32 protein-coding genes and 1 pseudogene are annotated in these 57671 nt (G+C 74.3%); 13 read left to right on the plus strand and 20 right to left on the minus strand.

Features of this window, described 5'->3' with window-relative positions; translation table 11 throughout:
- Nucleotides 1–458, minus strand: a pseudogene (locus ACFWUZ_RS19700) (hypothetical protein); the annotation flags it as partial.
- A gap of 640 nt (nucleotides 459–1098) precedes the next feature.
- Between ACFWUZ_RS19700 and ACFWUZ_RS19705 the strand changes: the two are divergent.
- A complete protein-coding gene (locus tag ACFWUZ_RS19705; RefSeq protein ID WP_384374055.1) occupies nucleotides 1099–1848 on the plus strand; it encodes an SAM-dependent methyltransferase in 750 nt (249 codons plus the stop codon).
- A 136-nt stretch (nucleotides 1849–1984) separates the two neighbouring features.
- On the opposite strand, the gene ACFWUZ_RS19710 is transcribed toward ACFWUZ_RS19705, so the two are convergent.
- From ACFWUZ_RS19710 to ACFWUZ_RS19720, 3 genes are all read right to left on the minus strand, one after another.
- Nucleotides 1985–2770 (minus strand): hypothetical protein, encoded by a 786-nt coding sequence (locus ACFWUZ_RS19710; RefSeq protein ID WP_384374058.1) that lies wholly within the window; start codon nucleotides 2768–2770, stop codon nucleotides 1985–1987.
- Nucleotides 2771–2914: 144 nt separating this feature from the next.
- Nucleotides 2915–3412, minus strand: a complete 498-nt coding sequence (locus tag ACFWUZ_RS19715) for an ABC transporter permease (protein WP_384374061.1) — start codon at nucleotides 3410–3412, stop codon at nucleotides 2915–2917.
- 199 nt (nucleotides 3413–3611) lie between these two features.
- Entirely contained in the window at nucleotides 3612–3929 is a 318-nt protein-coding gene (locus tag ACFWUZ_RS19720; protein WP_384374064.1) for a hypothetical protein, read from the minus strand.
- 237 nt (nucleotides 3930–4166) lie between these two features.
- On the opposite strand from ACFWUZ_RS19720, the gene ACFWUZ_RS19725 reads away from it, so the two are divergent.
- Nucleotides 4167–4649, plus strand: a complete 483-nt coding sequence (locus ACFWUZ_RS19725; RefSeq protein ID WP_384374067.1) for a hypothetical protein — start codon at nucleotides 4167–4169, stop codon at nucleotides 4647–4649.
- A gap of 9 nt (nucleotides 4650–4658) precedes the next feature.
- Here ACFWUZ_RS19725 and ACFWUZ_RS19730 read toward each other — a convergent pair whose 3' ends face one another.
- Nucleotides 4659–4808 (minus strand): hypothetical protein, encoded by a 150-nt coding sequence (locus ACFWUZ_RS19730; protein WP_384374070.1) that lies wholly within the window; start codon nucleotides 4806–4808, stop codon nucleotides 4659–4661.
- Nucleotides 4809–5228: 420 nt separating this feature from the next.
- Between ACFWUZ_RS19730 and ACFWUZ_RS19735 the strand changes: the two genes are divergently transcribed.
- The gene (locus tag ACFWUZ_RS19735) at nucleotides 5229–5471 is read left to right on the plus strand and encodes a DUF6480 family protein (RefSeq protein WP_384374073.1); all 243 of its coding nucleotides are present in this window, start codon (nucleotides 5229–5231) and stop codon (nucleotides 5469–5471) included.
- Between the two features lie 201 nt (nucleotides 5472–5672).
- The gene (locus ACFWUZ_RS19740; protein ID WP_384374076.1) at nucleotides 5673–6755 is read left to right on the plus strand and encodes a S1C family serine protease; all 1083 of its coding nucleotides are present in this window, start codon (nucleotides 5673–5675) and stop codon (nucleotides 6753–6755) included.
- 70 nt (nucleotides 6756–6825) lie between these two features.
- Here the strand turns inward: ACFWUZ_RS19740 and ACFWUZ_RS19745 are convergent, their stop codons facing one another.
- The 8 genes from ACFWUZ_RS19745 to asnB all read right to left on the minus strand — a co-directional run bounded on the left by ACFWUZ_RS19745 (nucleotide 6826) and on the right by asnB (nucleotide 45420).
- Nucleotides 6826–20418 (minus strand): amino acid adenylation domain-containing protein, encoded by a 13593-nt coding sequence (locus ACFWUZ_RS19745; RefSeq protein ID WP_384374079.1) that lies wholly within the window; start codon nucleotides 20416–20418, stop codon nucleotides 6826–6828.
- Complete coding sequence (locus ACFWUZ_RS19750) at nucleotides 20415–29099, minus strand: amino acid adenylation domain-containing protein (protein ID WP_384374083.1); 8685 nt, start codon at nucleotides 29097–29099, stop codon at nucleotides 20415–20417. Before ACFWUZ_RS19750 ends, ACFWUZ_RS19745 begins: the two co-directional genes overlap by 4 nt.
- Nucleotides 29092–33606, minus strand: a complete 4515-nt coding sequence (locus ACFWUZ_RS19755) for an SDR family NAD(P)-dependent oxidoreductase (protein ID WP_384374086.1) — start codon at nucleotides 33604–33606, stop codon at nucleotides 29092–29094. The genes ACFWUZ_RS19750 and ACFWUZ_RS19755 overlap by 8 nt, the downstream gene beginning before the upstream one ends.
- A 45-nt stretch (nucleotides 33607–33651) precedes the next feature.
- Nucleotides 33652–34422, minus strand: coding sequence for an aspartyl/asparaginyl beta-hydroxylase domain-containing protein (locus ACFWUZ_RS19760; RefSeq protein WP_384374089.1), 771 nt, complete (start codon nucleotides 34420–34422; stop codon nucleotides 33652–33654).
- A gap of 63 nt (nucleotides 34423–34485) precedes the next feature.
- Complete coding sequence (locus ACFWUZ_RS19765; protein ID WP_384374092.1) at nucleotides 34486–41025, minus strand: amino acid adenylation domain-containing protein; 6540 nt, start codon at nucleotides 41023–41025, stop codon at nucleotides 34486–34488.
- Entirely contained in the window at nucleotides 41022–42809 is a 1788-nt protein-coding gene (locus tag ACFWUZ_RS19770) for an AMP-binding protein (protein WP_384374095.1), read from the minus strand. Before ACFWUZ_RS19770 ends, ACFWUZ_RS19765 begins: the two co-directional genes overlap by 4 nt.
- Nucleotides 42806–43513 (minus strand): aspartate/glutamate racemase family protein, encoded by a 708-nt coding sequence (locus tag ACFWUZ_RS19775; protein ID WP_384374274.1) that lies wholly within the window; start codon nucleotides 43511–43513, stop codon nucleotides 42806–42808. The genes ACFWUZ_RS19770 and ACFWUZ_RS19775 overlap by 4 nt, the downstream gene beginning before the upstream one ends.
- On the minus strand, nucleotides 43510–45420 hold the full coding sequence (gene asnB / locus ACFWUZ_RS19780; protein ID WP_384374098.1) for an asparagine synthase (glutamine-hydrolyzing): 1911 nt from the start codon (nucleotides 45418–45420) through the stop codon (nucleotides 43510–43512). The genes ACFWUZ_RS19775 and asnB overlap by 4 nt, the downstream gene beginning before the upstream one ends.
- A gap of 649 nt (nucleotides 45421–46069) precedes the next feature.
- Between asnB and ACFWUZ_RS19785 the strand changes: the two genes are divergently transcribed.
- The 9 genes from ACFWUZ_RS19785 to ACFWUZ_RS19825 all read left to right on the plus strand — a co-directional run bounded on the left by ACFWUZ_RS19785 (nucleotide 46070) and on the right by ACFWUZ_RS19825 (nucleotide 54382).
- On the plus strand, nucleotides 46070–46882 hold the full coding sequence (locus ACFWUZ_RS19785; protein ID WP_384374101.1) for a thioesterase II family protein: 813 nt from the start codon (nucleotides 46070–46072) through the stop codon (nucleotides 46880–46882).
- Nucleotides 46883–46957: 75 nt separating this feature from the next.
- Nucleotides 46958–48568, plus strand: coding sequence for an amino acid adenylation domain-containing protein (locus ACFWUZ_RS19790; RefSeq protein ID WP_384374104.1), 1611 nt, complete (start codon nucleotides 46958–46960; stop codon nucleotides 48566–48568).
- Entirely contained in the window at nucleotides 48565–50871 is a 2307-nt protein-coding gene (locus ACFWUZ_RS19795) for a M20/M25/M40 family metallo-hydrolase (RefSeq protein WP_384374107.1), read from the plus strand. The genes ACFWUZ_RS19790 and ACFWUZ_RS19795 overlap by 4 nt, the downstream gene beginning before the upstream one ends.
- Before the next feature lie 107 nt (nucleotides 50872–50978).
- Nucleotides 50979–51449, plus strand: a complete 471-nt coding sequence (locus ACFWUZ_RS19800) for a GNAT family N-acetyltransferase (protein WP_384374111.1) — start codon at nucleotides 50979–50981, stop codon at nucleotides 51447–51449.
- A gap of 52 nt (nucleotides 51450–51501) precedes the next feature.
- On the plus strand, nucleotides 51502–51753 hold the full coding sequence (locus tag ACFWUZ_RS19805; RefSeq protein WP_384374114.1) for a phosphopantetheine-binding protein: 252 nt from the start codon (nucleotides 51502–51504) through the stop codon (nucleotides 51751–51753).
- A complete protein-coding gene (locus ACFWUZ_RS19810; protein ID WP_384374117.1) occupies nucleotides 51750–52661 on the plus strand; it encodes an ABC transporter ATP-binding protein in 912 nt (303 codons plus the stop codon). The genes ACFWUZ_RS19805 and ACFWUZ_RS19810 overlap by 4 nt, the downstream gene beginning before the upstream one ends.
- Nucleotides 52662–52690: 29 nt before the next feature.
- On the plus strand, nucleotides 52691–53515 hold the full coding sequence (locus ACFWUZ_RS19815) for an ABC transporter permease (RefSeq protein ID WP_384374120.1): 825 nt from the start codon (nucleotides 52691–52693) through the stop codon (nucleotides 53513–53515).
- Between the two features lie 50 nt (nucleotides 53516–53565).
- Nucleotides 53566–53805 carry an MbtH family protein gene (locus tag ACFWUZ_RS19820; protein ID WP_384374123.1) on the plus strand — a complete coding sequence of 80 codons (240 nt, stop codon included), beginning with the start codon at nucleotides 53566–53568 and terminating at the stop codon, nucleotides 53803–53805.
- A 34-nt stretch (nucleotides 53806–53839) separates the two neighbouring features.
- Nucleotides 53840–54382 carry a DM13 domain-containing protein gene (locus tag ACFWUZ_RS19825; protein WP_384374126.1) on the plus strand — a complete coding sequence of 181 codons (543 nt, stop codon included), beginning with the start codon at nucleotides 53840–53842 and terminating at the stop codon, nucleotides 54380–54382.
- A 126-nt stretch (nucleotides 54383–54508) separates the two neighbouring features.
- Here the strand turns inward: ACFWUZ_RS19825 and ACFWUZ_RS19830 are convergent, their stop codons facing one another.
- From ACFWUZ_RS19830 to ACFWUZ_RS19860, 7 genes are all read right to left on the minus strand, one after another.
- Nucleotides 54509–55252 carry a class E sortase gene (locus ACFWUZ_RS19830; RefSeq protein WP_384374130.1) on the minus strand — a complete coding sequence of 248 codons (744 nt, stop codon included), beginning with the start codon at nucleotides 55250–55252 and terminating at the stop codon, nucleotides 54509–54511.
- Nucleotides 55253–55393: 141 nt separating this feature from the next.
- Nucleotides 55394–55717 (minus strand): plasmid stabilization protein, encoded by a 324-nt coding sequence (locus tag ACFWUZ_RS19835; protein WP_384374133.1) that lies wholly within the window; start codon nucleotides 55715–55717, stop codon nucleotides 55394–55396.
- Between the two features lie 201 nt (nucleotides 55718–55918).
- Nucleotides 55919–56164: a hypothetical protein gene (locus tag ACFWUZ_RS19840; RefSeq protein ID WP_384374136.1), complete on the minus strand. Its 246-nt coding sequence runs from the start codon at nucleotides 56162–56164 to the stop codon at nucleotides 55919–55921.
- A gap of 178 nt (nucleotides 56165–56342) precedes the next feature.
- Nucleotides 56343–56729 (minus strand): VOC family protein, encoded by a 387-nt coding sequence (locus tag ACFWUZ_RS19845; RefSeq protein ID WP_384374139.1) that lies wholly within the window; start codon nucleotides 56727–56729, stop codon nucleotides 56343–56345.
- Nucleotides 56730–56806: 77 nt separating this feature from the next.
- Nucleotides 56807–57151: a DUF3618 domain-containing protein gene (locus ACFWUZ_RS19850; protein ID WP_384374142.1), complete on the minus strand. Its 345-nt coding sequence runs from the start codon at nucleotides 57149–57151 to the stop codon at nucleotides 56807–56809.
- Nucleotides 57148–57366 carry a hypothetical protein gene (locus ACFWUZ_RS19855; RefSeq protein WP_384374144.1) on the minus strand — a complete coding sequence of 73 codons (219 nt, stop codon included), beginning with the start codon at nucleotides 57364–57366 and terminating at the stop codon, nucleotides 57148–57150. The genes ACFWUZ_RS19850 and ACFWUZ_RS19855 overlap by 4 nt, the downstream gene beginning before the upstream one ends.
- A gap of 56 nt (nucleotides 57367–57422) precedes the next feature.
- Nucleotides 57423–57578 (minus strand): DUF6131 family protein, encoded by a 156-nt coding sequence (locus ACFWUZ_RS19860; protein WP_384374277.1) that lies wholly within the window; start codon nucleotides 57576–57578, stop codon nucleotides 57423–57425.
- Nucleotides 57579–57671: the final 93 nt, after the last annotated feature.

Genomic DNA, 57671 nt, shown 5'->3' on the forward strand with positions numbered 1-57671 from the left:
GTACCGCCACCGCCACCACCGGGGCTGTTCGGGGTGTTGGGCGTGTTCGGGGTGTTGGGGGTGTTGTTACCGCCACCGCCACCACCGGGGCTGTTCGGGGTGTTGGGCGTGTTCGGGGTGTTGGGGGTGTTGTTACCGCCACCGCCACCACCGGGGCTGTTCGGAGTGTTCGGCGTGTTGGGGGTGTTCGGGGTGTTCACGCCGCCACCCGGGGAGTTCGGCGTGTTGGGGGTGTTGGGGGTGTTCGGGGTGTTCGGAGTCTTCGACGGGGACTTGACCTTGAGGCACTTGTGGCCGTGCTTCTTGCAGCCCTTCGTCTTCACGTGCGATTCCACCGCGGTCTGAACCGTCTGGGGGGCCGGTGCAGCCATCGCGGTCGCCGGGAGGGCGATACCACCCGCCAGAGCCACGGAGGCGGCGGCCAGCAGCATACGGCGGGTGTAGGAACGCTTCGTCATCGGATTCTCCATTCGGTTCGCGAGGGTTTTCCAACCGACCCGCGGTGCATTCTCTGGCGGTCATTCCGACCCCGTATTCCCGGTCTCCGTTTCCGGTGTGTCTCTCCCGGTGGGGCGTGCTTCCAGTAGAGCCCGCACGCCACCCCCGCGTCATGTAACCGAAACTCGTGGCTTGACGCCGCCGGTCGATCTTGATAGTGGATTCGGCGGTTCCCTGGACGCATGAGGAATGCGGGGATGATGATCTTCGATGTCAAAGCTGTGGCGAAGAAAGGGCGACAAAGGCCAGCCATTGGTCGCAATCCGGCTTTCATTCCTCGGCGACCTCTATCGGAATCCCCCCGCTTGGCCAGGGTGACCTTCTGCTTCGATGAGGGGATCCGTGGTCGTCGGCACCGGGGGAGCCGCTGCAGCCTGCACCGGAGGCTCCGAACGGGGCCCGTCACGCCGTGCACCTGCGGGATGCCGCCACGGACGCCGTCCGCGCCAACACCCCGCCGCTTCCCGGAACTTGCACACCGGACGGCACGGGCACCACACCCCGTGCCCCCTGCCCGTCCGCTCCGGCCGCCCCCCGGCCGTCCCCGCTGTCGGCAGATATTCGCGAGACCGCGGCGCGGGCCGGGGGCAGGATGGCCCCATGGACCGCCAGAAGATCAGCGCCATCGCCCACACCGACCACCCCATCGCCGCTCCGCTCGGCGACGACACGGTACGCGTGCTCCTCGACCGGGCCCTTCCGCACGGCGACGCACGCCTCCTCGACCTCGGCTGCGGATCGGGCGCCTGGCTGCTGCGCGCGCAGACCGCTCGGCCGGACCTGCACGCCGAAGGCGTCGACAACGCCGCCGAAGCCATAGCCACGGCCAGGCGCCTCGCCGCCGAAGCGGGGTACGGCGACCGGCTCACCCTCCACACGCAGGACGCCGCGGACTTCACCTCCCCGCACCTCTACGACCTGGTCCTCAGCATCGGCGCCACCCACGCCTTCGGCGGTTTGCGGCCCACGCTCGAAGCGGCCCGCAGGCACCTCGCCCCGGGTGGCAGCGTCCTCGTCGGCGACTGCTTCTGGGAACGCGAACCCGGGCGGGCCACTCTCGAAGCCGGTTTCGCTGCCGATGAGTACGACGACCTGGCCACGACCGTCGACCGGGTCACGGCCGACGGCTGGACCCCCGTCCACGGACACGTCAGCACCCTTCGGGAATGGGACGACTACGAGTGGTCCTGGACCGGAAGCCTCTCCCGTTGGGCCCTGGACCACCCCGACGACCCCGACAGCGGCGCAGCCCTCGAGACCGCGGCCGAACACCGTGATGCCTGGCTCCACGGCTATCGGGGCACCCTCGGCTTCGTCACGCTGCTCCTTCGCCGGACCCCCAGCCCCTGAGCCCCGAGCGTGCCCGCCGGCTCGCGCGGGGGCCGGCGTTCGCCCCACGACGGTGCCGCGCAGTGGTCCACTGCGCGGCACCGTCCGGTACGGCGTCCGGCTGGGCCGGAGGCACGTACGACGTGGTATCGGCGGATCAGGAGCGCTTCGAGCTGTCCGAGACCGTCCTGGCGGCCGGCTTCTGCAGGTCGGGGTGGATCCGGGCCGTCACCGTCCCGTTGTCGTTCGGTGCCGGGTGGCCAGGGGTGAGTTCCACCCACGACTCGGTGCAGTCGAGGACGCGGTTGCCCGCCTCGTTGTCGATCGAGCAGGTGGTCTCGTACACCGCGCCGTCCTCGGTCAGCACCTCGATCGAGACCCCGCCGGCCGCGCTGGTCTGGGAGGCGATGGAGATCGCGCAGGCTCCGTCCGGGAAGTTGTTGCCGGGGGTGTCCGTGAGGTCGTACCAGCGGAAGGGGCCCGGGGAGCCCATCACCTGGAGATTCCGGATGCCGGCATAGGCGCGCCCGCCGGTCAGCACGGCCTTGACCTCTTCGGAATTGCTGGGCTTGTAGGCGTCCACGTCGGAGCACACGACCGGTCCGGGCGGACCCGCAGGACCCTGGGGTCCCGGGGGTCCGGGGGGTCCGGCCGGACCCTGGACGCATTTGTCCTTCGGGTCCTGCAGGCGGGCGTTCGCCTGGTCGGGCGAAGGCTTGGCGGCCTTCGGCCTGGTGCAGTCGGTGCCGCCGTCCCCACCCGTGCCCGGGAGATCCCGGACGGCCGCACCTCCCCCGGCGTGCTGCCCCTGCGGAGCGGCGAGTGCCGGACCGGCGACTCCGGCCAGCACCAGAGCGAACGAGGCGAGCGCACTGCCCGCCACCCACTTGCTCCGGTGGGGCAGGGGCCCCATCCGGGCGGCGGTCCTCACATCAGCACCCATGCGTCGGTTCCTTCTACTGTCGGTTGATCTGATCGCGTCGGCGACGCATCGCAGACTCTGCACCGGCGCGGCGCCGCCGCGCCGTCAAGGCGGACGGGACACGCCACGCTGTCAGCACGTCGGACCAATCCCCACACAGCGGGCTCAGGTCCGCGCCGAGGGCGCCGACCACACCCCTGCACGGCGTCGCTGATGGCCCGCAGCGGAGTCAGGGCGGGCGGGAACGGCCGCCGCGAGCACGCCGATGGCCGGGGAGGCCAGGCACACGAGGAGGAGGGTGCCCCGGGGCAGGGACAGGGAGTACTGCTCGACCGCCCCGTTGGCGAGCGAGCCGACGGCCCAGGCGCCGAACAGGCCGCAGGCCAGTCCCAGCGCGGTGCCGATGGCGGCGACGGTCAGGGGCTCCAGCCGGATCATGCGGCGGATGCCGCTCCGGTGCATGCCGATCGCCCGCAGGACGCCGATCTCGCGGGTGCGCTCCGCCACGGACATGGCGAGGGTGTTCGCGATACCGATCGAAGCGATCACGACGCCGATGGCGAGCAGCCCGTACGTCAGGGTGAGCAGGTTGCCGACCGTGCCGGCGGCTTCGGCGACCAGCTCGTCGCGGTCCTGGACCCGCAGAAGCGGGTTGTTGCCCACCGCGGAGCGCAGCCGGCGGTACGGTGCAGGGTCAGCAGGGGCGCCTGGTGCGGGCCCTGCGGGAGCGCGGGGACGCCTCGGAGCGGGCCCGGCGGCTCGCCGACAGCGGCCAGGGCGGGCACCACCACGGCGGTCGCGGCGAGGACCAGGCCCAGCGCCACTCCGTACCCCACCGACTCCGGCCCCACCCAGGGCGCGCTCACCGTGGCCGAGGCGACGACGACCAGGCCCGACGCCCCCAGCGTCCGGTCCCGCCGGCGTCCCGGACGCGTCCGGGACGCCAGCGTGTACGCGGTGGCCGCCAGGACCGGACCCGCCCCGGGCGCCAGGCCCGCCAGCACGGCCAGGACCAGGAGGACGGCGACGGGCCGGACCTGCGCAGCGGGAAGAGCGCCACGGCGCCGGCCACGGCCAGCAGCTGGAGCAGCGGGTACGGCAGGGACGGCAGGCGGAGGATCCACGCCAGCGCGGCGAGGCCGGCCAGCGCCGCGACGGCCACCGCCGCCGTCTCGGTCACCCCCCCCGATCCCCCGAGCCTCCGGGGTGAGGGGAGGACGGGGGGTGGAGCGGCGGAACAGGCTGGTACGTGGCACAACGCCCAGTATCGGCGTCCGCGGATGCCACCGCGTGAGTCCTGCGGCCGATCCACGTCTCTGCCGAAAGGCAGGGACGGCGCTGGACGGAGTGCCGCGGCGGCGGGAGAGGGGGACACCGCCTGATCGAGCGGGACGGCACCGTCGATAGGGTTCACCGCGTGAGTGACATCTATGAGCTGACCGTCACCGTCGACCTCCGGGACGAGCTGGACGAACAGGAGCTCGCCGAGCTGAGATGGCACCTGGGGCTCGGGCCGCAGCCGGAACGCCTCTGCCTCGTGACCGGGTTCCCGGTCGTGGTGGAGGACGACTCGGGGAACCCGGTGATCGAGGACGAGCCCCGGCCCCTGCTGGCCGGGAACGGAGCGGCGTGGCGGGTCGGCGGTGTGCTCGGCTCGGCCCTGGCCGGCCGCGCGGACCTGCCGCGGAAGGGCTGGTCGCTGTCGTCCCGGCAGGAGATCCACCCGGACGAGTTCCTGCAGGTCGGCGAGCTGCTCCGCCTGCTGGCCGCACGGGCCAAGGACACCCACCGGTTCGCGGACGACGCGGTCCGGATCGGGTACCTGCGGTTCCACGAGGCCGCGGAGCCGCTCCCGCTCCAGGTCGTGAAGGGACAGGTCGGCTGGCCCGTCGGGAGCTGAGCCGGGTCGTCACTTCCTGCGGTACGTCAGGCCGACGCCGCCGGTGGCGAAGACCATGGTGACGTCGAACTTCCGGGCGGAGGCGGGAAGACCGTCGGGGAACAGGCGGCGCCCGCCGCCGAGGACGGCGGGTACGAGGCCAAGGTGCAGTTCGTCCAACTGCCCGGTGTGCAGCGGTGCGTGGATGATGCTGACGCTGTTGAGGACGAGGATGTCCGGCCCGGTGCCTCCTTCAGGGCCGCCACCTCGTCCGCCGACTCCCGCTCCGCGATGCGTGCGCCGGACCGGTCGGCGGAGGTGAGCGTGCGCGAGAAGACCCCCTTATCGACCTCGTCCAGCCAGGTCGCCAGGGCCCGGTCGCGGGGTGAGGCGCCGGGGCCCCGGGCGACGGGCGGCCGGTGGCCGAGAAAACCCTCGTAGTTGTTCCGGCCGAGGAGCACGGTGTCGACCCCGCGCCGGACCAACAGATCCACCCTCACAGACCGTCGCCGGGCACGAAGCCCACCGCCCCGCCGGCTTCGCCGACTTTTCGAGGGGCGCGGGAGGCATGAGGTCGGCGGGGGCGGGGACGTGAAAGGTATGAACAGAGCCATATCGGACAGATATCCAAACCCCGGTCCGCGCGCCGTACCGGGGCGCCCGTCCGGCAGCGGCGTACCTCCCGGTGAGACCCCGGCCGGAGAGGACAGCACCTCGGGCGGAGCGGGACCCTACCGCCCCCTGACGCGGGGCTGGGGCGGAGGGCCGCTGGCCGTGATCATCGCCATGTCACTGGTCTGCGCCCTCTTCTTCCTCGCCTACGCCGTCGTACTGGACCTGTGACCCCGTCCCGGCCGGAGGCTCGGTGACCGCAGAGGGGCGGGGCCGGCCCGTCGCACGGGCCATCAGGAATCCGGCGGCGCGGCAGCGGGCATGACCGCGGCCCCGGACCCCGGTACCGGACGGGCGGGGCTGGGCAGGACACCCCGGGGCTGCGGGACTAGCCTGAAAGAGGGGATCCGTCGTTGGGAAGGTGGCGGGCGCATGAAGGTGCAGCCCCGCGGCGCCGTGCTGGCTGCCGCGACCGTGGTCCTCGGGGTGCTGGTGGGCCCGTCGGCGTCCGCAGACGACATGGACCCGAAGAAGATCTACGAACGGGCGGCGCCGGCCACCGTTCGGGTCCTGGGCAAATACGCCGAGGGAACCGGCTTCATCTACGACGCGGACAAGGGGCTCATCGCCACCAATGCCCACGTGGTGCAGGGCGAGCCCTCCTTGAAGGTCGGGGTCGGGGACCAGCCGATGGCACCGGCCCGCGTGGTCGGTATCGACCCCTGCGCGGACCTGGCGGTCCTGAGCTTCACCTCCCGGCCGCCCGACCTCAAGGCCCTCGAGTTCGGCGAGAGCAAGGACCTGGAAGTGGCCGACACCGTCACCGCGCTGGGCTACCCGATCGGGCTCAGCGACACCGGCCAGCGGGTCGTGTACACGGCCGGTTCGGTGCAGAACCCCGATGTGGTGAACGCCGAGCCGTCCACCACGCTGCCCCGCTACCCCTCCACGATCCAGCACTCCGCAACCATCAACCCGGGCAACTCCGGCGGCCCGCTGCTCGACGGCCAGGGGAAGGTCGTCGGGATCAACGCCCTGTCCGCCGCCGGCGGCGGCACGCAGGGGCAGTTCTACGCCATCAGCAGCGACCACGCCCGGCCCGTCCTCGACACCCTGGCCCAGGGCGTCGTGCAGAACGACCCCGGCTGGAGCCTCGTGGGGCTGGACGACCCCACCCTCGCCACGAACTTCCCGGAGGAGTACCAGGCCGAGGCGGAACAGGCCCAGAAGAAGCTCATCGACGGCGGGGTGACCGGCGTGTTCATCGTCTACACCAGGACGAACTCCCCCGCAGGCAAAGCCCAGTTGGGAACCGGGGACGTGGTGACCATGATGAAGGACACCCCGGTGGAGTCGGTCGCCGACGTCTGCGACATCCTCCAGTCCTCCACGCCGGGCGAGAAGGTACCGCTGCAGGGCGTGTACTCCCTCGGCGCCGACGGAAAAGAGATCAAGTTCGGCCAGGCCTGGGCGGCCGACCTCGTCCTCGACAAGGGCGCCGCCCCCGCCCCGTGAGACCCAGGGGAACGGGCAGGAACGCCCGGCCGGATCCTCCCGGCCGGGCGCTCCGCACGTACCGCCCGCCTCAGCCCGTGTTCAGCCTCCCGTCGAGCAGCCGGCCGATCTCGGCGATCGGAGCGGCCCGGGTCATCTCCAGGTGGCGGCTGCGGATGCGGTGCTCCTCGATCCGTCCGGTCACGTGCCCGCGCCAGCCCTCCACCGGTCCGGCCCCGTCCGTCTCCTCCAGCTCCGCCGTGAAGAACAGCAGGTCGCCGTCGAACTTCCGCGACGCGAACCGGTTCATGAGGGTGGCATGCGCACGGCAGACGTCGATCGTCCTGGACAGCTGCGCTTCGTCGAGCACGGAGAGGTACCCGTCGCCGCGCCGCAGTTGTCCGACCACCGCGGACCGGTCGAGCGCCGCCGCCCCGGCCGCCGGCGCCCCCGAGGCCGCCAGCAGGACGGCGAGCACCTCGGCCTCCGACACCTCGGGTCCGGAGCCGTCGCCGCTGTAGCTGTCCATCAGGGCGAGCAGGGAGACCTCCTGCCCGTCCTCCTGGAGCCGGACGGCCATCTCGTGGGCGACCACACCGCCGAAGGACCAGCCCAGCAACCGGTAAGGGCCCTCGGGCTGCACCGAGCGGATCTGCCGCACGTAGTCCGCGGCCATGTCCCCGAGCGTCGCCGGGACGGTCCCGTACCCGTCGAGTCCGCGGGCTTGGAGGCCGTACACGGGCTGCTCCGCCCGCAGATGGGGGAGCAGCCCCGCATACCCCAGGCTGGTGCCCTCGACCGGGTGGACGCAGAACAGCGGGCTTCCCGCGCCGCCCACCCGCAGCGGCAGCAGGCCGGAAGGACCCGAGGAACCCCGGGCGGCACCGGCCTCCGCGTCCCCGTCGAGGAACGCGCCGAGGGACGCGGGGGTCGGCGCCGCGAACAGCGAACGCACCGCGACCTCAGCCCCCAGCTCCGTCCGGATCCGGTTGATCAGCTGGATGCCGAGCAGCGAGTGGCCGCCCGCGGAGAAGAAGTCCTCCTCGGCGCCGACCTCCGTGCGCCCGAGCACCTCGGCGAAGAGGGCGCACAGAGCCCGCTCCGTCTCCGTGCGCGGACCCCTGGCGGGAGCCGCCGCGACGGCCTCGGGGGCGGGCAGCGCACGCCGGTCCAGCTTCCCGTTGGAGGTCACGGGGAGCCGGTCCAGGAACACCAGCGACGCCGGGACCATGTACTCGGGAAGCCGCCTGCCGAGGTCGGCGCGCAGCTCCTCCGCCAGTTCCGCCGGATCGCACCAGCGGTCCGCCGGCCGGGCCGAGCCCGCCGAGGCCCAGCCCTGCGGCCGCTGCGCGACCGGGGCGTCCGGGCGGACGGCGAAGACGTTCACCAGATCGGTGTCGGCCAGCGCCGAGGGCCGGTCGGCCGCCACCCGGAAGCCCTGGGCCGTGAGCAGCCCGGTGACCTCAGCGAGACGCCTGTCGACGTCGTGGACCTCCGCCACGACCTGGCGGATCAGCGGCCAGTGCTCGGGCAGCACGCCGCGCAGGATCTCCAGCTCGCTCTTCTCCGCGTCGATCTTCAACAGGTCGATGCGGGGCACCTGCTGCTCGGTGACCAGGTCGGAGACGGTCCTCAGCGCACAGTCCACCTGCACGCTGCGCAGCCTTTCGGTCAGCAGCTCGTCGAAGACGGAGTCGAGTTCGGGTTCCGGACCCGAGCCGTCGCCCCGGGCCGCCAGTTCGTTGCGCACGTACGCCTCGACCACCGCCCGCTCGTCCGCCTCCGCGCCGAACCGGCCGGACAGGATGGACAGCTGCGGGTAGTAGGTGAAGCGGGCCGCGCCCGGCACCTCGGCCATGCCGTTGTTGAACGGCCGGATGTCGGCGCCGTGCAGCCGCGCGTTGCGCGACAGCATCGCGAACAGGTCGGGGATCGGCTCGAACGCGTACACCGTCGACCGGGGACAGGTGCGGGCCACGAACAGGGAGAAGAAACCGATGTGGGCGCCGACGTCGAAGACGATCGCGTCCTCCGGCAGCGTCAGCCCGTGCCGGACGTACTCCTCCCGCTCGAAGACCTCCTGGTAGAGGAAGGCCACCTCCGAAGGGTTGTGGCCGAACACGGTCATGCCGTTCGGCAGCCGGTGCAGTTCGAGCCCCTCCGTCTCGCCGACCGCAGCCATCCGGGCCAACTCCCGTACGGGACCGGCACGCCGCTCGTCGGGTACCACGTACCCGGTCAGGCGGCGGTCGCCCGGGCGGTCCTCCCGGACCACCACCGCGCCCAGGTCGACCGCCGGGTGTTCCGCGAGCCGCGCCTGGATCTCGCCCGTCTCGATCCGGAAACCGCGCAGTTTGACCTGGCCGTCGGCGCGGCCCAGGTACTCGACGGCTCCGTCGGCCCGTCGGCGCGCGAGGTCGCCCGTGCGGTACATGCGGGTGCCGGGGGCTCCGTAGGGGCTGGCGACGAACCGCTCGGCCGTCAGGTCGGGGCGGCCGAGGTAGCCGCGCGCCAGCTGGACGCCCGTCAGGTACAGCTCGCCGGGAACCCCCACGGGCACCGGACGCAGCGCGTCGTCCAGTACGTGGACACCGGTGTTCCACACCGGTCGGCCGATCGGCGCCGGACGTCCCGTGCCGTCGTCCTCGCAGTGCCAGGAGGTCACGTCGACGGAAGCCTCGGTGGGGCCGTACAGGTTGTGCAGCTCGGCCCCCAGAGTGGCGCGCAGCAGCTGCTCCGTCCGGGGCGGCAGCTCCTCACCGCTGCACAGCACCCGGCGCAGTCCCGTGCAGGCGGCTGCCGCGGGTTCCCGCAGGAAGACGTCGAGCATGGACGGCACGAAGTGCACGGTGGTGATCCCGGCCGAGCGGATGATCCCCGCCAGGTAGGCCGGGTCACGGTGCCCGCCGGGGCGCGCCACCACCAGCGTGGCACCGCTGATCAGCGGCCAGAAGAACTCCCACACCGAAACGTCGAAGCTGGAGGGGGTCTTCTGCAGGATCCGGTCCTGTGCCGTGATGCCGTACGCGTGCTGCATCCACAGGAGCCGGTTGACGATGCCCTCGTGCGGGACCAGCACGCCCTTGGGCCGGCCGGTGGAACCCGAGGTGTAGATCAGGTACGCCGCGTGGGCGGGGGAGAGCGCCGTCTGCGGCGCGTGCGCCTCCGGGAGGTCCGCGAGCCGCCGGAGGGTGTCCGGTGCGTCGAGTTCCACCACCGGGGCCCCTCCCGCGCGGGGCAGGACCGCCGCGAGCTCCCGCGTGGTCAGGACGGCGGCCGGAGCCGCGTCGGCCAGCATGTACGCGATCCGCTCCGCCGGGTACTCGGGGTCGACGGGCACGTACGCCCCACCGGCCTTCAGCACCGCGCACAGCGCCACGACCAGTTCGGCCGAGCGGGGCAGGGCCACCGCGACCAGGCTCTCCGGGCCCACGCCCAGCGAACCGAGCAGGTTCGCCAGCCGGCCGGCCCGGGCGTCCAGCTCGCGGTAGGTGAGCGACTCGTCGTCGAAGACCACCGCGGTGGCCTCCGGCGAGCGCCGCGCCTGGTCCGCGAGCAGGTCCGCCAAGGTCAGGTCGGGCAGGTCGGCCGCGGTGTCGTTCCAGCCCGTCACCAGGCGTTCGTACTCCTCGCCGGTGAGGATCCCGGCCTCGGACAGGGGCCGGTCCGGGGCCGCCACGGCGGACTCCAGCAGTCGGCGCAGCCGCGCCGCGATCAGCTCGGCGGACTCCGGGTCGAACAGGTCGAGGCTGAATTCCAGGACGCCGGACATCCCGGCCGGGGCGCCCTGCGCGTCCCGGTCCTCGCTCAGCAGGACCGACAGGTCGAACTTCGCGGACACCGAGGCGGACGGGACGTCCTCCACGTGCAGCCCGGGCAGCTCCAGCAGTGCGTCGGCCGTGCTGTCCACGGCCAGGGCGACCTGGAACAGCGGGTGCTTGGACAGCGACCGCTCCGGGTTGACCAGTTCCACCAGGCGCTCGAAGGGCAGGTCCTGGTGGGCGTACGCCGCCAGGTCCACCTCGCGCACCCGGTGCAGGAGCTCCCGGAAGGTCGGGTCCCCGGAGGTGTCCGTGCGCAGCACCAGGGTGTTGACGAAGAAGCCGACCAGATCGTCGAGGGCGTCGTCGGTACGGCCCGCGACCGGCGTGCCGAGCGGGATGTCCGTACCGGCACCCAGCTTCGACAGGAGTGCGGCCAGTGCGGCCTGCACCACCATGAAGACGCTCGCCTGGCTCTCGCGGGCCAGTGTCACCAGGTCCTGGTGCAGGGCGGCGCCGAAGTGCAACGGGACCGTGGCGCCGCGGTGGCTCGCCAGCGCCGGCCGGGGCCGGTCGGTGGGCAGGACCAGCTCCTCGGGCAGCCCGGCGAGGGCCTGGGCCCAGTGGTCGTGCTGCTGCGCGGCCAGGCTGTCCGGTACCCCTTCGTCGCCGAGCAGTTCGGCCTGCCACAGGGTGTAGTCGGCGTACTGCACGGGCAGCTCGGGCCACTGCGGCACGGTGCCCGCGAACCGGGCGCGGTAGGCCTGGGCCAGATCACGGGCCAGCGGCTTCATCGACCAGCCGTCGCCCGCGATGTGGTGCAGGACCACCAGCAGGACGTGCTCCTCGTCGGCCAGCTCGAACAGGGCGGCCCGCAGCGGCGGTTCGGTGGACAGGTCGAAGGGGCGGGCGGCCACGGCCGCGAGCTCCCCGGCCAGCTCGTCCTCCGTCACCCGGACCACCGGCAGCGGGGGCCGGGCCCGGCCGGGCGCGAGCACGACCTGCCGGGGCACGCCGTCCACCTCGGGGAAGACGGTGCGCAGGCTCTCGTGGCGCTCGGCCACGTCGGCCAGCGCCGCGGCCAGGGCCGCGGTGTCCAGGACACCGGAGAGCCGCAGCCGGAGCGGGATGTGGTAGGCCTCGCCGACGCCCTCCAGCCGCTCCAGGAACCACAGGCGGCGCTGCGCGTACGAGAGCGGGACGTCGCCGTGCCGGGGCAGCGCGCGCAGCGCCGGCCGGCGCCGCCCGCGGTCCAGGAGACGGCTGAGGCCGGCGACGGTGGGCGCCTCGAATACGGCCCGGATGGGCAGTTCGGCGTCGAGGACCGAACGGGTCCGGCTGATCAGGCGGGTGGCCAGCAGCGAGTGGCCGCCCAGGGCGAAGAAGTCGTCGTCGATGCCGACGGACGGGAGGCCCAGCACCTCCGCGAACAGCTCGCAGAGCACCTGTTCGCGGGCGTCCCGGGGAGCCCGCCCCACCGCCGCCGCCCGCAGGACCGGTGCGGGCAGCGCCCGCCGGTCGAGCTTGCCCGTCGAGGTCAGCGGGATCTCGTCGACCGTGACGAAGGCGGACGGGACCATGTAGTCGGGCAGCCGGGCGGCGAGCAGGTCGCGCAGGGTCGCCGGATCGGTGCCCGGTGCGGGCCGTCCCTGCTCGCCTGCGGTGTCCGTCCGGTCCTTGGCGTCGACGGTGTAGGCGACGAGCCGGCTCTCGCCGGCGGAGTCCCGGTGGACGACGACCACGGCCTGACCGATGCCGGGGCACGCGGTGAGCGCCGACTCGATCTCGCCCGGTTCGATCCGCAGGCCGCGGATCTTGACCTGGTCGTCGGCGCGGCCGAGGTATTCGAGGGCGCCGTCGCGGCGCCAGCGGGCGAGGTCGCCCGTACGGTACATGCGGGCGCCCGGAGCACCGTGGGGGTCGGCGACGAACCGTTCGGCCGTCAGGTCCGGGCGGCCGAGGTAGCCGCGCGCGAGCTGGGCGCCGGCCAGGTACAGCTCGCCGGGCACGCCCGCGGGCACCGGGCGCAGCGCGCCGTCCAGGACGTAGGCGCCCAGGTTCTCCAGGGGCCGGCCGATCGAGGGAGCCTCGTCCGCGCGCATCCGGCAGAACACCGCGTCGATGGTGGTCTCGGTGGGGCCGTAGAAGTTGTACGCGTGCACGCCCGGCTCGGTGGCCAGACGCTGCCACAGGCCCTCGCCCACGGCCTCGCCGCCCAGCATGAGCACCGGCGGGCGGTGCCCCTCGGCGGGCAGCAGGCCTTCGGTGAGCAGCTGCGGCAGGTAGGAGGGAGTGACGTCGAGGAAGTCGATCCGCTCCCGCCCCACGTACCCGACGAGAGCCGCCGGATCGTGGCGGACCTCATCGGAGAGCAGGTGCATCTCGTGCCCGGCCGCCATCCACAGCAGCGGTTCGATCGCCGTGTCGAAGGTGAGCGCGGGAACCAGCGCGGCACGGAACCGGCGGCCTCCGTGGGCCGCCACCTCGGGTCCGATGAACTGGTGGTGATGGGCGTGGAAGAGGGCGGTCAGGTTCCGGTCCTCGACGACGACGGCCTTCGGCAGACCCGTCGACCCCGAGGTGTAGATGAGGTAGGCCGGGTGGGCCGGTGAGGCGGGGGCGAGGCGCTCCTCGTCGCGTACGTTCCCGCCGTCCTGCGCACCCTCCAGGACGGCCCGCACCTCCGGGGCGTCGACCAGCAGGGAAGGAGCCCCGGCGGGGATCCGGCCGGCCAGCTCACCGGTGGTCAGGGTGCAGACGGGGCGCGCATCGGCGTAGATGTGCGCCAGGCGTTCGGCCGGCTGGTCGGTGAGGACCGGCACGTAGGCGCCGCCGGTCTTGAGCACTGCGAGCAGGCCCACGATCAGCTCGGTGGTCCGGGGCAGCGCCAGGACCACGTACCGCTCGGGGCCGGCGCCCCGTTCGATCAGCAGCCGTGCCAGGCGGTTCGCCCGCGCGTTGAGCCCGGCGAAGTCCAGCCGGCCGTCCTGCGCGACCAGCGCGGTCGCCTCCGGGACGGCCGCGGCACGCTCCTCGAACAGGTCGGCGAAGGAGGCGGCGGGCAGCGGCCGGCGCGTACCGCGCCAGTCCTCCAGCACCTGCCGGCGCTCCCCCTCGGTGAACAGGTCGGCACCGGAGACCGGCCGGTCGGGGTCGGCGAGCACCGCCTCGAACAGCCCCTGGAGGCGGTCCATCATGGTGACGACGGTGCTGCGGTCGAACAGGTCGGAGCTGTACTCGACGAAGCACTTGAGCCCGGCGGCGGCGCCGTCACCGGCACGCTGCTCGCTGATGCCGAAGGACAGGTCGAACTTGGTCCCGGTGGTGTCCACGTCCTCGTCGGACAGGGTCACGCCCGGCAGGTCGAGCGTCACCTCGGGGGTGTTCTGGAAGGCCAGCATGACCTGGAACAGCGGGTGCCAGGACAGCGAGCGCCGGGGATTGAGTTCCTCGATGAGCTGCTCGAAGGGCATCTCCTGGTGTGCGAACGCCTTCAGGTCGGTGCGCCGCACGCGCCGCAGCAGCTCCCGGAAGCTGGGCTCGCCCGAGGTGTCGACGCGCAGCACCAGCGGGTTCACGAAGTAGCCGACGAGATCGTCCAGTACGGCGTCGGCACGGCCCGCGACCGGGGTGCCGAGACTGATGTCGGTGGTGCCGGACAGCTGCGACAGCAGCGAGGTGATGCCGGCCTGCAGCACCATGAAGAGGCTGACCCGGTTCGCGCGGGCCAGACCCAGCATGGCCTCGTGCACGGCGGCCGGGATGTCGTGCCGGACGATGGCGCCCTCGTAGGACATGGCCGCCGGACGCGGCCGGTCGGTGGGCAGCGGCAGGTGTTCCGGCAGGTCGTGCAGGGCCTCGCGCCAGAAGGCCAGCTGGCGCCCGCCGACGCTCTCCGGGTCCGCGAGGTCGCCGAGGCGCTCGTACTGTCCCAGGGCGAACTCGGCGTACTGGAGCGGCAGCGGCTCCCACTCCGGTGCCTCGCCGGCCGTGCGCGCCAGGTACGCGCCGATCATGTCGCGGGCCAGCGGAGCCATCGAGGAGCCGTCGCCCGCGATGTGGTGCAGGACGAGGATCAGCACGTGCTCCTCGGGCGCCAGCTCGAACAGGTGGGTGACCAGCGGCGGTTCGGCGGCGAGGTCGAACGGGTAGCGGGCCACCTCGGCGAGCTCCCCGGGGAGCCGCTCCTCGGTGGTACGCGAGTGCACCAGCCGGGGCGCAGCCTCCTCGGTGCTCAGGATGTGCTGGTAGGGCACGCCCTCCCGGTCCGGGAAGACCGTGCGCAGGCTCTCGTGGCGCTCCGTGACGTCGAGCAGCGCGGCCTGCAGCGCCGCACGGTCGAGCGCGCCGGACAGACGGATCGCGGACGGCATGTTGTACGCCGGAGTCGCCCCCTGGAGCTTCCCGTGGAACCACAGGGCGGACTGGGCGAAGGAGAGCGGGATGTCCTCCGGACGCCCGGCGGCGGCCACGGCGAATCCGGCGGCCACCGCCGGGGCGACGTCCTCCGCCGCGGCTGCCGCGGCCTTGGTCCGCAGCCGCTCGGCGAGCCGGCCGACGGTGGGCAGCTCGAAGATGTCACCGGGGGACACCGCCAGCCCCAGGCGCTGGCATTCGGCGGCTGCCTGCACGATCAGCAGGGAGTCCCCGCCGAGCTCGAAGATGTTGTCGTCGAGGCCGATGCCGCCGATTCCCAGCAGCCGGCTCCAGACGTCGGCGATCTGCTGCTCGGTCGCGTCGTGCGGAGCACCGCCCGCGGCGGCGGCGCGCCGGGAACCGCCCGGCTTCGCCTTCGGCCGGGCGGCGGCCCGCGGCCGGTCCCAGTGGCCGGCGCGCGGGCTGATCACCAGGTGCGGCAGGTGCTGGTTGGCGAGCACCCGCTCCAGGGCGCGCAGGCCGTCGCGCGTCGGGATGCCCAGCTCCTCCGGTTCCCTCCCGCGCGGGGCGCCGGAGGGCGCGGGGCGCAGGACGAACCCCTCGACGGTGACGGCGGGCAGACCGTCCGTACCGGCCAGCACCAGGTCGACGACGATGGTGTCCTCGGGCCCGCCGCCCTCGCGCTGGAAGGTGGTGACGCGCACCTCGGCGGGCAGGTCGCGGTGGACCACCAGGCTGCGGTACGCCACCGGGAGGTGGGTGCCGGTGCGCGCGACGACGGCACCGGTCGCCACGTCGAGCAGCGCCGGGTGCAGCGGATGGACCGCCAGGTCGCCGTGGAAGGCCTCGGGCAGACGCAGCGCCAGGAAGCCCTCCCGCTCGCTCTGCCGGGCCTCGGTGAGGCTCTCCCAGCGGGGGCCGGTGCTCAGCCCCGCCCCGCCCCGTGCGCCGCCCGGCGCCAGCGGCAGCGGCTCGCCGCACCGCTGCGCGGCCTCGTCCAGCGCCACGGGCGACGGCGGCGGACCGCCGTACGCCGTCACGAAGCCCTGCGCGTGCGCGTGCGAAGGGGACTGCGCGGAGGTGACCGACCAGTCGTACCCGTCTGCGCGCGGCAGCAGCCGTACGGTCACCTCCGGGTGGGTGTCCCCGGGGACGCGCACCGGCTGCGCGAAGGCCACGTCGCGCAGCTCGGCGGGCCCGGGGCCCGCGGTGAGGCGGAACGCGGCGGTCGCCAGGTCCAGCAGCGACGTGCCGGGCAGCACGGGCTCGCCACCGAGGAGGTGCTCGTCCGACAGCCACTCGGTGTGCGCGCCGCGCCGCACCCGCAGCTCCAGGAACGGCTTCCCGCCCTCGGCGGTGCCGGTGCGGCGGAAGTCGAACAGGGGGTGCTCGACGGGCTCGCCGCCGGTCCAGGAGGGAGCGCCGCCCCGCACGGCCATGCCCACCTCGGACCACCGGTCCCAGCCGATCGAGACCGCGGTGTCCGCGGTGTGCGCGAAGCTGTCGAGGAAGGCGTTCGCGGCGGCGTAGTCGACCTGCCCGGGGGCCCCGACCATGGCCATCGCCGAGGAGAACATCACGAAGAAGTCGGGGGCGTCGTCCCGGGTGAGCTGGTGCAGCACGACCGTGCCGCGGACCTTGGGATCGAGGACCCGGGCGATCTCCCCGGCGGTGCGCAGCGAGACCACGCCGCCGCCGGGCACGCCGGCGGCGTGCACGACGCCGTCCAGCGGGCCGTCCGCCGCACGCACCCGGGCCAGCGCCGCGCCGAGGCCCTCGGCGTCGGCGACATCGGCCTGGACGACACGGACCGCCGCACCGTCGGCGGCCAGCGAGGCGAACCAGGAGGCCAGTTCCGGGGCGACCGTCTCGCCGGGCGCCGCGCCCGCACCCTCGGGGCGGATCACCGTCCAGTGCGGGCCGTCGGGAACGGGCCGCCGGGTGACCAGGACGAGCGTGCAGTGAGCGGTCCCGGCGGCGCACCATTCGGCGACCGCGCGGCCGATGCCGCCCAGACCGCCGGTGACGAGGTAGGTACCGCCGTCGCGCAGCACCGGGGCGTCCTGCACCGGGGCCAGTTCGGGCCGGCCCAGGGCGGGTGTCCAGCGGCCGCGGCCGCGCAGCGCCACCAGGGGCTCGGGGCCCTCCCAGGCGGACTCGGCGTACAGCTCCGCCAGCACCGCACCGGCGGCCTTGGCGAGCGCGGCCGGGACGCGGGACGGGCAGTCGAGGTCCACCGCGCGCACCGCGAACAGCGGGGCCTCCAGCGGGATCACCCGTACCGGGCCGAGGACCGCGGCGGAGTGCGGGGTGCGGGGCGGCTGACCGCCGACGGCCTGCGCCGCGTCGGTCACGAAGAGCATCCGCACCGGGTGACCGGGGAAGGCCTCGCTCAGGGCACGGACGAGGAACACCGGGGTGGTGACGGCCGCGGAGGCGGCCGCGCCCACGGCGCCGGGCCCGGCGCCGGACAGCTCCGGGTCGTCCACGGCCCAGCAGCCGAGGACGACGTCCGGGACGCTGCCGCGCTCCGCGAGGTCGGCGGCGAGGGCCTGGAACGCCTCACGGTCGTCGGGGCGCAGCACGTAGCCCTCCGGCGACACGGTCAGCGTCGCGGGCGGCAGCGGGGCGTCGGCGACGCGCGCCACCAGCACCTCGGAACCGGCCTCGGTGAGCCTGCGGGCCAGCTCCGCGCCCAGGCCCGAGCCGTCGGCCAGCAGCAGTACGGTGCCGAGCGGCCGGGGTGCGGCGGCCGGCGGGGTCGAACGGGTCCAGCCGGTGGCGCGGAACCAGCCGTCGACCCCGGCGGGTACGGCCGCCTTCGGGGCGGGTACGGCCCGCGCCTCCCCGGTGGGCTCGAACCAGTGGCGGTCCGGCTCGAAGGGGTAGGTCGGCAGGGGGATCCGGCGCAGTCCGGTGCGGTCGCCGAGTGAGGCCCAGTCGACCTCCGCGCCCTGCTCCCACAGGGCGGCGAGCGCGGTCAGCCGGTTCGGCGGACGGCCCGGCTCCGCCCGGGTGATCCCGGCGAGCACCTGGCGGCCGGAGCCCAGCGTCCGACGGGTGGCCGAGGCCAGGGCGGTCCCCGGACCGACCTCCAGTACGGGTACGGAGGCGGGGGACTGTGCGATGGCGTCGGCGAAGCGGACGGCCTCGCGCATCTGCCGGCTCCAGTAGGCGGGGGAGCAGGCCTCCTGCGGGGTCAGCCAGGTGCCCGTGACCGTGGAGAGGACGGGGAGCGCCGGTGCGTGCATCGGGACGCTCGCGGCCAGTGCGCCGAACTCGGCGAGCACCGCGTCCACATGGCGGGAGTGGAAGGCGTGCCGGGTGGCCAGCGGGCGCGCGGCCACGCCGGAGGCGGCGAGCCGCTCGCGCAGTTCCTCCACCGCCCCGGGGTCACCCGCCACCACGCAGCGGTCCGGTGCGTTGACCGCGGCGAGGTCCAGGCCGTCGCCCAGCAGGGCCCGCACCTCGGACTCCGGCAGCGGCACCGCGAGCATCGCGCCGGGCGGGAGGCCGCCCATCAGCCGGCCGCGCGCGGTCACCAGACGCGCCGCGTCGGCGAGCGAGAACACCCCGGCGAGGCAGGCGGCGGTGAACTCCCCGACGCTGTGCCCGACGAGGGCGGCCGGGCGGATGCCCACGGCCGCCCACCAGGAGGCGAGGGCGTGCTCGACGGCGAACAGCGCGGGCTGTGCGACCTCCGTACGGTCGAACAGGTTCTCGTGGCCCGGGTGGAGCAGCAGCTCGCGCAGCGGGGCGTCCGTCCACGGCCGCAGCGCTTCCAGCACGCGGTCGAGCCCGGCACGGAACAGCGGTTCGGCCCGGTAGGCCTCCGCGGCCATCCCGGCGAAACCGGAGCCCTGGCCGGGGAAGGCGTAGACGGCACCGGAGCCGGACCCCGCGGCCGGCACGCCCCGGGCGGGCCCGGTCAGCTCGGCCGCCGCTCCGGCGGCGTCCGCGGCCAGGACCGCGCGGCGCCACTCGAACTCGCGCCGCCCCCGCTGGAGCGAGTGCGCGGCGTCACGCAGGGGCGTCGCCGGTGCGCCGGCCAGCGCACCGGCCAGTGCGGCGCCGCTGCGCTCCAGTGCCGCCTCGGTGCGGGCCGACAGCGGCAGCAGCTGCCATCCGTCCGCCTCCCGCCCGGGCGCCGCGGCGTCCGCGGCCGCGCCGCGGGCACGGTCCGGGCGCGGGGGCTCCTGGAGGATCAGGTGGGCGTTGGTGCCGCCGATGCCGAACGAGCTGACGCCCGCCAGCATGGCCCCTTCCGGCCCGGTCCACGGCTCGGCCTCGGTCAGCACGCGGAAGCGGCCGCCGTCCAGGCCGTGACCCGGGTGCGGCCGGTCGAAGTGCACGGTCGGCAGCAGGGTGCGGTGGTGCAGGGTGAGCACCGTCTTGATCAGCCCGGCCATGCCCGCCGCCGTGTCCAGGTGCCCGACGTTGGACTTGACCGAGCCCAGCGCGCACCGGCTCTCCGGAGCGTCCGCGAACACCTTGTGCAGCGCCGCGAGTTCGATCTGGTCGCCCAGGGCGGTGCCGGTGCCGTGCGCCTCCAGGTAGGACAGCTGTTCGGGGCGCACCCCGGCGACGGACTGCGCCGCCGTGATGACCCGTACCTGACCGCCGGTGCTCGGCGCGGTGAAGCCGACCTTCTGGTTGCCGTCGTTGTTGACGGCCGAGCCGCGCAGCACCGCGCGGATGGTGTCGCCGTCCTCGATGGCGTCCGCGAGCCGCTTGAGCACGACCGCGCCCACGCCGCTGCCGAACACGGTCCCGGTGGCCCGGGCGTCGAACGGACGGCAGTGGCCGTCCGCGGAGAGGATGCCGCCCTCGCTGTGCACGTAGCCCAGCCCCTGGGCCACGCCGACCGACACCGCCCCGGCCAGGGCGACGTCGCACTCGCCGCTCAGCAGTGCCTCGGCCGCGAGGTGGACGGCCACGAGGGCGGAGGAGCAGGCGGTCTGGACGTTCAGGCTCGGACCGGTGAGACCCAGCCGGTAGGAGACCTGGGTCGCCAGGTAGTCCTTGTCGCTGCCCGCCAGCCACTGCACGTCCGCGCGGTCGCCGAGCTCGGCGGCGTACGGCAGCAGCTGGTGCGTGAGGTACGAGTTGAAGCCGGACGCGGCGTACACGCCGATGTCGCCCTCGGTCCGGTCGGGACGCTGACCGGCGTCCTCCAGCGCCGACACGGCGCACTGCAGGAACAGCCGGTGCTGCGGGTCCATCAGCTCCGCTTCGCGCGGAGTGATGCCGAAGAACGCCGCGTCGAAGCGGTCGGTGTCCTCCAGCACGCCACCGGAGGCCACGAAACGCGGGTCGGCCAGACGCTCCGCGGGAACCCCGAGGGCGGAGAGCTCTTCGGGGGTGCGGAAGGTCAGGCTCTCGCGCCCGGCCAGCAGGTTCGACCAGAACTCCGCGCTGTCCGCCGCGCCGGGGAACCGGCAGGCGAGTCCGGTGACGGCCACCGCGTCCGGGAGATCGGCGGGCGTCTGCCCGGCGTCCCCGGTCATCTGGTCGGTCATCGACATCTCTTCTCTGTTCGTGCTCATGCGGTCGTGCCCTTGCCGGATCCGCCGCGCCGGGCGGATCGCCGTCGTTCATGGTGCTGTGACCGGGCGGGCGGCTGCTGCCCGGCGGACGCGCCGTCGAGCGCAGCGGCCGCGGGTGCGGCCGTGCCGGGCGCGGTCACCTCGGGCGAGGCCGTGCCGGGCGTGGTCGTGACCGGTGCGGTCACCCCAGGTGCGGGCGTCCCGGGCGTGCCGCCCGTGCCCGAGGGTCCCTGCTCGTCGAGGAGGGCGGCCAGCGACCTGATGGTCGGGCGCTCGAAGAGTTCGAGCACCGGGACCTCCCGGCCGAACTCCTCGCTGATCCGGCGCTGGACCCGCACCAGGTGGATGGAGTTGGCACCCAGTTCGAAGAAGTTGGTGTCCAGACCGATGCTCTCCTCGCCCAGCACCTCGTGCCACAGCCTGACGAGCAGCCCGGTCGAGCCGCTCCCGGCCGCGGCCAGGGCGAGCGGCGCCGCACCCGGGAGGGAGGCCGGGGCGCCCGGCACCCCGGCCGCCGCAAGCACGGCCGGGACGGCCGCAGGAGCCGCCGCTGCCGGGACCGCTGCAGGGACGGCCGCCCGCTCCGGGGCCGTGGCGGCCCGGCGCGCCAGCGCCTTGCGGTCGACCTTGCCGTTGCCGCTCAGCGGCAGCGCCCCGACGGCGTGGATCCGCCGCGGCACCATGTACACGGGCAGCCGGTCCGCGAGGGCGGCGCGCAGCCGCTCCTCCAGGCCCGCGCCGTCCTGCGTCGTGACGGCCGGCCCGCCGATCATGCTGTGCAGCACCGACTGGCCCTCCTCCAGGCACAGCGCGTCGCGCAGCGGCTCGGCGTGGACGTCACCGACCGGCCGGAGCGCCAGCCCGCACGCCGCGGCCCGCTGGCGCAGCAACTGCGCCATGGCACCGGCCTCCAGCAGGCAGAACCGGTCGGCGAGCCCCCCGTAGACCGGGCTGATCACCGAACTGCGCGAGACCAGGTAGATCCCGAACCCGGCCGCTCCGGCCAGTTCCCGGTTGGCCGGGCCGAACAGGTCCGGCTCGTACCCCACGTCCTGGCGCAGGCCCACCAGCGCGGGCCCGGCCGGATCGAAGTAGTACGTGCCGGCCGGTACGCCCGCCACACCGCCGGGAGCGACGTGCACGTACACCTGCACCGGGTACAGCCCACCCGCCGAGCCGTAGCCGTACTTCGGCACCCCCGACTCGTCCTGGCGAGCCAGTACGGCCAGCAGGGCGTGCAGAGCGGCGGCACCGGCCGGACCCCGGCCGAAGGCGTCCGCACTGCCCCGCACCGCGGCCTCGGCGCGCAGCACCGCCGCGTCGGCGGGTTCGTGGAACGGCAGGGCCTCGCGGTCCGCCAGGTCCGTACGGCGGCCCGGCTGACGCATCCGCAGCTCCAGGTGGCGCAGCCGCTCGGCGTCGAAACGCCCACCGCCCGCCCCGCCCGCCGGGCCTTGCGCACGCTCGTCCGTACGGTCTTCGACGACGTACGCGACCAGTTCGGCGGCCGTGCCCGAGCCCTCGACCAGGGCGGCCGCCTCCCGCACCCCGTCGGTCCGCACCAGCGCGGCCTCGATCTCACCGAGCTCGATCCGCATGCCGCGCACCTTGACCTGCGAGTCCTCACGCCCCAGGAACTCCAGCGTGCCGTCGGGCATCAACCGGGCCAGGTCGCCCGTCCGGTAGAGCCGTTCGCCGGTGACGGGATGGGTGGGGAACGCCCGCCCGGTCAGCTCCGGCGCCCGGTGGTAGCCGAGCGCCAGACCGATGCCGCCGATGAACAGCTGACCGGGAACCCACACCGGGCACGGCCGGAACATCTCGTCGAGCACGTACATCGACTGGTTGCGCATCGGACGGCCGTACGGGATGCTCGGCCGCTCCGGGTCGACCCGGTCCACCGGGTGCAGCACCGACCAGATGGACGCCTCCGTCGCCCCGCCCAGGCTGATCACCTGTGCCTTCGGGCTGATCTCACGGATCTGGCCGGGCATCGCGACGGGGATCCAGTCGCCGCTGAGCATGACCAGCCGCAGCGACTCCACGTCCGCCGCGGTGTTGCCCAGCGCGTGCGTCAGGAGCATCTCCATCAGCGCGGGCACCGAGTTCCACACGGTCACGCCGTGCTCCGCGACCGCCTGCGCCCAGCGGACCGGGTCCCGGTCCTCGTCGTCGCCCGGCATCACCAGCGTGGCACCGGCGGCGAAGGTGCCGAACAGGTCGTAGACGGACAGGTCGAAACCGAGCGCGGAGATGCCGAACACCCGGTCCTGCGGGCCTACCCGGAACCGCTCGTTGATGTCCGTGACCGTGTTCAGCGCACCCCGGTGGTCGATGAGGACGCCCTTGGGCTCCCCCGTCGAACCCGAGGTGTAGATCACGTACGCCAGGTCGTCCGCGGTGGCGGCGGAGAGCACCTCCGGCTCACCCCCGTGCGGCGCCGCCGGGTCGAAGACGATCCGCGCCACGTCCGAGGGGAGCTGCGCCGAAGCGGAACCCTCCGGCAGGACGACGGCCCCGACGGCCCCCGCGTGGCGCAGCGTCCGCTCCACCCGGGCGGCCGGCAGCCTGGCGTCGAGCGGCAGGTACGCGGCGCCCGCCCGCAGGATGCCGAGGCAGGCCGCGGCCTGCTCCCAGCCGCGGCCGAGCAGCACGCCCACGACGTCGTTCGGGCCCGCGCCCGCTGCCCGTACGGCCCGGGCCACCGCGGCGGAGGCCCGTTCCAGTTCGGCGTACGTGACGGTGCCGGTGGCGGACACGACGGCGGGCCGGTCCGGCCGGGCGGCGGCCTGGGCGAGGAAGGGTTCGTGGAGCAGACCGGAAGGCACCGGCCCGCCGGTGGCGTTGAGCGCCCGGTAGGCGTCCTGCTGCCGGGCCGGGAGCACGCTGTGGTGCTCGTCGTCCCAGCAGCCGTCCTCGTCGGCGAGGGCGCGCAGCAGGGCGGTGTACGCCGCGAACATGTCGTCCAGCATCCCCGCGGGGAACAGTGCCTCGACGGCGTCCCAGGTCAGCCGGAGCCGGCCCGCGTCCTCGGAGATCTGGTGGTCCAGCCACACCTGAGGCGTCTGGGTGATCGTGTGGACCACCTCGGCGCCCAGCTCGCGCAGGGCGGCGCCGCCGCCGTCCTCGGCCGCGCCCAGCTCGCTCGTGAAGACCACCGGCATCGCGGCCTCGGCCGCACCCCGGCGCTGCATCAGCTCGCGCGCCACCCGGACCCCGCTCACCAGGCGGTGCTCCAGGTCCTCCCACAGCCGCTTCTGGAGCCGGCGGGCACGCTCGCCGAAGGCGCCGCGGCAGCCGCCGTCCACCTCGAAGAGGCTCAGTGCGGTGAAGTCGCCGACCAGGGAGGGCAGGTCGGGGTGGTCGCCGATCCGGTTGAAGAGGGTGAGGTTGAGGGTGAAGCGGTCGTCGGCCGACCAGGTACCCAGGATCTGTGCGTAGGCGGTCAGGGCCACGGCGGACGGAGTGATCCGCTCCTTCGCCGCCCGGGCCTTGAGCCGGTCCCAGACGTCCGCGGGCAGGTACTCCTCACGCCGTCCGAAGCGGGTCTGCGCCAGCATCTCCGGCTGGGTGCGCAGCGGCAGCCGGGGCGCGGGCGGCAGGGTCTCCAGCCGCTCCTGCCAGTACGCCAGGTCGCGCTCGAAGTCCTCGCCCTGACGCCGCTGCTGGTCCGCCACCACGTAGTCCCGGAAGGTCAGCTCCAGCGGGCCCGGGGTCAGCTTCCCCTGGTAGACGGCGAGCAGCTCACCGAGGAGGATCCGCACGCTCCCGCCGTCGGCGATCAGCGTGTCGATGCTCAGGTGCAGCCGGACGCGGCCGGAACCCAGCCGGCTGGCCCGCAGGTCGAACAGCGGCCAGCGGTCCGAGGGGAGCACCTGGTGCGACATGGTGTCCCGCAGCCGCTCCAGCCGGTCCGCCCGGGCCGCGGAATCGAGCGCGCCCAGGTCCTCCCCGTCCACCACGTAGTCGGGTACGGACTCCAGCACCCGCTGGGTCCCGTCCGCATCCACCACCAGGCGCAGGGCGTCGTGGCGGCGCACCAGTGCGCGCCAGGCGTCCTGGAGCCGGTCCAGGTCCACGTCCGCGACGTCGAGTTCGACGTACAGGTGGCAGGAGACGTCCCCGCCGACCGCTCCGCTGCGGCCGATCCAGTAGGCGCGCTGGACGTCGGTGAGCGGGAAGGGCTCGTGCCGGGCGCCCGGGTCGGACCGCAGGACGACCGCGGACGGCTCCGCGCCGGGCGCGGCGGCGGCGCGCAGCTCCTCGACCGTACGGGCCAGGTCGGCGACGGTCGGCGAGGTGAAGAACACCCGCAGCGGCAGCTGTACCGCCAGGTCCTGCCGGATCCGCGCCAGGACCTGTGTGGCGAGCAGGGAATGACCGCCGAGCTCGAAGAAGTCGTCGTGCCGGCCGACCCGGTCGGCCTCCAGGGCGACCCGCCAGATCTCGGCGATCTCCCGCTCGGTGGCGCTCACCGGAGCGGTGTACGGCCGTCCGGCCAGGGCGGTGCCCGGTTCGGGCAGCGCCGCACGGTCCACCTTGCCGTTGCTGGTCAGCGGGAACGCGTCGAGCAGGACGAAACGGGACGGTACGAGGAACGCGGGCAGCTGCTCGGACAGGGCCGCACGCAGGGCGCCCGCTTCCGTGGCAGGACCGGCCGGGACCACGTAGGCCGTCAGCGCGGCCCGGTCGGTGCCCAGGCCGTGGGCCGTCACGACGGCCTGGCGCACGGCCGGCAGGGCCGCCAGCGCGGCCTCCACCTCGCCGGTCTCCACGCGGAAGCCGCGGATCTTCACCTGGTGGTCGGTGCGGGACAGGTACTCCAGCCGGCCGTCCCGCAGGGTGCGCACCACGTCGCCCGTACGGTAGAGGCGGGCCGAGGGATCCGCGGCGAAGGTGTCGGGGACGAACCGCTCGGCGGTCAGTCCCGGCCGGTCCAGATAGCCGGCGGCGACGCCCGCCCCACCGATGTGCAGCTCCCCGGGCACCCCGGCGGGAACCCGCCGCCGGTGGCCGTCGAGCACGTACACCGTGGTGTTGGCGAGCGGCCTGCCGATCGTCACCGGGGCGCCGCCGGGGGCGACGGAGTCGGTCGTCGACCAGACGGTCGTCTCGGTGGGTCCGTACATGTTGCGGATGTCGGCGTCGAGCCGCTCGTGCAGCCGCTGCGCCAGTTCGCGGTCCAGCGGCTCCCCGCCGAGGAGCAGCATCCGCAGGCCGCGCAGCGCGTCCGCGTCCGCGTCGTCCAGCAGGGTGCGCGCCAGTGACGGCGTGCACTGGAGGTGGGTGACGGCATGCCGGCGCATCAGGGCGGTGAGCGGTTCCGCGGCCGGGGCCGTGGCGGAGGACACCGCGCCACGGGCCGCCGAGGCGGCCCGTCGCAGGGAGTCCAGGCGGGGCAGGGACGCCAGCACGGCATCGGTGTCCACCCCGAAGTCGACCAGGCAGGCGAGCTCGTCCACGCCGATCGCGCTCAGGCGCTCCACCAGCGGGAGGCAGTCCTCGGCGGTGCCGATCAGCGAACCGTCACGCATGTAGCGGGCACAGGCGTGGTCGAGCAGAGCCTCCAGGTCCTCGGGCGTGAAGTCCGCCGACCGGATGTCCATGCCGAGGCCGCGGGCCATGTTCTCGATCAGGCCGAGGGAGGAGCGCAGGTACGCGCGGAAGGGCTCCCGGGCCCGGGCCCGCACGTCCTCGGCGTCGGTGCCGACGTAGCTGTGCAGCATCAGCGTCACGTGCGGCTCGCCGGCGTGGCCGGCGGCCCGCCAGGCCTCCCGGTAGGTGGTGATCCGCTCGGCGAGGTCCTCCACGCTCTGGCCCAGCAGATGGGTCAGCAGCCGGGCACCGATCTCACCCGCCCGCCGGCAGGTCTCGGGATTGCCCGAGGAGGTGAGCCAGAAGGGCAGTTCGGGCTGGACGGGACGGGGCAGCACGGCGATGTCCACCGACCGGCCGCCGGGGGCCTCGAAGGGCACCTGCTCACCGCGCCACAGCCTGCGCACCTCGTCGATGCCGCTGACCAGCAGTTCGTTGCGCCGGTCGTACGCGTCCTTGGCCAGGACGAAGTCGTCGACGTGCCAGCCGGACGCGAAGGACAGGCCGACGCGGCCGCCGGAGAGGTTGTCGACGACCGACCACTCCTCGGCGACACGGACCGGGTGGTGCAGCGGCAGGACGACACTGCCCGCCCGGAGCCCGATGCGCGACGTGGCCGCGGCCACGGCGGCGGCGAGCACGGACGGGGCCGGGAAGGGGCCGCCGAAGGCGTGGAAGTGCCGCTCGGGCATCCACACGCCGCTGAAGCCGTGGGCGTCGGCGAACGCCGCGCCCTCCATCAGCAGCCGGTACTGCTCGGGCCCGGGCCCCGACTCCGGCTGGGCGCTGGAGAAGTAGAACAGGCTGAACTCCGGTCCTGACTCGGCCGGTCCGCCGGAGAGGTCCGGGCCGGCGGCGGGGACCGCGGGAAGCGCGGACGCCGCCTCGGGGTCCGGGCTCAGCACGACGCGGTGGCCGCGGCTGAGCGTCCACAGGAGTTCCACCACGGAGATGTCGAAGGAGACGCTGGTGACCGCCAGCCAGCCCACGGGCTCCCCGGCCCCGACCACGTCGTCCATGGCGACCAGGAAGTTGTCCAGGTTCCGCCGGCGCACGACCACGCCCTTGGGCGTACCGGTGGAGCCCGAGGTGTAGATCACGTACGCGGGGGAGTCGGGGGACGCTGCGTGCGGTTCCGCTGCCGGGTCCACCGGCGCGGCGACCGCGTCGCTGCCGAGGTCCAGGTCGAGCAGCGTGGTCTCCGCCGGGGCGGCCGCGCGTGAGCCCGCATGGACGACGACCAGCACCGGCCGGGCGTCGTGCACCATGTGCGCGAGCCGCGCCGCCGGGTAGGAGGGGTCCATCGGGAGGTACGCGGCCCCGGCCCGCAGGACCGCGAGCATGGACACCACCAGATCGGTCCCGCGGCGCAGACAGAGGCCGACCAGGGTCCCCGGCCCGGCACCCGCCGCCCGCAGCCGGGCGGCCGTGTCCGCGATCCGGGCGTCGAGCTGCCCGTACGTCAGCTCCTCCGGCCCGCAGATCAGAGCCGGAGCGCCGGGGCGTTCCCGCACCTGGCGGGCGAAGCCGGGCAGGACACCGTCCTCGGCCGTGACGGCCGCGGCGGTGTCGTTGGGCAGGTCCAGCACCGCCGCTTCGGCCGGCGACAGCGCCAGCAGCTCGGACAGGGCACGGTCCGGCTCTGCGGTGGCGCTCCGCACGACGCGGGCGAGCGTCGCCGTCCACTCCCGGGCGGTCTCCGCGTCGAACAGGTCGCGGCTGAACTCGCAGACGCCGCGCGTGAGATCACCGTCACGCGCCAGCTCCAGGGTGAGGTCCCCCCGGCAGACGCCGTTGTCGAGGTCGACGACCTCCATGGCGACGCCGGGCAGGCCCAGCTCCCGCTCCGGCACGTTCCGGTAGCCGAACTGCACCTGGTAGAGCGGGGCGTAGCTGAGGTCCCGCTCCGGGCGCAGCTCCTGGACCAGCCGCTCGAAGGGCACCTGCTGGTGGGCGAGGGCGCTCAGGACGGACTCGCGCACCCGGCCGAGGAGCGCCGCGAACGAGGGGTCGCCGGACAGGTCGGAGCGGACCACCAGGCTGTTGACGAACATGCCGACCATGGACTCCGACTCGGCGGAGGTACGGCCCGCGGTCGGCACGCCGACCACCACGTCCTCCTGGCCCGAGTGGCGCATCAGCACGGCCTGCCAGGCGGCCAGCGTCACCATGAACGGGGTGGCGCGGGCGCTGCGGGCCAGCTCGTCGACCGCCGCCGTCGTCGCGGCGTCCAGGGTGAAGTGGATGCGCCCGCCCCGGTAGGAGGGCACGGCGGGGCGCGGCCGGTCGGTCGCCAGGGCCAGCAGGTGCGGCGCCCCCTCCAGCTGCTCCCTCCAGTACGCCAGCGGCGCGGCCAGCGCCTCGTCGGTCAGCTCCCGCCGCTGCCGCTCCGCCCAGTCGGCGTACTGGACGCCCAGCGGGGCGGGCCGGGACCCGTCCGACAGCGCCGCCGCGTAGTGGGCGCGCAGGTCGTCGATGAGGACCGACCGCGACCAGGCGTCACCCACCAGGTGGTGGTTGGTGATCACGAGCAGGGCGTGGTCGGGCGCCGAACGCAGCAGCAGCGCCCGGAACAGCGGGCCCGCCACCAGATCGAAGGGCTGGGCGGCCTCCGCCTCCGCGGCCGCCTGCTCGGCGGCCGGGTCGGCGGGCAGGTCCACGACCCGCAGGGCGAACCCGGCGGCCGCCGCGTCCTCCAGGACGCGCTGTACGGGACCCTCCTCGCCCGTGGCGACGACGGTCCGCAGCGCCTCGTGGCGGTCGACGAGGGCATCCAGCGCACCCTGCAGCGCCGGGACGTCGAGCGCCCCGCGCAGCCGCAGCGCCGCGTACTCGTTGAAGACCGCGAGCCCGGGATTCAACTGCTCCAGGAACCACAGGCGTTCCTGGCCGAAGGAGAGCGGGGCGGGGACCGAACGGTCACGCCGCTGCACCGGCGCCGGGGCCGCCGAGGCCGCGGCCGGGGCGGCGCCACGGCCGCGGATGCGCTCTTCGAACCGGGCGCGCTGCTCCGGCGTCAGTCTGGAGAGCCGGCTGTCGCGCCCCTCGGAAGTCCGTCCGGAATCCGGAACTGCTGCGTCAGGCATGGTTCTCCAGTTCAGTGATGATGCATTCCTCGATCTCCACGGCGAGATCCGCGATCCGTCCGCCCTCGAAGAAGACGCGGGCGGGGATCTGCACGTCGAACTCCGCCCGCAGCCGGGCGACCACCTGCGCGGCGAGCAGCGAATGGCCGCCCAGGTCGAGGAAGTCGTCGTACACGCCCACCTGTTCGAGGCCGAGCATCTGGCCGTAGATCACGGCCAGCCGCTCCTCGGTCTCCGTCCGGGGCGCGGTGTACGGGGTGGCCAGGTCGGGGCGGGGCGCCGCCGCGCCCGCCGGTACGGCGGCGGCGGGCCGGCCGGCGGCCGCCAGCTGTCCCGCGGGGCTGAGGCCGGTGCCCGCCCGCGCGACGACGGCCTGCCCGGGCCGGCCGTCGAGCAGCGCGGCGAAGGCAAGGGCTCCCTGCTCCGGGGTGAGCGCCCCCTCCAGCATGGTCTGCTGGAACTCCCGCAGGTCCGCGGGCACTTCGGCGGTGCTCGCCATGCCGACCCCGGACCACATGTCCCAGTTCACCGAGAGGGTGAACCGCCCGCCGCGGGCGTTCTCGGCCGCGGCGAAGGCGTCCAGGGAGGCGTTGGCCGCCGCGTAGTCGGCCTGCCCGTAGGTGGGCACCAGGGACGCCAGTGAGGAGCACAGCACGAGGAAGTCGGCCTCCTCGGGACGCAGCGCGTCCAGGAGAACGCGTACGCCCTGCGCCTTCGGCGCGAGGACGGCACGCATCTCGGCGTCGGTGCGCCGCTCGACGGAGCCGCCGCCGGGGACACCCGCCGCGTGCACGACACCGTCGATCCGGCCGAAGCGCTGCCGGACCCGGTCGAGCGCCCCGGCCAGCGAGGCGGCCTCGCTGACGTCGGCCCGCTCCGTGTGCACCTCGGCGCCCGCGGCGCGCAGCCGCGCCAGGGCGTCCGCCGTCCCGCCCGCGAGGTCCTCCTCGGCGCGGCGGCCGATCAGTACGATCCGCGCGGAGCAGGCCCGGGCCAGGTACCCGGCGAGGGTCACGCCGATCCCGCCCAGCCCGCCCGTGATCACGTACGTCCCCCGGTCGCGCAGCAGCCGCGGCCGGCCGGCGGGCACCTCCAGCGGAGCCTCGCGCAGCACGCGCACCAGGACCCGGCCCCCGCGGACCGCGGCCACCGGGGCCCCGGACGCCAGCAGCGTGCGGATCACCGCCGCCGCGCCGTCCGCGTCCAGGCCCGCCGCCGGGGCGTCGCCCGCCAGGTCGACCTGGGTGCACTTCAGGGTGCGGTACTCCTCGGGCAGCACCATCGCGGCGCCGCTCAGCAGCGCGGCACCCGGGTGGGCGCCCTCGCCGTCCGCCACCGCGAACGCACCTGCGGTCAGCACACCGAGGCGCACGTCGTTGAGGACGCTCTCCGCCATCGCCCGGGCCAGCCGGACCAGCCCGAAGTACGCCGTGTCGGCTCCTTCCGCGCCCTCCGCGCCGTCCTGCGGGCCGGCGCCGTAACCCCAGCCGTACAGCACGGCCGTGGGGGTGCGGACCAGGGCCCGCAGGTCGGTGAGGAGCCGGCTGTAGTGGCCGGGGTCGGCCGGATCGATCTCGTACACCCCGCGGCGCACGCGGCGGTACTCCGTACCGGGCAGCACACAGGTGACGATCTGGCCGCGGGCCGTGAGCAGGTCCACCACGGGCTGCACGCGCTGCTCGGCGTCGAGCATCACCAGCCAGGTGTAGCGCCGGCCGCCGAACGGGTCCTCGCCGTCGGCGGGACCCGCGTCCTGCCAGTCCACCCGGGCGTGGAACACCTCCGCCGGTGCGGACCCGGCGGCGGGCGCCGGTGCTCCTGCCGCCCAGGGGGCCGCGCCGGCCGGCTCGATCCAGTGCCTGGCCCGCTCGAAGGGGTAACCGGGAAGTACGGCCCGGGGCCCGCCGTCGCCCGGCTCGCCCCAGCCGACCCGTACGCCCTGAGCCCACAGGCTGCCCAGCGACAGCAGTGCTGCCGCGGCCTCGCTCGTCGCCGTCCGGCCCCGGGTGGGCATCATCGGCAGGGCCAGCCGCAGCGCGTCCTCGCGGTCGGCCGCGACCAGGTCGGTCAGCACGCTGCCCGGGCCGGTCTCCACCAGCACCAGCTGCTCGTCGAGGCCGGCCAGCCGGCGCAGACCGTCGTGGAAGCGGACCGGCGAGAGCATCTGCCGCACCCAGTAGGAGGGGTCGACGGCCTGCTCGGGGGTGATCCAGTCACCCGTCAGGTTGGACAGGAACGGAACCTGCGGGGCGTGCCGCGCGACCCCCGCGAGCTCCTCCCCGAAACGCTCGGCCGCCCCGGCGCACAGACGGCTGTGGAAGGCGCGCTCCACCGGCAGGGCCAGCGCCCGCACCCCGCGCCCGGCCAGCCCCTCGGCCGCCCGGGCCACCAGGTCGGCGGGGCCGGACAGCACGGCGGAGCGGGGGCCGTTGAGCGCCGCCACCTCGATGCCGTACTCGGCGGCCGCGGCCAGTGCCTGCTCCTCCTCCAGCGGCACCGCGAGCATCGCCCCCGGCCCGCTCTCCTCCATCAGCCGGCCGCGGGCCGCCACCAGGGCCAGCGCGTCCGGCAGTTCGAAGACCCCGGCGAGGCACGCCGCGGTGAATTCTCCGAGGCTGTGTCCCAGCAGCGCCGCCGGGCGCACCCCGCGGTCCTCCAGCAGCCGGGCGAGTGCGTAACCCACCGAGAACACGGCGGGCTGGGTCAGCGAGGTCCGGCGCAGCTCCTCGGCGGAGCCCTCGCGCAGCAGCGCGGGCAGATCGCGGCCGATGTGCGGTGCGAGCACCTTCCCGCACTCGTCGAGAACCGCGCGGAAGGCCGGCTCGGCCTCGTACAGGCCCATCGCCATGCCCGCGAACTGGGCACCCTGGCCCGGCAGCAGGAACGCGGCCGGCGCGGCTCCCAGGTCGGCCCGGCCGCGGACCGAGTCCCGGACGCCGCCGGCCCGCAGGGCAGCCGCGGCCTCGCCCGGCCCGTGGGCGACGACGACCCGGCGGTGTCCCAGTTCCCGGCGCCCGGAGCGCAGGGTGCGGGCCACGGCGGACAGGGGCCGACCGGGGTGCGCGTCCAGGTCGTCGGCCAGCCGGCCGGCGAGCGCGTCCAGGGCGGTCGCCGTACGGGCGGACAGCGGCAGGGCCACCGGGCCCCCGGACCCTGCCGGTGCGGCGGGGCGCACGGTGGGCGGGGCCTGTTCCAGGACCACGTGGGCATTGGTCCCGCCGATGCCGAACGCACTCACCGCGGCCCGTCGCGGGCCCTGCGGCACGGGCCACTCGCAGAGTTCGCCCGGAACGAAGAACGGGCCCTCGGCCAGGCCGAGTCCGGCGTTCGTCTCCTCGGCGTGCAGGCTGGCGGGGATCCGCCCCTCCCGCAGGGTCAGGATGGTCTTGATCAGGCCGGTCACCCCCGCGGCCACGTCCAGGTGGCCCACGTTGGACTTGACGGAACCCAGCGCGCAGCGAGCCCGCCCGCCGTCGGTGCCGTACGCGGCGGTCAGCGCGGCGACCTCGATCGGATCGCCGATCGGGGTACCCGTGCCGTGGGCCTCGACGTAGCCCACCGTCCGCGGATCGACCCCGGACATCGCCAGCGCCTCGCGGATCACCGCGGTCTGGCCCTCGACGCCGGGTGCCGTGTAACCGGCCTTGGCCGCACCGTCGTTGTTCACCGCGGAACCGAGGATGACCGCGTGGACGCGGTCACCGTCGGCGAGGGCGTCGGCCAGCCGCTTCAGGACGACCACGCCCGCGCCGTTGCCGAACACCGTGCCGTTCGCACCGGCGCCGAAGGGCCGGCAGTGCCCGTCGGCCGACTCGATGCCGCCGTCGGCCGGCAGGTAGCCCGCCTCGTGCGGCACGGTGACCGTGACGCCGCCGGCCAGGGCCAGGTCGGACTCCTCGCTCAGCAGGCTCTGGACCGCCATGTGCACCGCGACCAGGGAGGTCGAGCAGGCGGTCTGCACGGTCACCGCCGGGCCGCGCAGGTTGAGCTTGTACGCGACCCGGGTGGCGAGCTGGTCCACCTGGTTGCCCTGGAAGAGCAGCGGCAGCCCGTAGGCCGCCTGGAGATCGGTGCGCGGCAGCAGGTTGTGGATGAGGTAGCTGCTGAGCAGCGACCCCGCGTACACGGACACCGGGCCGGTGGCACGGTCGGGGTCGCACCCGGCGTCCTCCAGCGCGGACCAGGCGCACTCCAGGAAGATGCGCTGCTGCGGGTCGATGAGCGCCGCCTCGGCCGCGCTGTAGCCGAACAGCTGGGCGTCGAAGCCCGCGACGTCCCCCAGCACCCCCTTGGCGGGTACGTAGCCGGGCGCCGACAGCAGGGCCTGGGGGACCCCGGAAGCACGGAGCGCCTCCGGGGAGAAACGGGTGATCGCCTCGGTCCCGGAAGCCAGCAGCTCCCACAGGTCCGCTACCGAGTCCGCGCCGGGGAAGCGCCCGGCCATGCCGACGACGGCGATCCGGCCGGCGGTGTCGTCCCAGTCGGTCGGGATCTGCTCTTCGTGCAAGGTGTACTCCGTCGAGATGTGGTGGAAGTCGGTGCGGCGCTGGGCTCAGACGGCCATCAGGTACTGCTGGAAGCGCGGCATGAGGATGGTCAGCGCCTTGATCTCCACCTCGGTGAGTTCCGGGTGCCAGACGTCCCACAGCAGCACCGAACGCTGCCGGGTACCGCGGTTCCACGCCTCGTGGATGAAGCTGTCGTCGAAGAGGATGACTTCGCCCTCCTGCCAGGTCCGCTCGTCGTCGGCGACCTTGATCGAGCAGTCCGGCGGCACGACGAGCGGCAGGTGCGCGGTGAGCAGCAGGTTCACTCCGCCCGTGTGGGGGGTGATGTGCACACCCGGGTTGAGGACCGTGAACATGCCGTCGCGGGGCCCGTGCGGGGTCTGCTCCAGGCTCGCCACCGTCACCGGGCACTGGGCGCGGGCCTCGGCCCGCCACTCGCCGTTGCGGTAGAGCTGGTAGGTGTCCCAGCCCTGCCAGCCCAGCTCCTTCGTGTACAGGTCCTCGTACGGGGCGAAGCGCGCCTGCTCCTCGCGCAGTGCGTGGAACTCCGCCAGGATCTGCGGGTACGCGTCCTGCATCGTGCGGACCCAGCCGGCCCCGCTCGTGTCGTGCCAGGGCAGTGCGCTGATCCCCGGGAAGAAGAGCCGGGTCGGTTCCTGCTCGTCGTGCAGGTACTCGGGGGTGCTGCGGCCCGTGAGGATCGCCAGGCACTCCTCCACCCGCTCCAGACCGGAGGAGCCGAGGAGGCCCTCGAGCTCCTGCATCACCAGGTCGGTGTCCATCCCGCTCATGCCGTTCCCCTCATCGCGTTTCATGTCCGAGATCTGAAATTCCGTGTGCTGCTCGCGGCCGGCCGGTCCTGGCCGGCCAGGACCGCATCAGCCCGAGTCGCGGGCGGCCCGCCGGGCCCGGGCCTGTCCGGTCAGCGCCCCGCGCCGCTTGCTGCCGCGCTGCTGCGCCGCGGCGGCGGCCCCCGCCGCGTCCGGATGCGCCGCGGGCCCGAGGGCGGCGGCGAACTCGGCGATGGTGGGCCGTGCGAAGACGTCCACCAGCCGTACGGGCCGCTCCAGCCGACGGGTCAGTTCGATCTGCAGCTTCGCCGCGAGCAGGGAATCGCCGCCCGCCTCGAAGAAGCTGGTGTGCCGGCCGATCCGGTCGGTGCCCAGCAGCTCCCGCCAGGCGTCGGCGACCGTCTGTTCCAGTCCGGAGCGGGGTGCGGCCCCCGCCTCCCGGTCAGGCCCCTGCGTCTCGGGCAGCGGCAGCCGCGCCCGGTCCCGCTTGTTGGTGCGGGTACGGGGCAGCGCGTCGAGGAGCAGCACGTGCTCCGGCACCGCAGCCGCCGGCAGCCGCTGCGCGAGGTGGGTGCGCAGCTCCGCCGCGCTCACCCCGTCGGTGGTCACCGCGTAGGCCGTCAGCCGCTGCGTCCCGCCGGTCCGGTGGACGGCCGCGGCCGCCTCCCGCACCTGCGGGTGCGACTCCAGGACGGCCTCGACCTCCTCCAGTTCGACCCGGTTGCCGCGGATCTTGACCTGGCTGCCGAGGCGTCCCGCGAAGGCCAGTCCGCCCTCCGGCAGCAGCCGCCCCAGATCGCCCGTGCGGTACAGGGTGGCGCCCGGCTCGCGGGGATCGGGCACGTACGCGGCGCGGGACTCCTCCGGCCTGCGGTGGTAGCCGCCCGCCAGGAACTCGCTGCGCAGGTGGATCTCCCCGGTCACGCCGACCGGGCAGACCCTGCCACGGGAGTCGAGGACCACCGCGGACCGGCCCGGGATCGGCTCGCCGACCGGCACCGAGGCCGGGAACTCCTCCCCGGGGAGCAGCTCCCGGTGCGTGGCCAGCACGCACTCGGTGGGCCCGTACAGGTTGTGGATCCGCGGTCGCACCGGCCGGTGCGCCCAGTCGTGGGCCAGCGCCACCGGCAGCACCTCACCGGCCAGCAGCAGGTGCTCCAGGTCCGGCAGCTGCGCACCGGTGGAGTCCAGGACCTCGGCGACCAGCTGGAAGAAGGCGGGGACCAGCTGGATCTGGGTGATCCGTTCCTCGCGCAGCCACCCGGCCATGGCCACCGGGTCGCGGCGCACGTCGTCCGGCGGCACGCAGAGGGTGGCCCCCGAACACAGTGCGGCGAACACCTCCGTGTAGGCGGCGTCGTAGGTGAAGGGCGCCCACTGGGCGATCCGGCTCCGCGGGGTGACGCCGAAGCGGGTGCGCTGCCAGTCGGCGAACTGGGCCAGCGTCGCCTGCGGCAGGGCGATGCCCTTGGGCCGGCCCGTCGACCCGGAGGTGTAGACGAGGCAGAGCGGATCGTCCGGGCCCGCGCCGAGCGGGGTGCCCGCGGCGGGAACCGCGTCCTCCGCGGCGTCGGCGTCGGCGTCGGCCTCGTCCTCGCCGGTGGGCGGGGCCGGGTCGAGGAACTCCAGGGGGTAGCCCCCGAACCGCCCCGCCGCCCGGTCCAGCAACCCGGGACGGCCTGCGGCCACGGCCTCGGCCGCCAGGACGCACACCGGCTCCGCATCGGCCAGCACCGTGGCCAGCCGCAGGTCCGGATCGGACGGGTCGAGGACGGCGAAGGCCGCACCCGTCTTCGCGACACCCAGCGCGGCGGCGCTCTGGACGAGGCCCGTGGGCACCAGGACCGAGACGAACCGTCCCGGACCCGCGCCCAGGGACCGCAGCCTCGCCGCGATCCGGTCGCTCCACCGGTCGAGCTGCCCGTAGCCGATCTCCTGTGCCCCGTGCCGGACCGCCACGGCCTCGGGGGCCGCGGCGGCCTGACGGCGGAACAGCTCGTGTACGGGCACGGCGTGGTCGTCCCTGCCCGGGCCGTCCCCCTCCGGCACCGCCACGGCGTCCGACAGGTCGAGGTCGTCCAGCGGCAGCCCGGGCTCCTCGAGCGCGGCCCGCAGCATCCGGTCGAAGTGACCGGCGAACCGCCCGGCCTGGCCCCGGCTGAACCGGGCGCTCGCGTACTCCAGCTCCCCCTCCAGCGCCCGCGGACCGTCGGTCAGCGAGAGCGTCAGGTCGTACTTGGCGGTCCCGGTCCCGGTCGGTACGAGGGCGCCGAGCGCTCCACCGGGGCCGGGGGCGGCCTCCGGGGTGTTCTGGAAGACGAGCATGGCCTGGGCCAGCGGCGGCCTGGCAGGGTCCCGCGCCAGCTTCAGCGCGGAGACCAGCCGGTCGAACGGGACGAGCGGGCGGTCCAGGTCCGCCGCCAGCGAACGGCCCGTACGCGCCACCAGTTCGGTGAAGGAGGGCGACCCGGAGAGATCGACGCGCACCGGCAGGGTGTTGGTGAAGCAGCCCACCAGCTCGTCGAGTCCGGCGCGGCCCCGGCCCGCCACCGGCACGCCCACGACCACGTCGTCCGTGTCGGCGTACCGGCCCAGGAGGGCGGCGAAGGCGGCCAGCAGCACGGTGAACGGCGTCGTGCGCGCTCCGGCCGCGACCTCCCGCAGCCGTTCGGCGAGCTCCTGCGGCACCCGGACCGGCAGTGCCGCCCCCTCGGTGGTGCGCACGGCGGGCCGGCCGAGGTCGGCGGGCAGCTCCAGCACACCGGAGTGTCCGGCCAGCCGGCCGGTCCAGTAGTCCAGCTGCTCGGCGCGGACGGCCGCGGCCGTGTCCCCGGCCTGCTCGGCCGCGAACCGGCGGAAGCCGGAGGGCAGCGGCGCGGGCGCGGGAGTGCCGTGGACCCGGGCGGAGTAGAAGGCGGCCAGGTCGCGGACCGCGAGACCGATCGACCAGCCGTCCACGGCGATGTGGTGCGCGGTGACCAGCAGCGTCGCTCCCGGACCGTCACCTTCGCCGTCCGCATCCGCACCCGTGCGCACCAGCGTGGCGCGGAGCAGCGGACCGGCGGAGAGGTCGAACGGGCGTCGTGCCTCCGCCTCGGCGAGCCGGGCCAGCTCCCCGGCCCGGCCGGCCGGCCCGCGGTCGCCGGCGGCCCTCAGGTCCACCACCTCCAGCGGCACGGCAGCGGAGGGCGCGTAGACCATCACCGCGGTGTCGTCGCGCAGTTCGCAGCGGGCGGCCAGCACCTCGTGCCGGGCCACCAGGTCGGCGAGCGCACCGGCCAGCGCCTCCTCGTCGGGGGCGTCCGGCAGGGCGAGCCGCGCCGCCAGGTTGTAGGCGGCGCCGCCCTCGTCCAGCCGGTGCAGCAGCCACAGCTGCCGCTGCTGGTCGGTGAGCGGCACGACCGGCCCGACGGGGGCGGACGGTGCCTGCGCCTCGGGCCCGGACCCCACGGCCGGCCGCGTCCCGGCGCACCGCACCGCGAGCTCCCGCAGCACCGGCGCCGCGTAGAACTCGGCGAGTGCGGGCGCGCTGCCGAATTCCGCGGCGAGCCGGGCCAGCAGCCTGGTCGCGGAGAGGGAGTTGCCGCCCGAGGACAGGAAGTCGTCGTCGAGTCCCACGGAGTCCACGGGGACGCCGAGCACCTCGGCCCACACCGCGGCGACGCGCCGCTCGACATCGGTGGCGGGCGCCGGCCGGTCGGCCGGGGACGCCGACACCTCGCGGGCGGCCCGCGTCAGCGCGGGCCGGTCCGCCTTGCCGCTGGTGTTCAGCGGCAGAGAGGGCAGCCAGACGAAGACCGCGGGGATCGCGGCGGCCGGCAGCCTGCCCGCGAGGTGGCGCCGCAGCTCCGCCGCGTCCGCCTCCTGCCCCGTGGCGGTGAGGAAGGCGACCATCCGGGGAGCCGGCCGGTGCGCGCGGTCCAGGACGACGACCGCCTGTGCCACGGCCGGATGCGCGCCCAGGAAGTGTTCCGTCTCCCCGAGCTCGATCCGGTGCCCGAGGATCTTGACCTGCTGGTCGGCCCTGCCGGTGACGCAGATCCGCCCGTCGGGCAGGTGCCGCGCCAGGTCGCCCGTGCGGTACACGGTGGCGCCCCGCGGGTCCACCGGGTCGGGCACGAAGGCCGCCGCGGTCAGGTCCGGCCGCTGCCAGTACCCGCAGCTCACCCCGGCGCCGCCGATGACGAGTTCGCCCGTGGCGCCGCGCGGGACCGGACGGCCCTGCCCGTCCAGCACGTAGCAGACCGTACGCGCCACCGGGTGCCCGACGGTGACCTGTTCCCCGGGCAGGACCCTGCCGACGGTGGACCAGATGGTCGTCTCGGTGGGCCCGTAGAGGTTCCACACCTCGTCGGTCAGTTCCAGCAGCCGCTCCGCGAGGTCCTGGGTCAGGGCCTCGCCGCCGCTGAGTGCGCGCAGCCCCGCGAGGCCGGTCCAGCCGCCGCCGGCCAGCGCGGCCCACAGGGAGGGCGTCGCCTGCATCAGGGTGGCGCCGCTCCCGCTCAGCAGCGTCCCGAGCGCACCGGGGTCGCGGACGGTCTCCCGGGGGGCGACGACGACCTGGGCTCCCACGGTCAGCGGCGCGAACAGTTCGAGCACGGAGATGTCGAAGGACAGCGAGGTCACGGCGACCAGCACGTCCTCGGCCCCGATGCCGGGCTCCCGGGTCACGCTGTGCAGGAGGTTGGCGACGGCGCCGTGCGGCACGGCCACGCCCTTGGGCACGCCCGTGGAACCGGACGTGTAGATGAGGTACGCCATCGCGCCGGGCGAGAGCGCGGGCAGCGGAGCGTCGGAGGGACCGCCCGCGAGCAGCTCGCCCGGGGAGACGGTCCGGATCCCGCCCTGACCCCCGTCGGTGCCGTCGGTCACGAGCAGGACGGCACCGCTGTCCCGCAGCACGTGCTCCGCACGCTCGGCCGGCATGCCCTCGTCGATGGGGACGAAGGCCGCGCCCGCCCGCCAGATCCCCAGCAGCAGCGGCACGAGGTGGGCGCTGCGGCGCACCCGCACCGCGATCCGCTCGCCCGCGACGGAGCCCAGGGCCGCGGCCACGCGGGACGCGCAGGCGTCGACCTCCGCATAGCTGAGCACCGTGGAGCCGTACCGGACGGCGGGGGCGTCACCGTGGGCCGCGGCACTCCGCCGGACGGCCTCCTCGGCGGTGTCCCAGGGGGCGGCCGTGCCGTCGGCGGCGTTGAAGCCGGCCAGTACGCGCTGCTCCTGCTCCCGCGTCATGACCGGCAGTTCGGCGACCGGCCGGTCGGGGTCGTCGGCCGCGGCCCGCACCAGACACAGCAGGGCATCGGCGAACTCCCGCGCCGTCCTGGCGTCGAACAGGCCGGTGCGGTACTCGAAGTCGAGCTCCAGCGCGCCGCAGGGCCGCGGCCGCAGGAACAGGGAGAGGTCGTACTTGGCCGTACCGCTGTGCGAGACGGCGGGCTCCGTCCGCAGCCCCGGGAGCGCCAGCGCCGTCGTCGGCCCGCTGTGGAAGGCGTACATGACCTGGAAGAGCGGTGTGCGCCCGGGGCCGGCCGGGCGGCCGAGGTCGGTGACGACGGTGTCGAAGGGGGTGTCCCGGTGGGCCAGGTCCGCCTTGAGGGCCAGCCGGGTGCGCCGCAGGGCCGCACGGAAGGTGGGCCCTCCGGTGAGGTCGGCGCGGTGGGCCATCACGTTGAGCAGGGGGCCGATGACCGAGGACAGCCGGGGCAGGTTGCGGGTGGCCACCGGCATGCCCACCACCAGGTCGTCCTGGCCGCTGTAGCGCTGGAGCACCGCGCAGAACGCGGTCAGCAGGACGGTCGGCAGGGTCGCCGTCTCGCTGCGGCCCAGCGCCGAGAGCCGGGCGGCGAGCTCGGCCGGCAGCGACACCCGGTGGACCGCCCCGGACAGGTCCGTGCGGTCGGGGTGGGGACGGTCGGACGGCAGGGCGAGGACGGGCAGTTCGCCGCCCAGGCGCTCGCGCCAGTGGTCCAGGCCGCCACCGGTGGCGTCGGCGGCCCGCTGCCAGGCGGCGTAGTCACCGAAGTCGACGTGCGCGGCGGGCTCCCCGGTGCCGCCGTCGCCACCGTCCGCGCCGGGGCCGTCGCCGTCGCCCGCACCCGTACCGGTCGCGGCCGCGTACCGGTCGGCGAGTGCCTCCAGGAACACGCCGAACGCCCAGGCGTCCACCACGATGTGGTGCGCCACGAACAGGAGCAGGTGCTGCTCCGGGCCGAGCCGGAAGAGGTGGGTGCGCAGCAGCGGCGGACGGGACAGGTCGAAGGGCACAGCGGCGGCCGCGGCCACCCGCTCGGCCAGCCGTTCCTCCCGGTCCGCACCGGGCACCGCGCCGAGGTCCTCCAGGACCACGGTCGAGCCGACCCGGTCCGCGAAGTGCTGCCACGGCTCACCGGAGGCGTCGGCCGTCACGCAGGCCCGCATCACCTCGTGCCTGACCGCCAGTTCGGCGAGGGCACGCTCCAGCGCGGCGACGTCCAGCGGCCCCTCGACGCGGAACGCGGCGGTCTCGTTGTGCAGCGCCGTGCCCGGACGCACCTGCTCGGCGCGCCAGATCGCGGCCTGGGCGTGGCTGAGGGGGGCGCGCCCGCGCGCGGTCCGGCGGCCGAACGGCTGGGCTCGGCTCATGCCGACGCCTCCTTCGTGAGCGGTGCGGGCCGGCCGGCGCGGGCTTCCTCGACGGCGACCGCCAGTCCGGCGACGGTGGGGTCGAGGAGGAACGAGCGGAGCGCGACCTCGGCGGAGAACCGGGTGCGCAGCGCGTCGAGCAGCCGAGCCATCGCCAGGGAGGTACCGCCGAGCAGGGTGAAGTCGTCCAGGCGGCCGACGGAGGGCAGGTGCAGCAGCTCCGACCAGAGGGCGGCGATCTCCTGCTCCAGCGGGGTGCGCGGCAGGTCCTCGCCGGCCGCGGCGCGGACCGCGGCCAGCGGCGGCAGGGCCCGCCGGTCCACCTTGCCGCTCAGGGTGCGCGGGATCGCGGAGAGCCGTACGAGGACCGACGGCAGCTGCGCTGCGGGCAGGCGCAGTGCGGCGTGGCCGCGCAGCTCCTCGTCGCCGGCCGAGGCGTCCGCGACCACGTACGCCCCGAGGACCGTGTCGCCGTCGTGGTCGGCCGTCACGGCGCACGCGTCGTGGACCGCCGGGTGGTCGCGCAGGGCCTCCTCGACGGCTCCGAGTTCCACGCGTACGCCGGCGATCTTGACCTGCTGGTCGCGCCGGCCGAGCAGTACGAGCGTGCCGTCCGCGTCGATCCGGCCGAGGTCGCCGGTGCGGTACCGGTTCGGGGGCCGGAACCCGCCCCTGTCGGTGCCGAGGTAGCCGGGCAGCGCGAAGGGGACCTCGATCTCGACCTCGCCGATGGCGTCCGTCGCGGGAGCGCCGGCGACCAGCACCCGTACGGTCACACCGGGCATGGCCCGGCCGGCCGGGACGGGGTCCGCCGAGGTGTCGGAGGCGTCGAGCCGCCGGAAGACCTTGGTCATGGTGGTCTCGGACGGACCGTAGAGGTTGACGAGTTCCTTCGAGTCCCCGAACAGCTCGCGCCACCAGACGACGTCGGAGGCCCGTACGGGTTCACCCGCGAGCAGCGCCACGCGCAGGTCCGGCAGCGATCCGGCATGCGCACCGGCGGTGCGCAGCGTACGGAAGACCGTGGGGACGCAGTGCAGCACCTCCACCCGCTGCTCGGCCAGCCAGCGTACGAGTGCGTCGCCGACCGGAACTCCGGGAGAGGGGGCAACGCACACCGTGCCGCCCGCGCACAGGGGGACGAGCAGGTCGCGCAGGAAGGCGTCGAAGCCGGGGGAGGTGAGCAGGGAGACCCGGGTGCCCTCACCGACGCGGAACTCGGCGCTCTCCCAGTCCACGAAGTGCGCGACCGCCGCCAGGCTGCCCCGGATGCCCTTGGGGCGGCCGGTGGTGCCGGACGTGAAGTAGACGTATCCGGCGTCCGTACGGGCCGCGGGCTCCAGGTGCTGTCCGGACCAGGTCCCCGGGGCGCACTCGTCCGCCCGCAGCAGGACGACCCCCGCCACACCGGCGGCGGCCAGCGCGTCGGCGCCCGCCCGGTCCGCGACGACGCAGGCGGGACGCAGGTCCTCCAGGACGGCGGCCCAGCGGGCGGCCGGCTGCCGTACGTCCACGGGGGCGACGGTGCGCCCGGCGGCGACGCAGGCCAGAAGCGCCACGGCGGCCCGGACCGGGTCGGCGCAGACCACGAGGACGGCTCCGCCGGCTTCTGCGTCCCGGCCGGCTCCACCGGACTCCGCGGACGTCAGCAGCCGGTGCAGTCCGGCCACCTGGTCGGCGAGTTCCCGGTGGCTCCACGTCCGGTCCGGTGCGGACACCGCGCAGGCGTCACCCCGGCGCGTGACGTGGTCGTTCCACCGGGCGAGGAGGGTTTCGTGGCTCACAGCACTCCGTTCCTGATCCGCTCGGCGGCGATCGTCAAGGGGTCGATGGAGGGAAACTCGTCCGCCAGGCCCGAGGCGGCGATCTCCCGTGTCACCAGATGCAGTTCGGTGCACGCCGCCACGAACGCGCGGACGTCGTAGCGCGGGAGGGTCTCGCGCAGGAAGTCGACGCCTCGCGCCGGGTCGCCGCCGCGCTTGATCCGGTAGACCAGTTCGTGCAGGGTCCGCTGGTCGTCGGCGGCCAGCGGCACCAGCCGTTCCCGGACCACCGGGTGGCGCGGGTGCCCGGTGAAGATGCCCGCCCGCGCGGTGCCGCTGGTGCTCAGCAGCAGATGGGGACGGGAGGTGCGTTCGAGCTCGTCGAAGACGATGTCGACCAGGGAGACGCACCGTCCGGCGAGGTCGGCCGGCAGGGCGTCCATCACGTGGTGCGCGGTGAGGCAGGCGATGACGATGCGGTGCGCTCCGGCGGCGGCCAGGCCCCGGACCGAGCGCTCCACGGCCTCGCGCAGCCGGCCGACCCCGTTGCCGCCGATGGCGTCGGTCCGGTCGACCACGGCCGGGTCGGACCAGAGCAGGACGCGCGGGGCGTCCTGCTCCACGGCCCAGGTCCCCTGCTCGTAGACGGTCCGCAGGAGTTCGGTGGAGGCCAGCGGGCCCATGCCGCCCACCACGCCGACCAGCTGCTGCGAGACGGCACTCATCCCAGACACGGCAGACCGAACTCCTCGACGAACAGGGCGAACGTGGCGATGACCATCAGGTAGTCCGTGTCGAGGTGCGCGTGCACCTGGTGGCGGCCCTCCCGCTGGCGGCGGGCGAGCTCGCTCACCGTGGCCGGGTTGAAGTACCCCTGGCGGCGGACCGTCGACGGGGCGATCAGCTCCTCGAACCAGTCCGCTCCGGAGGCGAGGAGGTGGGAGCTGGTCTGGGCCCGGAACCCGTACTTGGGCCGGGCGAGGATCTCGCCGGGCACCAGGGGAACCGCGGCCCGCCGCAGCACCGCCTTCTCCTGGGCGCCGTGCAGCATCAGCTCCGGCGGCACCGTGGTCGCGAAGTCCACGACGTCGCGGGCGAGGAAGGGGAAGCGCAGCTCGACGCTGTGCGCGAGCGCCATCCGGTCGCCGTGGTCCCCGAGCAGGTGGTCGGCGAGGCGGAGGTGGAAGTCGAGGTAGGACCGCTGGTGCAGGGGGTGTCTGCCGATGAGCCGTTCGGGGTCGACCAGGCGCTGACCGGTGACCGAGAAGCTTTCCAGGCCATCCGCAAGGTCGTCCGAATACAGCTCGCGGCGGAACTCCTGGGCTGCTACATGGTCGTTTTCGTAGAAGAGCCCGGTACCCCACATCCGCAGGGCGGCCTCGCGTTCGAGATGGGCCTCCAGGCCCTGCGCCCGGCTGCCGGAAAGGCCCGCGGCGTCGAACCGGTATCCGGGGTATCCGCCGAATAGCTCGTCGGCGCCCTCACCGCTCAGCACGGCACCGGTGCCCGATATCCGGACGGCTCGGGACAGCAAAAGAGAACAGACGTTGTACGACTCGCGCACCGGACACTCGGCGTGGCGGACCATCGTCGTGAGCCAGGAGGCGAGTTCGCTCTCGCGAACGGGCACCTCGTGGTGTTCGGTGTCCAGCTTCCCGGCGACGAGCCGCTGCGCGGAGCTCTCGTCGAAGTCCCGCTCGGGGAAGACCGCCGAGAAGCTCGGCCAGGAGTGGCCCGGGCGCGCGCGTGCCATCAGGGCGCCGATCATGCTGGAGTCCAGGCCGCCGCTGAGGTACATGCCGACGGGCACGTCCGCCTGGAGCCGGCCGGCCACCGCGTCACCGAGGAGGACGGCGGCGCGCGCGGCGTGCCGGTCCAGTTCGGATTCGGCCGCACGGCCCTCCAGGGGCGGGCCCGCGTCGGCCTGGAGCGGGTAGTCCAGGTCCCAGTACCGCTCGGTCCGCACCCCGGAGCGGTCGGCGATCAGCCGCTCTCCGGGGCGCAGGGCGTGCACTCCCTCGAACATGGTGCGGGGGCTGACCAGGCCCGGCAGCGAGAGGACCTGGTCGAGTCCGCGCAGGTCCACCCGGCGCGACACGGCGGGGTGGCGCAGGATCGCCTTCACCTCGGAGCCGAAGACCAACTGGTCGCCGACGACGGTGTAGAAGAGCGGCACGACGCCCGCGTGGTCGCGGGCCAGCAGCAGCCGGTCGGCCACCGAGTCGTAGAGGGCGAAGCCGAACTGCCCGTCGAGGTGGGCCGTCAGATCGAGGCCGTACTCCCGGTAGAGCGGGATCAGCACCTCGGTGTCGCTCGCGGAGCGGAAGCGGTGGCCCCGGGCGGCCAGCGAGTCCCGCAGGCCGCGGTGGTTGAAGATCTCACCGTTGCAGACCGCGACGATCTCCCCGTCCGGGGAGGCGTGGGGCTGGTTTCCGTTGGCCAGGTCGTTGAAAGCAAGTCTGCGGAATCCCAGGGAAACGCTGCGCAGAGAAATCGATCCGGCATCGTCAGGGCCACGGTGAATCAGCTCCGCAGCCATGTCGCGGGAAATCGATTCATGCTCGGAGGCTGATCGGTCAACCGAAAATATTCCAGCTATGCCACACACGTAGAAAGCACCCCAGCAGGCCATGCAAATAGATGTGAAGAGACCTCTGGCAAAGTCAGAGATGAATCCGCGAGGGAGGTCGCTCCCCGTTCCCCGTAAACAATCCAGAGCCCTTTGGTCGCTCGAGGTGGATTGCAGGACCATCAGTCCATGTGATGGCTGGATCTGACCGTACGTGGGTCGAGAGGGCAGGTCAACCCCCTTGTCTGGCGAGCGGTTGGCCGTCGTCGGGCGCGGACGGGCCGCCCCGGGGGTGCCCCGGACCGGGCTGCGCGATTCCTGGAGAACCCGTACCGGAAAGGGTGGCAGCTCCGAATGCGCGGTGTGACGCGGTACGGGGTTGACGCATTAGGTGGGGGTAGGGAATGGTGCTTACGACGGCCACGGGGGAAGGACCGGCCGGGACGGCTTCGGTGTATTTCGGCAGTGTTGCTCGGGTTCGCCAGGGGGATCGGCGCACGAGGCCACGAAGCGGTTGAAAATTCGACTTCCGCAGCTGGGCGAACAAGGATAATCCATGTCCAAAACGGACATGGCGACCATGGGCAGCGTTTTGCTGCAACACGAGGGCATTCAGGCGCTTCCGCCGGACAGGGACTCCGCGAAGGCGGGCCGCACGGGCCCGCTCCGCCGTCGTCCCCGCGGGGCGCCGGGACTAGGGCGGTATGCAGGCATGATCGGTAACCTCGTCGGCGTCGGACAGGACAACTCCCGCTGGGTGCCCTGGAACCGGCCGGCCGACGGCGCGACGCAGACCGGGCGCATCCGCGTCTACTGCCTGCCGCACGCGGGCGGGGCGGCCAGCGCCTACCTTCCCTGGGCCAGATCGACCGACCAGCCCGACCTCGACTGGGTGCCCGTGGAGATCCCGGGCCGCGGCAGCAGACTCCGCGAGGCGCCGCTCACCACCATGGACGAACTCGCCGACGCCCTCATCGGGGCACTGTTCGCCGGGCCCCCGGCCGAACCCTTCGTCCTGCTGGGCCACAGCATGGGCGCTTACGTCGCCCACGAGGTCGCCCGCCGGCTCGAAGCGGCCGGGGCACCCGCTCCGCTGTGCCTCGTGGTCTCCGGGGCCCGGGCGCCGGGCTCGCCCGTCGAACGGACGCTGCACACGCTGCCCGACACCGAGCTGATCGAGGCCCTCGTCGAGCTCGGCGGAACCCCGGAGGAGGTCCTGCGGCACGAGGAGCTCGTCCACCTCATGCTTCCGGTGATCCGCGCCGACCTGACCCTGCTCGCCCGCCACCACGAGGACACCGCCGCCCGGGCCGCCACGGCTCCCCGCGTGTCCTGCCCCGTCCTCGCGCTCGGAGGCACCGAGGACAAGCTGGCCGCACCGCAGTGGATCGCAGGCTGGCAGGCCGTCACCACCGGCCGCTTCCACCAACGGATCTTCGGCGGGGACCACTTCTTCCTGCACGGGCACCGGGCCGCGGTCGCCGAGGAGACAGCCGCGTACGTCCGTACCCAGGTCGCCGGCTGACGCACCGTCCGACCGGACGCCCTCCCCGTTCCGCCCCGCGGACGCCCCGCACACGTACCGCACCCGGAGAAGCAGTTGCCCCACCGAACGCTCCACGCCTGGTTCGAGCACACCGCCGCGGCGGCCCCCGACCGCCCGGCCCTCGACCTGCCGACCGAGGGGCCGGTCAGCTACCGGGACCTCCAGCGGGCGTCCCGGCAGGCCGCCGACCGGATCCTGCACGCCTGCGGCACGCGCCCGGCCCGCGTGGCCCTGCTCGCCGAACGCAGCCTCCCCGCCTACGCCGGCTACCTGGCCGTCCTGCGGCTGGGCGCCGCCGTGATCCCGCTCAACCCGGCGAACCCGCCCGCGCGCAACGTGGAGATCTGTGCCCTCGCGGGGGCCGCCGCCGTCCTCGTGGACGGCGCGGACACGTCCGCGGCCACCGCCTTCGCTGCCGCGATGCAAGCAGCACACCCGGCCGCGCCGCACCTCGCGACCGTGGACCTGGCGGCGGCCTCCGCACTCCCCGCGCCGCGGAGCGCAACGGCCCCTGACCTCCACCGTGCGGACGCCGACGACATCGCCTACGTGATGTTCACCTCGGGATCGACGGGACGGCCCAAAGGGGTCCCGGTCCGCCACCGCAACATCGTGCCCGCGCTCGAACACCACATCGCGCGCTGCGAACTGGGCCCCGGATCCCGGGTCTCGCACACCTACGGACTGACCTTCGACCCGTCCGTCTTCGACCTGTTCGGCGCCTGGTGCTCCGGCGCGACGCTGGTGGTGCCCGACCGCCGCGACCTGTACCGCCCGGTGGACTACATCGTCGACCGGGGCCTCACCCACTGGGACTCGGTGCCCTCGCTGGTGTCCGTGGCGGCGGAACTGGGCGGACTGCCCCCCGGGCGTGCGACCGGCCTGCGCCACAGCGTCTTCGGGGGTGAACCGGTGACGGCGCGACACCTCGCCCTCTGGCGGGAGGTCGCCCCCCACAGCACCCTCCACAACCAGTACGGCCCGACCGAACTCGCGGTCACCTGCACCGTGCACACCCTCCCCGCCGACCCGGCGCACTGGACCACCAGCGCCAACGGCACCGTCCCGATCGGCCCCGTCCACCCCCACCTGGAGGCCCTCGTCGTGGACGAGCAGGGACGGCCCGCCGACGAGGGCGAGCTGTGCGTACGCGGCCCCCAGCGCTTCGACGGCTACCTCGACCCCGCCGACAACCGCGGCAGGTTCCTGCGGACCGCCGGCGAGGGCCCGGCGGAGCCCGTCCCCGCGCCCGGCGAGCCCGTACTGCCCACCGACTGGTACCGGACCGGAGACCGCGTTCGCACCCGGTCCGGGACGCTCCTGCACCTGGGCCGGATCGACGCACAGGTCAAGATCCTCGGCAACCGGGTGGAACTCGGCGAGGTCGAGGCCGCCGTCAGCGACCTGCCGGGCGTCGACGCGGCGGCCGTGGTCGCCGTCCCCGGGCCGGGAGAGGTCCGGCTGGCCGCCTACTACTGCGGCACCCCCAGCCCGGCACCGGAGCTCTCGCGGCAACTGCGCGGGCGGCTGCCCCGGTACATGGTGCCGCAGCACATCCAGCACCTGGACGGGCTGCCCCTGACCACCAACGGCAAGATCGACCGGCGCAGGCTGGAGGCGGACGCCGCCTCACCCGCCGGCCCCTCGGAAAGCGGCACCCGATGACCTCACGGCGCACCCTGGGGGCGCTGTGCGCCCCGCTGCTCCTCGCGCTCGCCGCACTGCTGGCTGGATGGTCCACCTCGGCCACCCCGGCGCCGGCCTCCGCGTCCGCACCGGACCGCGCGTTCTCCGCGGACCGGGCCCGCGCCCACATCGAGGAGACCGCCGCCGTGCCGCACCCCTCGGGTTCCGAGGCGCAGGAGAAGGCCCAGCAGTACCTGGCCGACCGGCTCACGGCCCTCGGGCTCACCCCCGGGTTCCTGGAGGACACCGTCGCCACCGCGACTCCGTACAGCTCGCACCTGGCGGGCCGGGTCCGCAACGTCGTCGCCACCGTCCCGGGACGCGACAGCACCGGCACGGTCCTGCTGGTCGCCCACACCGACTCGGTCGCCGGCGGCCCCGGCGCCTCCGACAACGGACTCGGCGTCGCCTCCCTGCTGGAAGTCGCGCGCGCCCTGAAGGCCGCACCGCAGCAGCGCAACGACGTCGTGCTGCTGTTCACCGACAGCGAGGAACTCGGCCGGCTCGGCGCCAAGGCCTACCTGGCCGACGGCGGCGGCCACCCCGACCCCGCGCGCACGGTGGTCCTGAACCTCGACGCCAGGGGCACGTCCGGACGGACCGTCATGTTCGAAACCGGCCCGCACAGCGGCGCGGTCGTCCCGGCGCTCGGAGACCACCCGGCCCAGGCCACCTCGCTGTCCCGCGAGATCTACCGGATGCTGCCCCACGAGACGGACTTCACCTCCTTCCGGGAGGCCGGGTATCCCGGTCTCAACTTCGCCGTCGTGGGCGGCAGCGCCCGCTACCACACGCCCGAGGACTCCGTCGCCCACGTCGACGACGGCAGCCTCCAGGACATGGGCACGACCGTCCTCGCAGCCACCCGACACCTCGCCGCCGCCGACATCGGCAGCCTGGACGAGGCCGCGGACGCCACCTACTTCAGCGTCGCCGGGCTCCTCGTCCGCTACCCGCAGGGAGCCGGCCTCCCGCTGGCGCTGCTCGCGCTCGCCGGCACGGCCGGGGCCCTGTGGTGGGCGGTCCGCCGCGAGCGGCTGCGGACCAAGGCGGTCCTCGGCAGCACGGCCGCCCTCCCGCTCGCCCTCGCCCTCGCGGCGGCAGGCGGCTGGATCCTCTGGCAGCTGGCCCTGCTCGTCCGCCCGGAGTACGCGAACTTCGTCCACGGCGCGCCCTACCGGGTGGCCCTGCCCACCGCGGGCCTCGTGCTGTTCGCCGGCGCGGCCGGCTGGCTCTGGCTGACCTGGTCGACCCGGCGCGCCACTCCCGCCGAGGCCGCCGGCGCGGTGACCCTCTGGCTCGCCCTGCTCGGCGCGGGCACCGCCGTGGCCCTGCCGGGAGCCTCGTACCTGTTCTGCTGGCCCGCCCTGGCCGGAGCCGCGGGCATCGGGCTCTGCGCCGCTCTTGCCGAGGACTCGCCCTGGCGGCCCGTCACCGCCGCCGTGTGCGGGCTGCCCGCCGTCCTGCTCATCGTGCCGCCGGCACTGCTGCTGCTGGCCACGGTCGGCCCGGCGGCCGCCGCGGCCCCGCTCGCCGTGCTCACCCTGCCGGTCCTCGTCCTCCTGCTGGCCTGGGGCCGCCCGGTCCACGGCCGCGCCGGCACCGCCGCCGGCCTGGCCGCCGCCCTGCTGGCCGCCGGCCTCGTCGGCGCCGGAGCCGCCACGGACGCCCCGGACGCGAGCAGGCCGACCCCGGTCGGGCTGATGTACGCGCTCGACGCCGACCGCGAGGAGGCGTACTGGCTGACCGACCAGCCGGGGGGCGAACCGTTCCTCGACCACTACACCGGCGCCGGGGCGGACCCCGAGCTGGAACGCCGCTTCCCGACCCTGTACCCGGTGGACGGCCTGCGTACCGGAAAGGCCGCGACCGCACCGGTCGCCCGGCCCACCCTCAAGGTCGAGGACCCGGGCGAGGGCGCCACCCGCAGGATCCGGCTCCACCTGGGCACGGAAGCGGCCCGCGCCGACCTGCTCGGCCTGTACGTCGACACCTCGCAGACCGAGGTCGAGAGCGTCACGGTCGGCGATATCACCCTCCCCGGAGCGGTCAACCGGCCCTTCACCGCGACCCCCTGGAAATGGGGGCTGGTCCTGAACGCGCCCGGCAGCGACGGCGCCGAAGTCACGCTGACCGTACGGTCCGAGGGGCCCGTGCGCCTGCTGGTCACGGCGCAGAGCGGCGCCGTCCCCTCCGACGCGCTGGACCTGCCCCGACCCGGCGCGCTCACCTGGTCACCCGAGTTCTCCGGAGCCGTCGCCACCCGCGTCTTCACCCTGTGACGCGGTCCGGCCGACCCGCCCCGCCACCCACCGACCCGTCCGGCGCAGTCCCGCGCCGCCCCCGACCGGCCCGGACCACGGGCCCCCGCAGAAGAGGAATCGACCCCATGACCTCAGCAACCGCCTTCGAGCTCCGCTCCGCCGCACCCTCCGACGCGGAGGAGATCACCCGGCTCTTCCTCGCCTCCCGCGCAGCGGCGATGCCCTACCTCCCGCGCATCCACAGCGACGAGGACACCCTCGCCTGGATCACCCACGTCGTGCTCCCCGACAGCCGGGTGTGGGTCGCCGTCAGCAGCACCACCCAGGAGATCCTCGGGTTCGCGGCCCTGGAGGACGGCATGCTCGAACACCTCTACCTGCTGCCCGAGGCCCGCCGCAACGGCATCGGCACCCGGCTCCTGGAAGAAGTACGGGCCGCCGCACCCGAAGGCCTCTCCCTGAACGTCTTCCAGCGCAACGAGGACGCCATCGCCTTCTACGTGCGGCACGGCTTCCAGCTCGTCGAAACCAACGACGGCAGCCGCAACGAGGAGAACGAGCCCGACGCGACCTACCGCTGGACCCCGGCCGTCTGATCCACCCCGTCACCCGGGTCAGAGGCATCACGTGGAGAGAGGAACCCCACCCATGGCAGACACCCCCGACGAGCGGGCGGTCGCGGAGATCTGGTCAGGCGTCATCGGCCTCGAACAGGTCCGGCCGCAGGACAACTTCTTCGACCTCGGCGGGAACTCCATCCTGGCCGCGCGGGTGAGCGCCCAGTTCGCCGCGCGGTTCGGGGTGGACCCGGTCGACGGCCTGGAGGCCCTCTTCGACGCCGACGACCTGGCCCACACGGTCGAGCTGCTGCGCGCGGCAACCGGAAGGACGGACCGGTGACCCGGCCCGCCGTGCGCATCAGCGGAGCCGTCAAACGGTACGGCGACGTCACCGCGGTGAACGGACTGGACCTGGAGGTGGCGCCGGGCACCTTCCTGGGACTGCTGGGCCCGAACGGCGCCGGCAAGTCCACCACGATGCGGATGATGACCGGCCAGACCCGGGCCGACAGCGGCGAGGTCGAGGTCCTGGGCTGCACCCTGCCCGCCCAGTCCCGGGCCTCGAGGGCCATGACGGGCGTCGTGCCCCAGCACGACAACCTCGACATCGAACTGACCGTACGTCAGAACCTCGAAGTCTTCGCCCGGTTCGCCCAGCTGCCGAAGGACCGCTACCAGCGGTCGATCGACCGGGCCCTGGCCGCGACTCGCCTCACCGACCGGGCCGGACACACCACCGAGGGCCTCTCCGGCGGCATGCGCCGACGCCTCCTGCTCGCCCGGGGCATCATCAACGACCCCCGGCTGCTGCTCCTGGACGAACCCACGGTCGGTCTCGACCCGCAGGTCCGCCAGGACATGTGGGACGTGATCGGCGCCATGCGCTCCGACGGCACCACCGTGGTGATGACCACCCACTACATCGAGGAGGCGGAACGCCTCGTCGACGAGGTGGCCGTCGTCTTCGCGGGCCGGGTCGTCACCCGCGGAGCACCGGCCGCCCTGCTGCGCGAGCACGCCGGCGAACAGGCCGCGGAGTTCGAGGGCACTCCCCGGCGGCGCGCCGAGGTCGAGGAGATCGCGGCGCGCGCGGGCCTGCCCTGCCGCCGTACCGGCCTCTCCGTCTCCGTCCTGCGCGCCGAGACGATGCCGGCCGGCGTACGGGACCTCCTGGGGACCCCGGACGTACTGCGCCGCACCACCCTGGAGGACGTGTTCGTCCTCCTCACCGGAGAGCTGTTCCATTGAGCGCGGCGCACCCCACGGAGAAGCCCCCCATGAGCCAGACCCCCACGCCTGCCACCGCACCGGCCGGCGAGGCGCCGCCGCGCCTCGCCACCGCCTGGCTGTTCCCGGCCCTGAGTGCGGTGTGGCACCGGGAACTGCTGCTGTTCCGCCGGTACTGGCTGGCCACGACCTTCGGTTCCCTGGTCGAACCACTGATCTACATGGCCGGATTCGGCCTCGGATTCGGCGCCCTGATCGACGCCGTCGACGGCCACTCGTACCTGGAGTTCATCGGCACGGGCATGGTCGTGACCTCGGTGCTCTTCTCGTCCGCGTTCGCGGGCATGTTCGAGAGCTACAACCGGCGCCGCTACCAGCGGATCTACGACTCCATCCTCAGCCAGCCCGTCAGCGTCAGCGAGCTGGTCACCGCGGAGGCCAGCTGGATCGCGGTCAAATCGGCGGTGTACGGCACCGCACCGCTGCTGGTCACCCTGGCCATCGGGCTCGACTGGACGCCCCAACTGCTGCTGGTGCCGCTGATCTCCCTGCTGGCCGGCTTCGCGTTCGGCGTCTTCGGGATGTGGGTCTCCTGCCTTGTGCCCGCCATGGACTGGCTGCGCCTGGTCGTCTCGGGCGTGCTCACCCCGCTGGTGATGGCCGCGGGGGTGTTCTTCCCCCTGGGATCCCTGCCCGGCTGGGTGTCCGTCGCAGGGCTGGCCAACCCCATCCAGCACTGCGCCGAACTGGTCAGGCACGCGTCCTTCGGCACCCTCGGCCTCGCCGACCTGGGCCACACCGCGGCCCTGCTGGTCTTCGGCGCCGCCTCCTGGCTGCTCGCCGTCCGCGGCATGAACCGCCGCCTGATCGACTGAGGCCGGGCCGGCCGTACCTTCCCCTCCGCCCACCGCATGGAGTGCATCCCGTGACCAACCCGTTCGACGACCCCGAGGCCCGTTTCCTGGCCGTGGCCAACGACGAGGGCCAGCACTCGCTGTGGCCCAGCCGCACCGGGGTCCCCGCGGGCTGGCGCACCGTCCATCCCGAGGACACCCGGGAAGCGTGCCTGGCGTACATCCGGGAGCACTGGACGGACCTCCGCCCGGCCGGCCCGGCCGCCCCCGCGCAGGACCGGTTGTCCGCTCCCCGTCCCGGACAGAGTTGAATGGTCTGACGCACGAGCGAGGGAGAAGCACCCCATGACACGACGTACGGCAGGGCCCGGCAGGCTGATGACGGCGGTCCTGGCCGCGGCGGTGGTGGTGCTGGGCGCGGGCCTGTACTGGTTCCAGCCGTGGAAGCTGTGGCAGGACCGGACGGTCCGTGACGCGCTGCCGTCGGCGTCGGCGTCGGCGTCGGCGTCGGCCTCCGCTCCTGCCGTCGCCGGCCCGCGGACCCTCGCCCAGGGCTCGCTGATCAGCCACGAGCACAGCACCACGGGCACGGTGAAGCTCGTCCGGCTCCCCGACGGGTCCCACACCCTGCGCCTGGAGGACCTCGACACCAGCAACGGCCCGGACCTGCGCGTCTGGCTCACCGACGCACCCGTCAAGGAGGGCGTGGCCGGCTGGCGGGTCTTCGACGACGGGAAGTTCGTGAGCCTCGGCGAGCTCAAGGGGAACAAGGGCGACCAGAACTACCCGGTCCCGGCCGACGTGAACCTCGCCGACTACAGCAGCGTCGCCATCTGGTGCGACCGCTTCGACGTCTCCTTCGGCGCCGCGCTCCTGCAGCCCGCCTGACCCCACGGCCGGGGTCGTGCCCGCGACGGCTGCCGCCCGCGTGTCGCGGACGCAGGCCCGGGGGAGCGACGGCCCGTTCCCGCGTGCTGCTTCCGCTCCGCCGCCGACGCCCTGCGCTGAGGGCCGTCAGCCGGCGGGCTCGGCCGCGGAGGACTTGCGCAGGACGCCTATCTTGTCGATGCGGTGCTCCGGGTTGCCCTGGGCGTCGCTCCAGTAGTTGCCCTCGGCGTGATCCTCCGGCGTCGCACAGGTCGAGAGGGTGATCATCGCCTGGGTGGGGGCCGCCCCGGGCTCGCCGGGTACCGCGGCGCGCTGCTCGCCCAGGGAGCGCTCCGACCGGAAGGACGTCTCGCGGGTCGCCACGATCTCGTACGTGTGGACCACGCCGCCGGCCGTCACGAGGACCGTGTCGCCCTTCTCCAAGGACGGCAGGTCGCGCAGCGGTCCGCCGGCCGACAGGCGGTGCGCGGTGACCAGGAAGTTGCCCACCTGCCCGGGACCGACCCCGCCCCGCTTCCCGTACGGGCTCGCGGCCACCCCCCGGTCCTGGATACGGGTCCCGGGCGCGTCGTCGGTGGTGCCCTCGTACGGGACCACGCGCAGCCCGGCGAGCCCCATCGCGGGGATGGACAGGGTGGAGGCCTGGGGCCGGACGGGGACGTCGGGGGACGGCTCCCGCACGGCCGGGGGCGACGGGGGGACCACGGCGGGGGCTACCGGGGCCGAGGCGGAGGCCGGCGCCAGCCGCGGCGGACCCGCCGGGCCGGCGGCGGCCACGGGCCCGCAGGCCGTGAGCAGGACGGTCACGGCGGAGGCGAGTGCGGCGGACAGCGTACGCGGCGGGTACGGCAGCGGCAGGCGCAGGGGCATGGCGGGTCCCGGGTGGTTCGGTCGGTCGTCGGCCGGGTCGGGCCATGCGGCAGGGGGCCGCGACCGGGTGTACTCCGACAGGGTGACATACGGAGTTTGCGGTGCATACGGCCACCAGGCGCCCAGGTGCCCGGCCAGCCCTCAGTGACCGAGGGCGCGCTTGAGCTCGGCCTTGTCCATCTTCGAGCGGCCGTCGATGCCCCGCTGCTTGGCCTCGTTGTACAGCTGCTCCTTGGTCGGGCCCTGCGAGCCGCTGTGGGAGCGCCGGCCGCCGCGCTTGGACGACGACATGTCATGGGTGGAGGACCGGCTCGCGGTCTTGGACTCCCCGGAGCGGGCGCGTTCCTTGTTGACGGTGCGCGAGGCGATTTCCTTGGCCCGCCCGGTGCTCTCGCCGCCTTTCTCGGCGCTCTCCTTGATGTGTTCGTACTGGCGTTCACGCTTGGGGCTGGATCCGCGAGGCATGGGGACTCCCTGAATCGCCCGGGTCCCGGGGAACCGGGTCCGGTATCGCGAGGGACGGATGAGGCACGGGGTGCGACCGCGCACCGCTCCTGCCCGGGGCGGGACGCCCCATTCCGCCGTCGTTGCCGTGGCCGTCGCCGCCGCGGCGCGGGGCGGGAACGGACACCGCCGGACCGGCGCGTCGGCCCGGCGGTGGCCCGGCTACTGACTGCCGGCGCTGGCGGCCCTCGGCTCACGGCTCGCGTCCGCGTGGTGCTGTATCGCGGAGCGGAAGGCTGCGAGGCAGGGCGGGCAGTACCGGTCGGCGGCCGCCGTGGCTGCGATGAGGGCGGCGTCCTCCCCGCCGGTGTTCTTCCCACACAGGGTGTGGCTGGACGTGTTCTGGGCAAGGACGTGCCACAGGAGTTCACCCTGACCCGCTGTGGCCTCGGCGCACATTTTGTACATGTGGTACCCCTCCGTGCTGGTGGCGTGGGCCGGACGGCCTGCATCCATCAGAGCCCCACACGACCGAAGAGGCCATTCTTTTGGGCCGCCCGGATGAAACCGCCCGACCCGTGGTTTGGGGTTCCGCCGGGATGATCAGCGGGCGGAACCCCGGTTCCAGTCCTCTGGGCCCGCGTGGTCACGGACGAGAGCGCAGCGGATGGTCCGCCGGTACCTCCACGACGGCGATCCGCACGCCGTCCGGGTCGGCGATCCACATCTCGATCAGCCCCCAGGGCTCGCGCTGCGGCGGCCGGAGCACCTCGGCGCCCCCGGCGCTCAGTTCCTCGTACGCCGCCTGTACGTCCGCGACCTGGAGCCACAGCCGCAGCCCCGGCGCGGGCGGCGCCTCGGCACGGCCCGACACCTCCAGGAACCCGCCGCCGAGGAAAAAGACCGTGCCGCGCTCGGGGCCGGTGCCGAACTCGCGGTAGACGGCCAGCCCCAGGGTGTCGCCGTAGAAGACGCGCGACCGCTCGGGGTCCGTGGGACGCAGCAGGACCCTGCTGCCCAGTACGTGCACCATGCCCCCACCTTCTCCCACCCGGTGGCCCCGGACGGGTATCACGCGCCGCCGGCCGGTCGGGTGAGCCGCGACGCCTTTCAGCTGTGCCGCCGTCCCGCAACCTGGCGCGCCGCCAGCCATACGAGGCAGCCGGTCTCCAGGGCGACGAGCCACCTTTCGCGCCGGACCGCCCGGGACGCCGTCCGGCCCACCTGGTGGGTCGCGGCAGCTGCCTGTTCGCGGGCGTGGTGACCGGCGGCGACGGCCCTGCCGCGCGCCTGGTGGGTGGCGGTGACCGCCTTCGCGCGGACCTGGCTCCTGACGTCCGCCCTGGCGGCCAGGGCCTCCACGGCACGGCCCAACTCCGCGCGGCCGTCCTCGACTTGTGCGCGCAGACGGTCGGCTTCCGGCTGTGATCCGTGCTCCTCGGGCGTCCTGTTCATCGGTGCACCTTCTCCTTGATCTCCGCGATGTCGGCCCGCACGCCCCCGATGGTCCGGCCGGGCACGCGGGCGAATCGGCCCGGCCGGCCTTCCGGCCCGCCCCGCACCGTGGCGAGCAGCTGCCCGGCGCCCGCCCGGTCGCGGCCACGCTTGAGGCGCGGAGCGCGGACCGGTCCGGGACGGAACGGCAGGACGGCGGAGGGGCCGGAACCCACCGGTTCCGGCCCCTCCACACGTCCGTGCTCACCGGTGCCGAAGCCCCGGACGCGCATCACCAGTAGTGGTTGCGTCCACCGACGGCGTGGCCGAGGGAGCCCGCGATCCACAGGATGGCTCCGACGACGAGGAGGATCACCCCGATGGTCCACAGGATGCTGATTCCGGTGACGAAGCCGATGATGAGCAGAATGAGTCCGAGGACGATCATGAGGTCCTCCCGTTCGGTCGGGCGGCGCAGGGTCGGCGCACGCACTGTCAAAAGCGTGACCACGACCGTGCCGTCCACGATCGGATTCGGCGA

The sequence above is a fragment of the Streptomyces sp. NPDC058646 genome, from assembly GCF_042716875.1.
GTDB lineage: Bacteria > Actinomycetota > Actinomycetes > Streptomycetales > Streptomycetaceae > Streptomyces.

What these genes read in the sequence shown, in the direction of transcription:
- ACFWUZ_RS19765 (WP_384374092.1), bottom strand. Translation starts at nt 41,025, where the DNA reads ATGAGCCGAGCCCAGCCGTTCGGCCGCCGGACCGCGCGCGGGCGCGCC.
- ACFWUZ_RS19760 (WP_384374089.1), bottom strand. Translation starts at nt 34,422, where the DNA reads ATGAAACGCGATGAGGGGAACGGCATGAGCGGGATGGACACCGACCTG.
- ACFWUZ_RS19745 (WP_384374079.1), bottom strand. Translation starts at nt 20,418, where the DNA reads ATGAGCACGAACAGAGAAGAGATGTCGATGACCGACCAGATGACCGGG.
- ACFWUZ_RS19740 (WP_384374076.1), top strand. Translation starts at nt 5,673, where the DNA reads ATGAAGGTGCAGCCCCGCGGCGCCGTGCTGGCTGCCGCGACCGTGGTC.
- ACFWUZ_RS19845 (WP_384374139.1), bottom strand. Translation starts at nt 56,729, where the DNA reads ATGGTGCACGTACTGGGCAGCAGGGTCCTGCTGCGTCCCACGGACCCC.
- ACFWUZ_RS19710 (WP_384374058.1), bottom strand. Translation starts at nt 2,770, where the DNA reads ATGGGTGCTGATGTGAGGACCGCCGCCCGGATGGGGCCCCTGCCCCAC.
- ACFWUZ_RS19860 (WP_384374277.1), bottom strand. Translation starts at nt 57,578, where the DNA reads ATGATCGTCCTCGGACTCATTCTGCTCATCATCGGCTTCGTCACCGGA.
- ACFWUZ_RS19750 (WP_384374083.1), bottom strand. Translation starts at nt 29,099, where the DNA reads ATGCCTGACGCAGCAGTTCCGGATTCCGGACGGACTTCCGAGGGGCGC.
- ACFWUZ_RS19775 (WP_384374274.1), bottom strand. Translation starts at nt 43,513, where the DNA reads ATGAGTGCCGTCTCGCAGCAGCTGGTCGGCGTGGTGGGCGGCATGGGC.
- ACFWUZ_RS19815 (WP_384374120.1), top strand. Translation starts at nt 52,691, where the DNA reads ATGAGCCAGACCCCCACGCCTGCCACCGCACCGGCCGGCGAGGCGCCG.
- ACFWUZ_RS19705 (WP_384374055.1), top strand. Translation starts at nt 1,099, where the DNA reads ATGGACCGCCAGAAGATCAGCGCCATCGCCCACACCGACCACCCCATC.
- ACFWUZ_RS19795 (WP_384374107.1), top strand. Translation starts at nt 48,565, where the DNA reads ATGACCTCACGGCGCACCCTGGGGGCGCTGTGCGCCCCGCTGCTCCTC.
- ACFWUZ_RS19735 (WP_384374073.1), top strand. Translation starts at nt 5,229, where the DNA reads ATGAACAGAGCCATATCGGACAGATATCCAAACCCCGGTCCGCGCGCC.
- asnB (WP_384374098.1), bottom strand. Translation starts at nt 45,420, where the DNA reads ATGGCCTGCTGGGGTGCTTTCTACGTGTGTGGCATAGCTGGAATATTT.
- ACFWUZ_RS19805 (WP_384374114.1), top strand. Translation starts at nt 51,502, where the DNA reads ATGGCAGACACCCCCGACGAGCGGGCGGTCGCGGAGATCTGGTCAGGC.
- ACFWUZ_RS19850 (WP_384374142.1), bottom strand. Translation starts at nt 57,151, where the DNA reads ATGAACAGGACGCCCGAGGAGCACGGATCACAGCCGGAAGCCGACCGT.
- ACFWUZ_RS19825 (WP_384374126.1), top strand. Translation starts at nt 53,840, where the DNA reads ATGACACGACGTACGGCAGGGCCCGGCAGGCTGATGACGGCGGTCCTG.
- ACFWUZ_RS19830 (WP_384374130.1), bottom strand. Translation starts at nt 55,252, where the DNA reads ATGCCCCTGCGCCTGCCGCTGCCGTACCCGCCGCGTACGCTGTCCGCC.
- ACFWUZ_RS19800 (WP_384374111.1), top strand. Translation starts at nt 50,979, where the DNA reads ATGACCTCAGCAACCGCCTTCGAGCTCCGCTCCGCCGCACCCTCCGAC.
- ACFWUZ_RS19835 (WP_384374133.1), bottom strand. Translation starts at nt 55,717, where the DNA reads ATGCCTCGCGGATCCAGCCCCAAGCGTGAACGCCAGTACGAACACATC.
- ACFWUZ_RS19785 (WP_384374101.1), top strand. Translation starts at nt 46,070, where the DNA reads ATGATCGGTAACCTCGTCGGCGTCGGACAGGACAACTCCCGCTGGGTG.
- ACFWUZ_RS19840 (WP_384374136.1), bottom strand. Translation starts at nt 56,164, where the DNA reads ATGTACAAAATGTGCGCCGAGGCCACAGCGGGTCAGGGTGAACTCCTG.